Here is a 44,544-nt window from a genome sequence, read left to right on the forward strand (position 1 = left end):
CCTCGCGCCGGGGCTCCTATCCCGTCGACATCACCAGGCTGATGAGCGACCAGGCGCGGGACCTGGTCTCCGACGCGGCTAACCAGACGGCCGCCTGGGGCAGGACCGACCTGGATACCGAACAGCTGCTCTGGGCAGCCACGCGGCAACCGGCCACCAGAGCGCTGATCGGGCGTGCGGGGGCGGACCCGGACGCGCTGGCCGGCCAGATCGAGCAGCAGTCGAAGGTGGCGGAGCCGCGGCCGGGCCCGGTACGGCTGACCCCGGCCGCCAAGCGCACGCTGCTCGACGCGCACCAGATCTCCCGCGGTCTTGGCTCCTCCTATATCGGTCCTGAGCATCTGCTGCTCGCGCTCGCTGCCAACCCCGAATCCGGTGCCGGCAAGATTCTCGGTCAGGCCAGGGTGAATCCGGAGACATTGGCCGGCCCCGCGGCCCGCGAGCGCGGTGAGCAGCCCTCGGCCACCTCGACACTCGACCAGTACGGCCGCGACCTCACCGAGCTGGCCCGCGAGGGCGGCCTCGACCCGGTGATCGGCCGTGCGGAACAGATCGAGCAGACGGTCGAGGTGCTTTCCCGGCGCACCAAGAACAACCCGGTGCTCATCGGGGAGGCCGGTGTCGGCAAGACCGCCATCGTGGAGGGGCTGGCACAGCGAATCGCGACGGAGGACGTGCCGGACACGCTCGCCAACCGCAGGGTGATCGAGCTCGACCTCCCCGCCATGGTGGCCGGTACCCGCTACCGCGGGGACTTCGAGGAGCGGATGACCAGCCTGCTGAAAGAGATCCGCGCACACCGCGACGAGCTGATCGTGTTCATCGACGAGCTGCACACCGTCGTCGGCGCCGGCTCGGCCGAGGGCTCCATGGGCGCGGGCAACATGCTCAAACCTGCGCTGGCCAAGGGAGAGCTGCACATCATCGGTGCCACCACACTGGACGAGTACCGTCGCGACGTCGAGACCGACCCCGCGCTGGAGCGGCGTTTCCAGCCGATTCTCGTGCCGGAGCCCTCGGTCGAGGACACCATCGCGATCCTGCGCGGCCTTCGCGACCGCTACGAGGCGCACCACCAGGTCCGCTTCACCGACGAGGCACTCGATGCGGCCGCCACGCTGGCGGACCGCTACATCACCGACCGGTTCCTGCCGGACAAGGCGATCGACCTGATGGACCAGGCGGGCGCCAGGGTCCGGCTGCGTGCGGGACGGGGCCCGGCGAAGCTACGTGACCTGCAGGCCCGGCTGGACCAGCTGCTCAGGGACCGCGACCAGGCGGTCAGCGAGGAACAGTACGAGCGGGCCGCGAGCCTGCGCGACAACATCGCCGAGGTCCGTGCCGACATCGAACGCGCCCGGTCCGGTGACCAGTCGTCCGATGTGCCCGAGGTGGTGACCGAGGACGTCGCGCAGGTCGTGTCCCGGCTGACCGGAATTCCCGTCAGCCAGCTCACCGAGGAGGAACGGGACCGCCTGCTGCGGCTGGAGGAACACCTGCACGGACGCGTGGTGGGGCAGGACGAGGCCGTGCAGGCTGTGGCCGAGGCGGTGCGCCGCTCGCGGATCGGCCTCTCCGAGCCGAACCGCCCCGTCGGCAGCTTCCTTTTCCTCGGCCCCACGGGGGTCGGCAAGACCGAACTCGCCCGCACACTGGCCGAGGCGCTGTTCGGCGACGAGAACCACCTGGTGCGCCTCGACATGAGCGAGTACGGCGAGCGGCACAACGTCAGCCGCTTCATCGGTGCCCCGCCCGGCTATGTGGGCTACGAGGAGGCAGGGCAGCTCACCGAGGCGGTCCGCAGGCGGCCCTACTCCGTGGTGCTGCTCGACGAGATCGAGAAGGCGCACCCCGATGTGTTCAACATCCTGCTGCAGGTGCTCGACGACGGCAGGCTCACCGACGGGCGCGGCCGCACGGTCGACTTCACCAACACGGTGCTCATCATGACCAGCAACCTGGGCTCGGAGCTGATCGTCGCGGGCACTCAGAGCGGGCTCGGCTTCGGCCGCGCCGGCGAGGAGGCGGTCGACGGGCCGCTGCGCGAGCGGCTGCTGCGGCGGTTGCGCGAGACCTTCCGCCCCGAGTTCCTCAACCGTATCGACGAGATCATCATCTTCCGCCGGCTGGAGGAGGACCAGCTGCACCGGATCACCGAGATGATGCTCCAGCGCACGGTCAGGCGCGCGCACGCACAGGACGTCCGGCTGGAGTTCACGCCGGATGCCGTGGCCTGGCTGTCGCAGCGCGGTCACGAGCCGGAGTTCGGCGCGCGGCCGTTGCGGCGCACCATTCAGCAGCACGTGGACAACCGGCTGTCCCGCATGCTCCTCGACGGAACCCTCGGCCCGGGCAGCCACGTCCGTGTCGGTGTCGCCGACGACGAGCTGACCTTCACGACGGAGCCCGCCGTCACCTGACGAAAGCCGGCTCGCCTGCCGCGGGTGCGGGAATCGGCGGTTGGTCGGTCTTCGGGCCGGGAATCGTGTCGATGCCCTCCATGCCCTTGGTGAAATCGACCGGCTCGTCGTCCATGAAGGCCCGCGGGTTGAACGTCTCGTCGACCATGACGCCGTGGACCCTGCGCCGCTGCATGCCGAAGTTCCCCGCGTCGTACAGCGGAAGGAGCGCTGCCTCGCGCAGGTAGCGATCGAAGCGGTGTTTCCTGTCCACCGAGTTGACGCCGACCACCTGCATGCACTTGTAGACGCAGTCGAAAAGCATTTCCGTGCAATGGATCTTGCACATCGCGCCGAGCATCTCGCCGTGGTAGCCGTGCTGGTCGAGGTAGTGTGCCGCCTTCCAGCAGAAGTACCGGGCCGCCTCGATCTTCGCGGCGACGTCGCCGAGGACGTAGCCGGGGTACTGGTAGTTGATGATCGGTTTCGGCCCGCCTGCCGTGTAGGTCTTGGCCCAGCGCAGGGTGTCCTCGTAGGCGGTCCTCGCGACCGCGACGGCTCCGATGCCCGCCACCGGCCCGGACCAGGCGAAGTTGCGGTTGATCACCAGGTCGCCGTTGCCCCTGGTGCCCTCGATGAGGTTGCGCGCGGGGACCCGCGCGTTGTCGAAGATGATCTCGCAGTTGGGGGCGCTGCGCTGCGCCGAGGTGCTGATCGAGTGGTAGGTGATTCCCGGTGTGCCGCGCTCGATCATGATGGCGGACAGCCCGGCCGTGCCTCCGACGTCGGGATCGGTCCGCACCAGGACCAGATTGAGGTTGGCGCCCAGGTTGTCCCAGCCGCCGACGTTGCAGGGCCAGTACTTGCGGCCGTTGATGACGTACTCGTCGCCGTCGAGCCGGGCGGTGACGTGCATGCCGGCGCCGTCGATCGCGGGCGCGTCGAAGTTCGCGGTGCCACCGGGCGTGCCAGGCGGTTCACTGGCCGCGTACCCGACGATGAACTCGCCGCTCGTGTCGGCGGTCGCCATACCGATGAACCGTTTCTTCTGTTCTTCGGTTCCGTAGTACCAGACCGGCATCAGCCCGAGCCCGTTCACCAGTACGGTGGTGCCGAATCCCGGGTCGACGGCCTGGATCTCTTCGGCTGCGATGACGAAATCGACATTCGACAGCCCGCCGCCGCCGTATTGGGCGGGCAGCATGGAGAAGGCGATCCCGCTCCTGCAGGCCTCCGCATACGCGCCCTTGGTGAGCCGGAATCCTGTGAGCGGATCTGGTTCCGCATCAACCCTGTCCGTCAGGGGAGCGAGGTGAGTCTCCGCGAAACGCCGTGCGGAGAGCTGAATTTCTCGTTGTTTCTCGGTGAGTGTGAAATCGATAGCCATGAGAGCACCCCGAAGCCGATTGTGCGCCTTCTCGGAAAGGAAGGCCTGACTGTGAATTTCCTGCCCTGTGGGGTGAAACACAGCCTACTCTCGAGCTGATGGGGCACGCCAAACCGACTCGGGCTCACACGTCGTAGTTCAGCGCGAACTCGTAGGGATGCGGGCGCAGCCGCATCGGGTCGATCTCATGTTCGCGTTTGAAGTCGATCCAGGTCTCGATGACGTCGGAGGTGAACACTCCGCCGGCGAGCAGGTACTCGTGGTCGGCTTCGAGGCGGTCGATCACGTCCTCGAGCGAAGCCGGTACCTGGGCGACATCGCGGGCCTCCTCCGGTGGCAGGTCGTAGAGGTCCTTGTCGATGGGTGGCGGGGGCTCGATCTTGTTCTTGATGCCGTCGAGCCCCGCCATGACCATCGCGGAGAAGGACAGGTACGGGTTGCCGGCGGAGTCGGGGCAGCGGAACTCGATGCGCTTGGCCTTGGGGGAGGAGCCGGTGACGGGGATGCGGACGCAGGCCGAGCGGTTGCGCTGCGAGTAGACCAGGTTGATCGGTGCCTCGAAGCCGGGAACCATCCGGTGGTAGGAGTTCACGGTGGGGTTGGTGAACGCCAGCAGGCTCGGTGCGTGGTGAAGGAGCCCGCCGACGTAGTGCCGCCCGAGGTCGGACAGGCCGCCGTAGCCGGTTTCGTCGTAGAACAGCGGGCCGTTCTCGTCCCACAGGGACTGATGACAGTGCATGCCGGAACCGTTGTCGTTGAACAGCGGTTTCGGCATGAACGTGACGGTCCTCCCGGCTGCCCATGCCGTGCTTTTGACGATGTACTTGAAAAGCTGGAGGTCGTCGGCCGCGTGCAGCAGCGTGTTGAACCGGTAGTTGATCTCGGCCTGGCCGCCGCTGCCGACCTCGTGGTGCGCCTTCTCGACCTCGATACCCACGCCCGCGAGGCCGTGCACCATGTCGTCGCGCAGGTCGGCGAAGTGGTCACGTGGCGGCACGGGGAAGTAGCCCGCCTTGTAGGGAGTCTTGTACCCGAGGTTGCCGCCGGGCTCCTCACGTCCGGTGTTCCACCAACCCTCGACCGAGTCGATGTGGTGGTACGCCTGGTTTTCCGTGTTGTCGTAGCGCACGGAGTCGAAGATGTAGAACTCCGCTTCGGGGCCGAAGAAGGCGCGGTCGGCGATGGTGGACTCGGCGATGTAGTCCTCTGCCTTGCGCGCGATGGTGCGCGGGTCGCGGCTGTAGGGCTCGCGGGTGAACGGATCGTGCACGAAGAAGTTCATCAGCACGGTTTTGCGGGCCCGGAACGGATCGAGGCGTGCGGTGTAGGGGTCCGGAAGAAGCAGCATGTCCGATTCGTGAATCGACTGGAAACCCCGCACCGAGGACCCGTCGAACGCCACGCCGCTCTCGAACAACTCGGCGTCGAAGGTCGTGGCCGGAACGGTGAAATGCTGCATGATGCCGGGTAGGTCGCAGAACCGGACGTCGACGAACTCGACGTTCTCGTCGGCGATGAACCGCAACACGTCATCGGCTGTAGTGAACATCGGCGCTTGCTCCTTTGCGGGCCTGGGACGGTCGGCCGTGGCGAGGAGAGTGCCCCTGCTGCTCGCACGCGGTACGGGCAGCCAGGTCGACTTCGGAGCCTATCAGGCGGGTGAGGTGCGGTACCAGCGTCGGCGGTGCCGCTCACCCCTCGTGCAACGTCCACAACAGACGGTTGCCAAATGCCGGTGTGCACGGCGAGCGCGAGTCCCCCGCTCCAGCACGCGAGTCCCCCGCTCCAGCACGCGAGTCCCCCGCCCGGGCACGCGAGATGCCCAGTCCCGCACTCGAGTTTCCCGCCGCGGCAGGCGAAATGCCCGCTCGGGAGCGCGAATCCCCCGCTGCGGTGCTCGAGTTGCGCGCTCCGACGCGCGAGTTGCCCGCTCCGACGCGCGAGTTGCCCGCTCTGGTGCGTGAAATGCCCGCTCCCGGGGCGAGTTGCCCTCGTCAGGCCGGGAGCTAGCCCAGCCGACTGGCGCTGTCGGCGCGCAACTCGGTGTGCGGCGCGGGGCCGGATGGGTGGCTCACGGCCGGGAACGGGGACTCGCGAACCTGAGCGGGGGACTCGCGAGACTGGGGGCAACTCGCGGACCGCAGCGGGCAGCTCGCGTGTCCGAGCGGGGGACTCGCCGGCCTGGGCGGGGGACTCGCCGACGGGAGCGGGGGACTCGCGTGCCTGGGCGGGGGACTCGCGAGCCCTGCGTGGGCTGGCCGGTAGATTGCGAATCTCGCGCACGATGAGTGACGGCCAGGTGAGCGGGAGCGGGTCGAACGTACGGCAGGAGGATGGGTTGTCTGACGGGGCGCCGGGGACGCACCCGGACGCGGGTGTGGTGAGCGTGGCCGATGTCGTGCAGGCGGCGCGCCGGTTCGCGGCACTGATTCCGCCGAGCCCGTTGCAGCGCAACGAGCGCCTGTCGACGCGGTACGACCTGGACGTCTGGCTCAAGCGCGAGGACCTCAACGCCGTCCGTTCCTACAAGGGGCGCGGCGCGTACAACTTCGTCAGCGGACTCACCCCCGAGCAGCGCGAACGGGGCGTGGTCTGTGCGAGCGCGGGCAACCACGGCCAGGGTGTCGCCTTCGCGTGCGCCTCCCTCGGTGTCGGTGCACGGGTCTACCTGCCACGGACGACGCCCCGGCAGAAGCGCGACCGGGTGGCGCGGCTGGGTGGCAGGCAGGTGCAGATCGTGGTCGAGGGGGAGACCTACGACGACGCGGCCGCGGCCGCGCGGGCGCACGCCGACGCCTCCGGCAGCATCCTGATCCCCGCCTTCGACGATCCGCGCACGATCGCCGGGCAGGGCACCGTCGTCAAGGAGGTCATCGAGCAGCTCGGCCGCGCGCCGGACGCCATTGTCGTACCGGTCGGCGGTGGCGGGCTGCTCGCCGGCACGCTGGCGTGGCTGCGCGAGACACACCCGGACGTGCCGGTCATCGGCGCGGAGCCCCTCGGCGCCGCGAGCATGGCGGCGGCACTGGCGGCGGGGCGGCCGGTGGCGCTGGACCACATCGACCCATTCGTGGACGGCGCGGCCGTGCGCGAGGTCGGGCGGTACACCTGCGCGATCGCCGCCGAGCAACGGCCGAGGCTGGTCGCCGTGCCCGAGGGGCGGATCTGCGTGGAGATGCTCGATCTGTACCAGTCCGACGGGATCATCAGCGAGCCGGCGGGCGCGCTCGCGCCTGCGGCGCTCGCGCTGGACCTCGGGCTGCCCGCCGGTGCCACCGTGGTGTGCATCCTCTCGGGCGGGAACAACGACGTCAGCAGGTACGCCGAGATCGTCGAGCGGGCGCTGGTCTTCGAGGGCCGCAAGCACTACTTCCTGGTGGAGTTCCCGCAGGAGCCGGGGGCGCTGCGCCGGTTTCTCGACGATGTGCTCGGACCGGACGACGACATCACGCTGTTCGAGTACGTCAAGCGGAACAACCGCGAGACCGGGCCTGCGCTGGTGGGCGTCGAGCTCGGTGCGCCGGAGAACCTGGAGCCCATGCTGAAGCGGATGCAGGCAGCGCCGCACCGCATCGAGCGGGTGTCGCCGGACAGCCCGCTGTTCACCTTCCTTATCTGACACCTGCCCGCGAGTCCCCCGCTCTGGCCCGCGAGTTGCGCAGTAGGCGCATCGGCCGCAGTGGTTTGCTCCATCCGTGCTAGAACTTCTGTCTTAACGCAGCATAAGTTGGGTTTTATCAACCGTAGATATTTACGGGAGCACCGGAAGTAATTAACGTCCCGACGGAAACCCTCGGCGGTGAAGGCGAGGCAGGCGTGAACCGGACGTCGGGACAGGTCGAGCACGCGCGAGTACCACGGTGGCTGTTGCCGATTCGCCTGCCCCGCCAGCCAGGTCCGGGCCCGCCGCCGCCCCCGCGTTTCCGTCTCGCCGATCTGTCGCCCGCGGCTTCGCGCCAGGGCGGACTCCCCATCCCGATCTCCCCGGTGCGGCCTGCCCGGGGTGCTGCTGAATGGAGACCCCATGGTTGAACAACGCGCTGAGACCGGCGGCTCGCCGCGGCGGGTATCTCGCCGGTCGATGCTGGCGGGTGCTGCCGCGGCGGGCGTGGTCGTCCCGGCCGTCGCAACCGGCATCACCGCCGCAGCGGCTCCGGAACCGGCCGTCCGGGCCGCCGCCGCGACCCGTCGCATCACCATGTACGCCGAGGAACTGTCCGGCGGCCTGGTCGGCTACGGGCTCGCGCCGGGGCAGGCCACCGTTCCCGGACCGATCCTGGAGATCTGGGAGGGCGACACCCTTGAGATCGACCTGGTCAACAACACCGACAAGCGGCTGTCGATCCATCCGCACGGCGTGGACTACAGCACCGATTCCGACGGCAGCCCGTTCAACGCGTCGTTCAACGAGCCGGGACAGCGACGCGTCTACCAGTGGCGCACCAAGGCGCCCTACAAGGCCGCGAACGGCCGGTGGGTTCCCGGCAGTGCGGGGTACTGGCATTACCACGATCACGCGATGGACGGCGAGCACGGCACCGAGGGAATCCGGCGTGGGCTCTACGGTGCGCTGATCGTCCGGCGCAGGGGCGATCTGTTGCCGGACAAGCAGTTCACGGTCGTGTTCAACGACATGACGATCAACAACAAGGTGGCTCCCGAGGTGCCGTTGCTGGAGGCGCGGCACGGGGAGCGGGTGGAGTTCGTCGCGATTGGACACTTCAACCAGTTGCACACCTTCCACCTGCACGCCCACCGCTGGGCCGACAACCGCACCGGCTACCTCACCAGTGCCGAGGACACCACCCGCGTGGTCGACACCCGGGACCTCAACCCCGGAGACTCCTTTGGTTTCCAGGTGATCGCCGGTGAGGGTGTTGGGCCGGGCGCATGGATGTACCACTGCCACGTCCAGTTCCACTCCGACGGCGGCATGGCCGGCGTGTTCCTCGTCCGTAACTCCGATGGCTCGATGCCCGAGGGGGCACAGGACGCGCTCGATCGCTACTACCAGCACCACGGCGGGCACGGCGGCCACTGACCAGGCCGTCGCCAGCACGGACAGTTCGGCGGACCAGCAAAGGAGCTCCGGATGGGTCGAAGAGGTTCGGCACTACGATCCCGTAACGGGCGGGCAGCACCGAAACCGTTACGGCGCAAGATAATCCTGCTGATGAGCGCGGTGCTCGCGCTCGGTCTCTCCGCGATCCCGGCGATCGGGGCGGCACAGCAGGAGCAGACCGCAGACGCCCGGCCCACCGCCAACGCGGTGACCGTGCTCGTGTTCCACGGCCCGGTGTCCGAACAGGACGATCCGGTGGCGCAGGCGGCCGATGCCATCACACAGCTCGGCGAGCGCAACCGCATCACCGTCGAGAAGGCCACCGATCCGGCGGTGTTCACGACGCAGAACCTGCAGCGCTACCGCGGCGTGGTGTTCCTCTCCGCCACGGGCGCCGAGCTGAACGCCGGCCAGGAGTCGGCGCTGCAGCGCTACATCCAGGACGGCGGAGGCTTCCTCGGCGTCCGTGACGCGGCCAAGGCGCAGGAGCGCTCGAACTGGTTCAGCGGCCTGATCGGCGCCCGGCCCGCGGGTGCCCGGCCGACTCCGCAGGAGGTCGTCGAGGTCACCGCGAGCGGCGAGAACCCGCCGAACGAGACCAAGGACAAGCTCGTCGACGGCGCTGCCAACACCAAGTGGCTGACCTTCGCGCGCACCGGATGGGTCACGGTGCAGCTCGCCGAACCCGCCGCGATCGCGCACTACGCGCTGACCTCCGCCAACGACTACCCCGGACGGTCCCCGCGGGACTGGACCCTGCAGGGCTCGGCGGATGGGCAGACCTGGACCGATCTGGACCGGCAGACGGGGCAGACGTTCCCCGATCCCTTCCAGACCAAGGAGTACCGCTTCGACAACACCCAGGCCTACCAGCACTACCGGCTCGACATCACGGCCAACAACGGCGAGCCGCTCATCCAGCTCGCCGAGCTGGAGCTCTACACCGCCGACGCCGAGCCGCCGCCGGAGCCGCAGCCTCAGGAGGCGGTGGTCAGCGTCGTCGACGGCAACCACCCCGCCAACGCGGGGCTTCCGGCCACCTGGACCCGCACGGACAGATGGCTCAACTGGGAGAGCAACCCCACTGGCGAGGTCCACACCGTCGCCCAGGTCCAGGAGCACACCTACGACGCCGGTGAAGGCGGTAACGGTGCGTTCCATCCGATCTCCTGGTGCCGTGACTACGACGGTGGCCGGTCCTTTTACACAGGAATGGGCGGTACCGCCGAGGCCTATGGCGAGGCGAACTTCCGCACGCACCTGCTCGGTGCTCTGAAGTGGACCACCGGCATGGTGCGTGGTGACTGTCAGGCGAGCATCGCGGCCAACTACAAGACCGAGCGCCTCACCGGCCAGAACCAGCAGGGCCAGCTCGACCAGTCCGGCGAGATGCACGGGATGACCATCGCGCCCGACGGCACGGTGTTCTACGTCGGCAAGGCAGCCTGTGCCACCGGCCCGATCGCCAGCTGGGACGACCCGAACGTGGGCCGTGGCTGCGGCACCATCCACCAGTGGGACCCAGAGTCCGAACAGGTCAAGCTGGTGACCACATTGGACGTGTTCGGTAACCGCGGTAGCGGTGACGAACTGGTCAAGACCGAGGAGGGCCTGCTCGGCATCACCCTGGATCCCGATTTCGAGGACAACGGGTGGCTTTACGTCTACTGGATGCCGTACGAGTCGATCGACCGCGAAACGCGGATCGGTCAGCGAACCGTCTCGCGGTTCACCTACGATGCGGCCGCGGACACGATCGACCTCGGTAGCCGCAAGGACATCCTGTCGTGGGACACGCAGATCCACAGCTGCTGCCACGCCGGTGGCGGGATGGACTTCGACGACGAAGGCAATCTCTACGTCGCTGTCGGGGACAGCAACTCCTCACAGGGCTCCAGCGGCTACTCGGGCAACAACTGGACCCAGGACTACCAGGGAGTGTCCTTCCAGGACGCGCGCCGGACCTCCGGCAACACCAATGATCTCAACGGCAAGATCCTGCGAATCCACCCGGAGGACGACGGTACCTACACGATCCCGGAGGGCAATCTCTTCCCCGAAGCGGAGGATCCGGACGGCAAGACCCGGCCGGAGATCTACGTGATGGGTGTCCGCAACCCGACCAGGCTCGAGATCGACCCGGTCAACGGCTGGCTCACCACCGGCTGGGTCGGTCCGGACGCGGGCGCCCCGAGCCCCGAGCTCGGGCCGGCGAAGTACGAGACGGCGACGATCATCACCTCGGCCGGTAACCAGGGCTGGCCCTACTGCATGGGTAACAAACAGCCCTACCGTGACCGCAGCAACACCGATGCCTCGGTCCTGACCGGCTGGTACGACTGCGACAACCTGAAGAACACCTCGCCGCGCAACACCGGCCTGGTGGACATCCCGCCCGCACGAGACAACATGATCTGGTACTCGCCGCAGGGTGGTGGGCCGATCTTCCCCGAGCGGGCGGACGGCAGTGGTGTGCCGACCTACGATGCGGCGGATTCGACTTACACGCAGCCGTACTTCACCGGTGGCTGCCAGGCGATCATGCCGGGGCCGACCTACCATCGGTCGCAAGTGGACCCGGACAGCACGGTGGCGTGGCCGGAGCACTGGAACAACAAGTGGTTCATCGGTGACGAGTGCGGCGCCAACAACCGGGTCGCGGTGACCGTGAACCCGGACACGGTGGCCGAGCAGGGTCCCCCGCTGTTCGGCGAGGACCTGCGCAAGATCATCCGCAGTGGCGGTGGCAGCGAGCAGCTGCAGAGCTGGATGGACGCGAAGTTCGGTCCGGACGGTGCGCTGTACCTGATCGACTACGGCAGCGGGTTCTTCAGCCTCAGCAACAACCAGAAGCTGATCCGCATCACCTACGAGGGCGGCCCGGCCACCCCGGCCCCTGCCGCGTCGGCGACGGCGGTGCAGAACAAGGCGCTGACCATGGCGTTCAACGGAGCCAAGTCCGGTGGTGTCTCCTACCGCTGGGACTTCGGTGACGGTGCGACATCGACCGAGGCCAACCCGGTGCACGTCTACGACTCCGTGGGCACCTACCAGGCGAAGCTGACGGTGACCTACGCCGACGGGGAGAAGGCCACCACGACCACGGAGGCCACGGTCGGCTGCCAGGTGCCGGACACGCGGGACGAAGTGTGGCTGCGTGACACCGACACCGGGGTGACCAACCACGAGGTCGGCAACGGCTGCACGGTCAACGACCTGATCGACGACGAGAGCACGTGGTCCAACGCCAACGCGTTCGTCAAACACGTCAGCGACGTCGCCGGCAAGCTCAGGAAGGACGGTGTCATCACCAATGCCGAGCGCACCGCGCTGATCAACGCGGCGAGCCAGTCCGGCATCGGTGGCAAGAACGACCGTGGCTACGAGCCGATCTTCAACGGGACATCCGGTTCGTTGCGTGGCTGGGAACAGGCGCCTGGCGGGCGGTTCGTACTCGGCGAGGACGGTCTGCTGCGCAGCGAGGGCGGACTGGGCATGCTGTGGTACGCGGCGCGCCCGTACGGCGACTTCTCGCTGAAGCTGGAGTTCCGGGACAGCTCACCAGATCCGCATCGTGCGAACAGCGGTGTCTTCGTGCGCTTCCCGAACCCCAACACCCCGCTCGAACAGCGGCCCGCGGGCAGCTGTGGCACCGTCGGCGCCGCACGGACGTCCCCTGCGTGGGTGGCGATCTACTGTGGACACGAGGTGCAGATGTACGACGGCGAGTCCGGTGAACCGCAGAAGACCGGTTCGATCTACAACTTCGACCCGGTCGGTCTCGGTGACGCCGGAACGACGCCGAAGGGACAGTGGAACACCTACGAGATCCGGGTGGTCGGCCAGCACTACACGATCATCCGCAACGGCGTGGTCATCAACGAGTTCGAGAACGCGCCGGGCATCCAGTCGTCCCGTGCCGGTGATCCGCCGACGGATCAGCGGCAGTTCCGCAACGGGTTCATCGGGTTGCAGAACCACGGGAACAACGACGTGATCGAGTTCCGCAACATCCGCGTGCGGGAGCTGTAACCGAGGCAGCCGGCCGGCGCGGGCACGACGTGCGATCAGCCCGCGCCGGCCGGCCTCCACCGGGGGCCGTGCGGGCACCCCCCACTCACGAGAGGCGGAGCATTGGAGACGTTTCGACGATTACGGGCAGCCCTGCGCGGGCGCCGCCGGAGAGAGGCGCCGCGCCTTGGCGTGGCCGCACGCAGGACGACCGTCGGCATGCTGAGCATGCTGCTGGTGGCGCTGTGGGTGGTGCCGGCATCGCTGGCCGAGCAACAGGCACAGCAGACTGCTCAGGCAGCTCAGCAGCAGGTGCTGACCTGGACGGCCAATGACAGCATCACCGCGTATGCCTCGGTAGCGACGTCGGCGACGGCCGGTGCCGCGACGATCGTGTTCGAGAACAGCGCGGCGACCGGCAACACGACAGGCATGCCGCACACGCTCACGTTCGACACGTCGACGCCGGGTTACAACCATGACGTGAACCTCAACATCCTGGCGAGCCCGTTCGACGCCAACGGTGGACGGTACGAGGTCGAGGTGAACCTCTCGCCCGGACAGTACCGGTTCTACTGTGCACTACCCGGCCACGGTCAGATGACCGGCGTGCTCACGGTCACCGAGGGCGGTGGCGAGGACACCACCGCGCCAACGGTGTCCGCCCAGGTCAGTGGTGACCAGGACGCGCAGGGCAACTACCTCGGCTCGGCGACGGTCGCCATCGCGGCGGAGGATGCCGAATCCGGTGTGTCCACAGTGGAGTACCAACTCAATGACGGCGCGTTCCAGCCCTACGCGGAGCCAGTGGCGGTGACCGAACCCGGTGACCACACTGTACGGTTTCGGGCCACCGACAACGCTGGCAACATCTCCGAGGTGGGCTCGGTGACGTTCACGGTCGTCGAACCGGCACCGGACGACACAACCCCGCCGGAGGTGTCGGCCGAGGTCACCGGGACACAGGACGAGCAGGGCAACTACTTCGGTTCGGCCACGGTGACGGTGAGGGCGACCGACACCCAGTCCGGCGTGGCCGGCATCGAGTACGAAGTGGACGACAGGGGTTTCGTGCCCTACACCGCTCCCGTCAGGGTGTCCGAGATCGGCGACCACTCGGTACAGTTCCGGGCCACCGACAACGCGGGCAACACCTCTCAGGTCGGCTTCGTGACCTTCTCCGTGGTGGAGCCGCCGCCCGGTGACACCACTCCGCCACACGTCATGGCCGAGGTCGCCGGTGAACAGGACGAGCAGGGCAACTACCTGGGCTCGGCCACGGTCACGCTCACCGCACACGATGCGGAATCCGGTGTGGACAGTGTGGAGTACTCGCTCGACGGTGGTGAGTTCACTGCCTACAGTGAGCCGTTCGCGGTGACGATGGTGGGTGAGCACACGGTACGTCACCGGGCCACGGACCACGCGGGTAACACCTCGGAGGAGGGCTCCACGTCGTTCACCGTGGTGGCCGGCTCGGAGGACTCCACTGCGCCGCAGGTGTCGGCCGAGGTCACCGGTGAGCAGGACGAGTCCGGCGACTATGTTGGCACAGCGACCATGCTTGTGTCCGCTGTGGACGATGAGTCCGGTGTCGCCTCGATCGAGTACGCACTGGACGGTGGTGACTTCACGGCCTACACCGAGCCGGTTCCGGTAACGGCACTCGGTGAGCACACGGCGCGCTACCGGGCCACCGACAATGCGGGCAACGTCTCGCAGGTGGGTTCGGTGACGTTCACCGTGGTGGAGGGTATGCAGGAGGACACCACGCCACCCGAGGTGGCGGTGGCGCTCTCCGGTGAGATGGACGCGGACTGGAACTACATCGAGTCGGCGAAGGTCACCATCACCGCGCAGGATGCCGAGTCCGGCGTCGCGGCCATCGAGTACAGCTTCAACGAGGGTAGTTTCCGGCCCTACCGGATTCCGCTGACAGTGGCGGACGCCGGCGTGTACACGGTGCGCTACCGCGCGACGGACAATGCGGGCAACACCTCCGAGGTGGGTTCGGCGACGTTCACGATCGTGGACTACGACAACGACAGTTGCCGTGGCTCCGACATCCGGGAGACGGTGATCATCGGTCGTGTCGACACCGGAATCGCCAACATCGACACCGGGAACGGCTGCACGATCAACGATCTGATCGCCGAGGATGCCGAGTACGGTAACCACAACGCCTTCGTCAGGCACGTCCGCGAGGTCACCGGCGAGCTGGTGGCGGCGGGCACCATTGGAAAGAAGGACGCCGACCGGATCATCGACGCCGCGCGTCGTTCCGGTATCGGCGCGTGACACCCGCGTCCCCGGCCCGTGCCCAGCGCACGGGCCGGGGACGCTCGGAACAGTAGGAGGCACGGGTGGGTACGCCCGCACGGCAGGGTCTGGACCGGGTAGCTCTGCGCGCTGATCTGCGTGCCGCTGTGCCTGACGCGACCGCGGCGCTGGTGGTCACCGCCGCCGTGTTCGCGTGGCTCTACGCGCGCGTGCGCTCCGGCGAGTCGGCCACGTTGGCGGTGATGCCGTTCCTCGCCGATGCCAACGCCTACTGGATGTACTGGCTGTGTCAGGCGTTCGGCTGGTCGGCGCTGCTGTGGGCATGGCTGACCACGATGCTCGGGCTGCTGCGCTCGGGTACCGGGCCGAGGTGGGTGCCGGTGGCGGCGTCGCGACTGGAGCGGTGGCATCGCACGACGAGCCTCACCACGATCGCGCTGATGGCCGCCCATGCCGTGCTGTTCTTCGCGGAGATGATCCGGACCAATGAGGACGGTCTCGGTGTCGCCGGGCGGGTGTGGAGTGCGTTCGTCGACACCTTCGTGCCCGGCGGGTACAGCAGCGGCACGGGACGGGTGGCGATCCTGCTTGGACTGTTCGCGCTGTACCTGGCGATCCCGCTCGGCCTGCTGTACTACTTCCGCGCCAGTGCGGGCGCCCGGCTCTGGCGGGCCGTGCACCGGTTCGTCATCGTGGTCTACGTCCTCAGCGTCTGGCACACCTTGTTGTACGGGACCAACGTGTGGTTCGACGGCTGGCCACGGACGACGCTGTGGGCTCTGCAGTTGCCGGTTGCCGGGCTGCTGCTGGCGCGGCTCTTGTCGCCGGCGCGGCCGGGGGAGCGGCTGCGCCGGTCCGGGTACACGGGCGTACGGGCGGTGCTGCTACGGGCGGCGGGTCTCACCGTGACCATGGGAGCGATGCTGGCGGTGGTCGCGGTGCTGATCACCGGCCGGGACGGCGGCCGCACCCCCGGCGGTGAGGGCGCCCCGTTGTCGGTGACCCCCGGCATGCTCTGGGCCGGACTGGCGGTGTTCGCGGTCGCCGTTGCCGTCGCGATCGCGGTGGTGCAGCGCGCCGAGCGGAACCCGGTTCAGTCGTCCAAGCCCTCGCGGTCGGCCCACTCCAGGAGCGGCTCCAGGGAGTAGGCGGTGTCGTCGATGCCCGCGTGCAGGTCGCCGAGCTCGGCGAAGCGCGCGGGCATCGTCGCGATCGTGCACTCCCGCGGCTCGACGTCATCGACCTCGGCCCAGGTGATCGGGGTGGACACGGTCCCCTCCGGTACCCCGCGCACCGAGTAGGCGCTGGCGATCGTGTGGTCGCGGGCGTTCTGGTTGTAGTCGACGAAGAGCATCGCCGGGTCGCGGTCCTTGCGCCACCACGTGGTCGTCACATCCTCCGGCGCGCGCCGTTCGACCTCACGGGCGAACGCGAGCGCAGCGCGGCGGACCTCGGTGAACCCCCAGCGTGGCTCGATCCGGACATAGATGTGCAGGCCGTCGCCGCCCGAGGTCTTCGGCCAGCCGGTGATGCCGAGCTCATCGAGCACCTCGTGGGCGACGTGGGCGACCCGCCGCACGGTGTCGAAACCGCACTCCGGCATGGGATCGAGATCGATGCGCCATTCGTCGGGGCGTTCGGTGTCGGCCCGGCGCGAGTTCCACGGGTGGAACTCCACGGTGGACATCTGTACCGCCCAGATGACGCTGGCCAGCTCGGTGACGCACAGTTCGTCGGCGTGCCTGTTGTACCGGGGGAAGTGCACCCGCACGGTCTCCAGCCACGGCGGCGCGCCATGCGGTATGCGCTTCTGATGCACCTTCTCGCCTGCGACTCCCGACGGAAAGCGGTGCAGCATGCACGGGCGTTCCCGCAGCGCGCGCACGATTCCGTCGCCGACCGACAGGTAGTACCGGGCGAGGTCGAGCTTCGTCTCCCCGCGGGCGGGAAAGTACACCCGGTCCGGGTTGGAGATCCGCACCGTGCGGTCGCTGACCTCGAGCTCAACGGCGGTGTCCTTGGCCATGCACAGACGCTAGCGGGAAACCGCCGGCACGTCGCCTCGGCCGTAACATCAGAGGTGGCTCAACCTCTTTCTATTCAGAAAAGGAGTGCGTCATGATCTTCATTACCGCCAAGTTCCGAGTTCGGCCCGAGTACGCCGAGCAGTGGCCTGACGTTTCCCGTGAGTTCACCGAGGCCACGCGGGCCGAGCCGGGCAACCTCTGGTTCGACTGGTCCCGCAGTCTCGACGACCCCGCCGAGTACGTCCTCGTCGAGGCCTTCCGCGACGAGGAGGCCGGCGCCGCGCACGTCCAGTCCGCACATTTCAAGGCGGCTCAGCAGACGCTGCCGCGGTACCTGGCGCAGACGCCGCGCATTATCAACACCACCGTGCCCCAGCAGAACTGGTCCGAGCTGGGTGAGCTCGCCGTGCCCTGACTGTCGATAGTGGACAGTGGCGGATATTCGGCGGTGTAACCTCTGCCACATCGCGGCTTCGGCGTGTTCGGGAACAAAGTCGGCCATCGGCGTGCTGACCATCGCATCAGCGTCGATCTTCCTGGCTCGCATGTTCCGCCGAAGGGTAGTGATGGACGGCATCGCACGCACCGTCGAACCGCGTGGCTCCGAAAGGATCCGCATCATCCTCGTGCTGGGGGCGCTGATCGCCCTCGGCCCGCTGACCATTGACATGTACCTCCCCGCGCTGCCCGAGATCGGCGCTGACCTGAGCGCCTCGCCCTCGGCGGTGCAACTCACGCTCACCGGCACGCTCCTCGGGCTTGGCCTGGGGCAGCTGCTGGTCGGGCCGTTGGCCGATGCGGTCGGCAGGCGGCGCCCGCTGATCGCCGGCACGCTGCTGCACATCGCCGCGTCCGTGTTGTGCCTGCTGGCCCCGAACGTCGCCGTGCTGGGATTCTTCCGCACGCTGCAGGGGGTCGGTGCGGCCGCCACCATGGTCGTCGCCATGGCTGTGGTGCGCGATCTATTCACCGGCCGCGCCGCGGCGACCGTGCTGTCCCGGCTCATGCTCGTCATGGGTGCGGCGCCCGTGCTCGCGCCGACACTGGGCGGGGCGATCCTGCTCACCGGCTCGTGGCGGGGCGTGTTCGGCGCGCTCGCCGTGCTCGGTGTCCTGCTCCTGCTCATCGCCGTGTTCGCGCTACCGGAGTCGTTGCCGCCGGAACGCCGTCGCACTGCTGAGATCCGGCCCGTGCTGCGCACCTACCGGGCACTCGTGACCGACCGCGAGTTCGTGGTGTTCGCCCTGGTCGCCGCGCTGGGCATGTCGGCGTTGTTCGCCTACATCTCCGGCTCGTCGTTCGTCCTGCAGGAGCAGTTCGGGCTCGACCAGCAGCAGTTCGCGCTCGTGTTCGGCGCCGGTGCGGTGGCCATCATCGGCGCGTCCCAGGTCAACGTCCCGCTGCTCGCCAGGTTCAGCCCCACACGGATCGTGGTCGTCGCGCTGGCGGCGGCGACCGTGTTCGGGCTCGTGCTGACAGTGCTCACGGTGACGGCCACGGGTGGACTGCTGGGCTTCGTGGTGCCGCTCTGGTTCGTGATGGCCGCGGTCGGCTTCGTGCTGCCGAACGCGCCCGCGCTGGCGCTGTCCCGGCACGGGGAGGCGGCGGGGACGGCCGCGGCGATACTCGGCGCCGTCCAGTTCGGGCTCGGTGCGCTGATCGCACCGTTGGTGGGTGTGCTCGGCAATGACGGTCCGGCCATGGCGATCACCATGACCGCGGGTGCGGGGGTCGGTTTCGCCGCACTCGGCACCATCGTGCTGCGCCGCCGGCTGCGGGTGCGTGCGGTAGCCGCTGCCGTGTGAGCCGGTCACCGTAGCTCGTGCAGCCCGCCGTTCTCGGCGTGCGTGTCGGGGATCGCCTCCAGAACCGTGGAGGCGATCGCCCCGGCGTCCGCTTCCCGTGCGGCGGACAGGGGACTCCACGGGGTGAGGCTCAGCGGGTCAGTGGATGGCGCTGCTGGGCATGAACCCAGGGCCAGGTCATCAGCGCCCAGGCGACGAGCACGAGCGTGACCTCGGGGATGAGGTACCACGGCCACGGCCCCAGCAGGTCGAGCAGCGAGCTGGTCTCCGGTTTGCGGTTGACGAAGCCGAAATTGTTGCCCGTGAAGGCGTTGACCACGAACGCCGTCACCGCCCAGGTCGCGCTGACGGCGACGGTGATGCGGTAGGCCCGCCAGTTCGGCCGGATTCCGAGGCCCCAGGTGAGGTAGATCGCCGCCCACACGACGAACAGGTGCAGTCCCCAGAAGGCGAAGAAGTCACGCTGCGGGAAGTCGACCGTCAGCACGGGGGTGAACAAGGCTTGCGTGCTCAGCGACAGGCACCAGTAGTAGGTGAGCGCGCAGGCCCAGAAGCTCTGCGACCACAGGGCATACGCGGCCACGGGTCCGGCGAGGTCGGACAGCTGCAGCGGTACCGACCGATCGATGCTCCAGCCAGAGGCCGCCGCCGAGTAGAAGCGCACGACGAGGAAGCTCACCAGGAGGACCGCCGCGAAGCACCAGCTGACCGGTTGTGCTGCCGGAGTGTTCCGCAACCGGCGACCGCCCGCGACCGCGGCTACCGTCCCCAGCGCGAAGACGGCGAGCACCACCCAGTGCGACCCGCCGTATGCGGTGAACTCGCCCGCAGTCACGTCGCCTCCCCGGCCCCCTCGAACCCGATGCTGCCACGCGAGACCCGGCTTCGCCGGTAGCGAAAACGCCGGGTGATCCTTTCGCTACGGGCGAATCCGGCGTTGTACCACTGTGGACACTCGTCGATCTGCTCTACTGTCCGCTGGTATGGCTCAGGGACACAACAACTCTTCGGTGACACTGTCGGACTCGGTGTACGAACGGCTGCTGCGGCAACGGATCGTCGTGCTCGGCCAGGAGGTCGATGACGACGTCGCCAACCGCATCACCGCGCAGCTGCTGTTGCTGTCGGCGGACGATCCGGCTGCCGATATCTCGCTCTACATCAATTCCCCTGGCGGCTCGACGTCTGCGGGGCTGGCGATCTTCGACACGATGGAGCTCGTCGACTGCGATGTGGCCACCTATGGCATGGGCCTGGCCGCCTCAATGGGGCAGTTCCTGCTCTCGGCCGGCGCACCGGGCAAGCGTTACGCGCTGCCGCACTGCCAGATCCTGATGCACCAGCCGTCCGCGGGAGTCGGCGGCACCGCGTCCGACATCAGCATCCAGGCCGAGATGCTGCGGCTGCACAAGCAGGAGATGGCGACGCTCATCGCGGGGCACACCGGGCAGACCGTCGAGCGGATCGTCGCGGACTTCGACCGGGACCGGTGGTTCACAGCTGAGCAGGCCCGGACGTACGGCTTCATCGACCAGGTCGTCTCGCGGGCGGGGCACCTGAGCCCGAACCGCGTCAGCCCGGCGTGACCGGGCGGCGCGCCAGCGGGGTGGACAGCACCATGGTGCTCGAAGGCTTGCCGTAGGGCGCCAGCCGGTCGATGAGCTGCTCGAACGCGGGCATCGAGGCGGCCGCGACCTTGAGAATGCTGCACGCGTCGCCGGTGATGCGGTGGATCTCCTGCACCTCGGACCAGGTCGGCACCTCCGGATCGCGTAGCACGCAATGGGAGCCGTAGCAGGACATCCGGATGAAGGCGATCACCGGCTTGCCCGCTTTGGCCAGGTCCACCTGGGCGTGGTAGCCGGTGATGATCCCGGACTCCTCCAGCCTGCGGACGCGCTCGGCCACGGCGGGCGGGGACAGGTGCACCCGGCGGGACAGCTCACTGAACGACAGCCGCGAGTTGGCCTGCAGCTCGGCCAGCAACGCCCAGTCGGTCTCATCCATGGTGCCTATCCGATCATGAAGTGACATGCCCGAGTCGCCTTCGAATCGTAGGCCGGCAATGCCGGTGGCCGTTGAACCGGTATTCAATCCGCGGTCTCACGACGCGATCATTGATGGCAGACGAGCACCGGGGAGGTGACCACGTGCAGCGCATCCCGATGGAGGCGGAACGTGAACCCACACTGGAGTTCCGCCGGGTGCCCTACGACGACTACGTCCACGCGAGCACACTGCACAGCCTGCAACAACCGCTCAGCGATGATGCAGGGGAGATGTCGTTCCTGGTCATCAGCCAGGTCATGGAGCTCTATTTCGGCTTGATCCACTTCGAGCTGCGGCAGCTGCAGGAGCGGCTGCGCGCGGGCGACGTGTGGGGCGCGCTCGCGCCCGTGCGGCGTGCGGTGCTGCATCTGGAGGGGCTCGGCGCGGGCTGGCGCACGCTGAGCTGGATGACCCCGGGCGACTTCAACCGGTTCCGCACGCTGCTCGGCGAGGGCTCCGGCTTCCAGTCCGCCATGTACCGGCACCTGGAGTTCCGGCTCGGTCTGAAGACCCCGTCGTTGATCCGGCCCTTCCGGCGTGACCCCGGCGTGCACGCGGCGCTGAGTGCGACGCTGGCCGAGCCGAGCGTGTGGGACGACGTGCTCGCCCTGCTGGCGCGCGAGGGCCACGACATACCGGTCGAACTGCTCGACCGCGACTTCACCGCCGAGTACCAGCCGCATCCCGCCGTCGAGGCGGCCTGGGTGCGGATCTACCGCGACACCGGCCCGGACAACCTGCCGCGCCAGCTCGGGGAGGGTCTGACGGACCTGGCCGAGCAGTTCGGCGAGTGGCGGTATCGGCATCTGCGTGCTGTGGCGCGCACTATGGGAGCGAAGGTGGGCACCGGCGGCTCCAGCGGCATGGGCTGGCTGCGGCGCACCATGGAACGGCCGGTGTTCCCCGAACTGTTCAGCGCACGGACGTTGATGGACTGACGCGATGACGACGACGCTCGACCACACCGAGGCCGATGCCCTGCGGCGCGACATCGCCGACCCAGGCCACCGCGGCCTCTTCCTGATCCCGCCCGCCGACGGTGGCCGGTACCCGGACGCCGCCTACCTCGCCGGCAACTCCCTCGGCCTGCAGCCTGCGGCGACCAGGACCGAGCTGCTGGAGGACCTCGACGACTGGGCGCGGCGTGGCGTCGAGGGGCATCTCGACGCGCGGCGGCCGTGGCTGCCCTACCACGCGTTGCTCACCGAGTCCGCGGCCCGCTTGGTCGGCGGGCTGCCGCGGGAGACCGTGGTGATGAACTCGCTGACGGTCAACCTGCACCTGCTGCTGGTGTCGTTCTACCGCCCGCGGGGCCCGCGCACGCGCATCGTCATCGAGGACTCGGCGTTTCCCTCCGACAGCTACGCCGTGCGCAGCCAGGCCCGTTTCCACGGCCTCGATCCGGATGCCACGGTCGTCCGCCTCGATACCGGTGACGTGCCCGGTTACCTCGCCGACGAAGGTGCCACGGTGGCACTCGTGCTACTGGGCGGGGTCAACTACCTCACCGGTGAGCTGCTGGACATCCCGGCGATCACCGCCGCAGGCCATGCCGCGGGGGCGGTGGTCGGCTGGGATCTCGCCCATGCCGCGGGCAACGTGCCGCTGCGCCTGCACGAGTGGGGTCCGGACTTCGCCGCGTGGTGCTCCTACAAGTACCTCAACTCGGGGCCGGGCGCGCTGTCCGGTGCGTGGGTGCACGAGCGGCACCTGGGTGACCGGTCGTTACCGCGGTTCGAGGGCTGGTGGAGCACGGAGGAGGCGACCCGCTTCGAGATGGCGCCGGTGTCCCGCCCACCGGCCACCGCCGAGGCCTGGCAGGTGTCCAACCCGCCGATCTTCGCGATGGGCCCGGTGCGGACGTCACTGCGGATCTTCGACGAGATCGGCATGGCGGAGCTGCGGGCACGCAGCATCCGGCTGACCGGCTACCTGGAGCAGCTGCTGGACCCGGTCGTGGCGACCCGGCCGCTGCACGTGCTCACGCCGCGCGACCCCGTGCGCCGCGGGTGCCAGCTGTCCCTGCGCGTTGAGCGCGGCGGTACGCAGGAGCTGACGCGCAGGCTGCGGCTGGAGTTCGGGGTCGTCGCCGACGCGCGGGAACCGGATGTGCTGCGGCTGGCACCGGTGCCGCTCTACTCGACCTATCACGACTGCTGGCGCGCCACGGACGCGCTCGCCCGGCTCATTGCGGAGGCATGCCCATGACACTCCCGGTGCCAAGTCGCGGCATTCAAGGTGACCACCGAGCGCGCTTTCTCTGGCCGCTATCGGGGCGGCAGGGCGCCGATCCGCACCGTGTCACCCTGGCTCGTAAGGAGCGCCCTGTCGACACGATCGCGGTAGCGCGCAAACTCGCGGAGACACAATGACCGAGCGTGCGGGCGTGGCGATCATCGGCGCGGGACTCGCCGGTTGCCTGCTCGCGTGCTACCTCGCGCGGCGCGGCGAGCGGGTCACCCTGTACGAGCGGCGAGCCGACCCGCGCCTGACGGGTGCGGAGCGTGGCCGTTCCATCAACCTCGCGTTGTCCGAACGCGGGCTGGATGCGTTGCGCCGTATCGGGCTCGACGGCAAGGTTCTCGCCGACGCGCTTCCCATGCGGGGCCGCATGATCCACGGCTTCGAGGGTGGTCTGGACTTCCAGCCCTACAGTGCCTGTGGCGACCGCGCGATCAACTCGATCAGCCGGGGCGCGCTCAACAACGTGCTGCTCGACGCGGCGCAGGCACTGCCGGGTGTCGAGGTCCGCTTCGAGCACCGGCTCGTCCGCCTCGACCCGGCTACGGCGCGGCTGTGGTTCGACACCCCGGCCGGAGAGGTTCGTGCGGGCGCCGAGGTCGTGCTCGGGACCGACGGCGCGGGTTCTGCCGTGCGCGGCGACCTGCTGCGGCACCGCTGCACCACCGAGCGCCTGGATTTCCTCGACTACGGCTACAAGGAGCTGACGATCCCCGCGGTGGCGGGCGAGTTCGCGCTCGATCCCCGCGCGTTGCACATCTGGCCGCGCGGCAGGTCGATGATGATCGCGCTGCCCAATCCGGACCGCTCGTTCACCTGCACCCTGTTCTGGCCCAACAGCGGCATGCGGTCGTTCGCCTCGCTGGGCAGCCCGGCCGCCATCGAACGGTACTTCGGCGAGCAGTATCCCGACGTCGTGCCGTTGCTGCGGGATCTCGTGGCCGAGTACCAGCAGAACCCGGTCGGGCTGCTCGGCACGGTGCACTGCGCACCGTGGCAGGCCCACGGCCGGGTCGGACTGCTCGGCGACGCGGCGCACGCGATCGTGCCGTTCTACGGCCAGGGTGCCAACTGCGCGTTCGAGGACGTCGTCGTGCTCGACCGCTGCCTCGACCGCGCCGGAGGCGACTGGGTCGAGGCGTTGCCGCTGTTCGAACGCGGTCGGCGAGCCGACACCGAGGCCATCGCGGAGATGGCGCTGGCCAACTTCGTGGAGATGCGGGACAAGGTCGCCTCGCCGGTGTTCAAGCTCGCCAGGAGGATCGAGCACGCACTCGAGCGGGCGCTGCCCGGCCGGTACGTGTCGCGCTACGAGCTGGTGTCGTTCTCGACCACCCCGTACTCGGAGGTGCGTCGCCGGGTGCGGACCCAGCATCGCGTGCTCGCCGCGGCCGGGCTGGCGGTCACCCTGGGCGCGGCGGGCGCGGTGAGTCCACTGTGGAGGCATCGATGACCGAGACGCTGCGGCATTTCATCGGCGGGGAGTTCACCGGCTCCGCAAGGGAGTTCGGTAAGTACAGCCCGGTGACCGGTGAACCGGTGTGCCAGGTGTACGAGGCCGGTGAGTCCGAAGTGGATGACGCGGTCACCGCGGCGCGGGCAGCACTGCGGGGACCGTGGGGACGCACCAGTGAGCTGGAGCGAGCGGGGATGCTGCGGCGCATCGCCGAGGAGATCGAGCGCCGCTTCGAGGACCTGGTGGCCGCCGAGGTCGCCGACACAGGCAAGCCGGTTGCGCAGGCCCGCACGCTCGATGTGCCGCGCGGCGCGGCGAACTTCCGTGCGTTCGCTGACATCGTCAGCGCGGCACCTGCCGAGTTGTTCCGCACCGCTACACCGGGCGGTGGCCGGGCGCTGAACTACGCGGTGCGCAAACCGGTCGGCGTGGTGGCGGTGATCGTGCCGTGGAACCTGCCGTTCCTGCTGCTCACCTGGAAGGTCGCGCCCGCGCTCGCCTGCGGCGACGTCGTGGTGGTCAAGCCCTCGGAGGAGACGCCGTCCTCGGCGGCTCTGCTCGCCGAGATCATGGCGGCCGCCGGCCTGCCGCCCGGGGTGTTCAATCTGGTGCACGGGTTCGGGCCGGACTCGGCGGGGGAGTACCTGGTGCGGCATCCGGGTGTCGACGCGATCACGTTCACCGGTGAGTCGGCCACCGGCCGGACCATCGGCAGGGCGGCCGCCGACGGCGTGAAGGCGGTGTCGTTCGAGCTGGGCGGTAAGAACGCCGCGATCGTCTTCGCCGAGGCCGATCTCGGCGCCGCTGTGGCGGGCACCGTCCGCTCGAGTTTCAGCAACGGCGGTCAGGTGTGCCTGTGCACCGAGCGGGTCTACGTGCAGCGGCCGGTGTTCGAGGAGTTCACCGAGCGGCTCGCGACACGGGCGGGGGAGCTGGCCTTCGGCTGGCCCGCGCAGCCGGGGCTCACCACGATGCCACTGATCTCCCGCGCGCACAGGGACAAGGTACTCGGCTACTACCGGCTCGCCCGTGACGAGGGAGCCGCGGTGCACACCGGTGGGGACTGCCCGGTCTTCGGCGATGCGCGTGACGGCGGGGCCTACGTCCAGCCCACCGTCCTCACTGGACTCACCGAGCACAGCAGGACCAACCGCGAGGAGATCTTCGGCCCGGTCTGCCACGTCGCCCCGTTCGACGACGAGGACGAAGCCTACGCGCTCGCCAACGACAGTCAGTACGGACTGGCCGCGGCGGTGTGGACCCGTGACGTCGGCACGGCCCACAGGGCCGGCGCTGCCCTCGACGTTGGGCTGGTCTGGGTGAACACCTGGTTCCTGCGCGATCTGCGCAGCCCTTTCGGCGGGATGAAGTCCTCAGGTATCGGCCGGGAGGGCGGGACGTACTCGTTGCACTTCTATTCCGAGACCACCAATGTCTGCGTCGACCTCGGCTGAGAGCGAGGGGAGCTCGATGGGTGCGAACACACACGCCCGGACGGTGCCTGGCAAGGCACGGCCCCGCGGCCGGTTCCCGCATGTGAAGGTGGCGGGCGGGTTCGCGTTCGTGTCGGGAACCAGCAGTCGCAGGCCCGACAACACGATCGCCGGCGCCGAGTCCGACGAGCTGGGTACCACCACAGTGGACATTCGGGAGCAGACACGGGCTGTCATCGGCAACATCCGCGATGTGCTCGCCGAGGTGGGCGCCGGGCTGGAGGACCTCGTCTCGGTCACCACGTATCTGGTCTCGATGAACGACTTCGGCGGCTACAACGAGGTGTACGGCGAGTTCTTCGACGAGAACGGGCCCTCCCGCACGACCGTCGCCGTGCACCAGCTGCCGCATCCGCACCTGCTGATCGAGATGTCCGCGGTGGCCGTGCTGCCACCCGGTGATCCGGCGACGACGAGAAGGAGGACGTGATGACAATCCCCGCGCCCGTGCACTTTCCCGGCTGGCTGGCGCAGAACCAGGCGCTGCTCAAGCCGCCGGTCGGCAACAAGCAGATGTTCCCGACCGGGCACGATTTCATCGTCATGGTCGTCGGCGGGCCCAACCAGCGCACCGACTTCCACGTCGACCCGTACGAGGAGTTCTTCTACCAGGTCAAAGGAAACATGCATGTGGACGTCGTGACAGATGACGGAATCGCGAGCGTGCCCATCGGCGAGGGCCAGATGTGGGTGTTGCCCGCGAACATGCCGCATTCCCCGCAACGGCCGGAGGCCGGCTCCGTCGGCATCGTGATCGAACGGGTGCGCAACGAGGGAACTCTGGAGAGGTTCCAGTGGTACTGCCCGAACTGCTTCGCGCTCGTGCACGAGGTGGAGCTGCAGGTGCGCGACATCGTCGCAGACCTGCCGCCGGTGTTCGAGGCCTTCTACGCCGACGAGCAGGCCCGCGTGTGCCGGCAGTGCGGCACCGTGCACCCGGGGAAGGGCTGATGCCTCCTCCCGTCATCGACGTGCACACCCACCTGGTACCGCGCGGCTGGCGCGACCTGTCCGCTGCTTGTGGTGGCGAGGGCTGGCCGTGGCTGCGCATCGACTCCGAACGCGAGGCGATGATCATGGTGGGGGAGCAGGAGTTCCGCCCCGTCGGCGCGCAGTGCTGGGACCCGGCTGTGCGGGCAGGTGACATGGCGGCCGACGGCGTCGACGTCCAGGTGGTCTCACCGACGCCGGTGTTCTTCGGCTACGACCGGCCCGCGGCGCAGGCGGCGAAGCTGGCCCGGATTTTCAACGACCTGACCCTGGAGTGCGTCGCCGGCGATCCGCGGTTCGTGCCGTTCTGCCAGGTGCCGTTGCAGGACCCCGACGCTGCCTGCGCCGAGCTGGACCGGTGCCTGGCATCGGGGCATTCCGGTGTGGAGATCGGCAACCATGTCGGCGATCGCGACCTCGACGACGAGGGCGTGGTCACCTTCCTGCAGCACTGTGCCCGGGTCGGTGCGCCGGTGTTCGTGCACCCGTGGGACATGCCCGACGGGCCCCGCCTCGACCGGTGGATGGCGCGGTGGCTCACCGGCATGCCTGCCGAAACCCACCTGTCGGTGCTCGCGCTGATCCTGAGCGGCGCGTTTGACCGGCTCCCGGAGACGCTGCGGCTGTGCTTCGCCCACGGCGCGGGCAGCTTCCCGTTCTGGCTCGGCCGGGCGGACAACGCCTGGCACCGCCGTGGCGAACTCGTGCGCGGCAGCTCGCAGCGCCCGCCCAGCCACTACGTGGACCGGTTCTACTCCGACACCGTGGTGTTCGAGCCGGCCGCCCTGCGGCTACTGGTGGAGGTCCTCGGCGAGGATCGGGTGGTCGTCGGCAGCGACTACCCGTACCCGCTCGGCGAACGCCCGGCCGGGGAGGTGGTGCGCAAGGCCACGTTCCTCACCGACGGCCAGCGCACCAAGATCCTGTCCACCAACGCGCTGCGTTTCCTGGGGACTCCGTGCTGACGCCGGACCGGACGCTGCGCTATGGCCCGGACCCCGACCACGTCGCCGACGTGTGGGTGCCCGCCGAACCGTCGGCCCGGCCGCTCGTCGTGTTCATCCACGGCGGGTACTGGCGGGCCGAGTACGACCGCACGCATACCCGCCCGATGGCCGCCGACCTGCGCGACCGCGGCTGGCCGGTCGCGGCCATCGAGTACCGCCGCCGCGCGGGCAGGCCCGACGACCTGGTCGACGACGTACGGGCCGCGTTGAAGGCGGTGCCGCCCGCTCTGGGAGCCGGCCGGGTCGTGGTCGCCGGTCACTCGGCGGGCGGGCACCTCGCCCTGTGGGCCGCTGCGGCCGCACCGGCACCGGGGCTCCTCGGCACGATCGCCCTGGCCCCTGTCGCCGACCTCACCTGGGCCGACGAGCAGGGGCTCGGGCAGGGTGCGGTGGCCGCGTTCCTCGGCTGTCCGGCCGCGGAGCGAGCGGATTTGGACCCCGTGCGCCTGAAGCACCCGGCGGAGCCCGTGGTGCTGGCGCACGGTGACGCGGACACCGACGCCCCGCTGAAGCTCAGCGAGTCCTACGTCGCGGCGCACCCCGCGAGCAGGCTGGTCGTCATCCCGGGTGCGGGGCATTACGAGGTGATCGATCCACGCAGCGTCGCGTGGCCGTACGTGATCGGCGAACTGGCCGCGTCAGCTGGCGGCGACCTTCGCGCGGGAGAAGAGGCGAGCCGGTAGCAACCACGGCAGCCGCTCGGAGCGCAGCACGGCCAGCGGGCCGATGATCGCCAGCAGCAGCACGTAGCCCGCGACGAACGGGGCGACCCGCGCGTCCAGACCGGCCGCGGTCGCCATCGTCGCCAGCACGAGGGAGAACTCACCGCGGGTGAGTACCGTCAGCCCGACGTTCACCCCGGCCTGCCGGTCGAAGGAATGCAGCTTCGCGGCGAACGCGCCCGCCGCGAGGTTGAGTACCACGGTCAGTGCGACGGCGATGAGCACCGGCACCACGACCGTGCCGACCGCGGCCGGGTCGATGCTGAGGCCGAAGATGAAGAAGAACAGCGCACCGAACGCGTCCCGCAACGGCAGGACGAGCTTGTGAATGCGGGGCGCGAGTTTCGAACCGCCCAGCATCATGCCGACCATGAACGCGCCGATGGCATCGGAGACGCCGACCTCCTCGGCGACGGCGGCGCCGAGCACCGCCACCCCGACGAAGCACACGGTGAGCAGTTCGTCATCGGTTGAGCCGAAGAGCTTGGACACCACCCGGCCACCCCAGCGGGCGAGTGCGGCCAGTACCAGCAGGAACACCAGTGCCTTGGCGAAGTCGGCCAAGGCGGCCCCGAGGTCGTCTGCGCCGCTGAGTACCGGCTGCAGGAGTGCGAGGTAGAAGGCGAGGAACAGGTCCTCGATCACGATGATGCCCATGATCAGGCGGGATTCCGGGTTGCGAACCCGGCGGGCCTCGACGAGGAGCTTGGTGACGATGGCGGAGGAGGAGATGCCGATCGCGCCCGCGATCACGAGCGCCTCACGGGTGCCCCAGCCCAGCAGGAAGCCGAACGCCATGCCGCCGCCCACGTTGAGGAGCAGGTAGCCGGCACCTGCCAGCATGAGTCTTCGGCCGCCCGAAACGAGTTCGCCGAAGGAGAACTCCAAGCCGAGATAGAAGAGCAGGAACACCAAGCCGAGGCCGGCGAGAACGCTGAGCTCGGCCGGATCGTCCACAAGGGACAGACCAGGAGTGTTGGGGCCGAAGATGAATCCGGCCAGCATGAACAGGGGAATGGTGGGCAGGCCGATGCGGGAACCGGCTCTGGCTATCAGGCCGGCGGCCAGAAAGGCGCCGCCGACGGCGAGCAGGGCATGACCGACGTTCACATGAACTCCTCGGAAGGTAACAGCACGTTGCGGGGTTGGACACCCCGTGTTTCGCGGCGGTTACCTTGCGGGTGGTGCGCGGGCGGCGGCCGGCGCCCCGTGCGCGGCGCTGACCGCGCCGGTGGTCGTGACCTGCGGCGTGCCGAGTGCGGCGAGGAGTAGTCGCGGAGTGTCCGTGTCGGGGATGTCGGGAGGGGGCAGTGGTGCTGCTACACCGGCGCAGTCGGGCAGCGGGGCCTGGGCGAGAATCGCGACGGTGTCGGTGGAGCCGTGGCCCGGCGGATGAGCGCTGCTGGTGGGCGTCGCCATGACGAACGCCATGAGAAAAAGGGCAAGCAGTGTGAGGACGGACCGGTGCCGCATTGCGCGCGCACCAGTCCGTCTCATCACACCTGCCTGTTCACGATTCAATCCCCGCTTGCGACCCGTCATCCAGCATACCAGAGGTTTGGGTCCATAATGGACTTTCGCGATGTCCGTCACGCCCGGTGACGGCTCGACGCCGGGAAGGATTCGGTCGGCTACGTTGTTGCACCGGGTAACGAGTCGAAAGGACTGGCGCGAATGACCGAGCAGGCGATACAGCCTCAGGTGGTGCACAACGAGCAGGGTCAGCGGTACGAGGTGTGGGTCGGCGACGCCGTCGCCGGTTTCAGCGAGTACCGCGACCAGGGGCGCCGCCGGGTTTTCACGCACACCGAGGTGGACGATGCCTACGCGGGCCAGGGACTCGGCAAGGTACTGGCAGCCAGTGCTCTCGACGACGTCGTGCGGCATGGTCTGGTGATCGTGCCGCTGTGCCCGTTCATCGCGGGTTACCTCCGCAAGCACGAGGAGTACGCCGAGCACGTGTACTGGCCCGGCGGTGAGGGATGAGCAACCTCGATGCCCGGCCGGTTGTGACGCCGTGCCATGCGGTGGGGGAGCACGGTGCGGTCACCGAGCTGTTGCCGGCGCGGACCGTGCCGCTGGGTGGTGTGCGCGGCATCCACGTCGAGCGGGTCCTGCCGCAGCGCGCGTTGCCGACCGTCGGCGCGTGGTGCTTTCTCGACCAGTTCGGTCCGGAGCCGGCCGACATGCGTGTGTTACCGCATCCGCACATCGGGCTGCAGACGGTGACCTGGCCGGTGGCAGGCGAGATCCGGCACCGGGACAGCGTCGGCAGTGACGTGCTCGTGCGCCCCGGCCAGCTGAACCTGATGACCGCCGGGCGTGGGGTCGCGCATTCGGAGTTCTCCATTGGCGAGGGCACGATCCTGCACGGGCTGCAGTTGTGGGTCGCGCTGCCCGCCGACAGCGCTGGCGTCGCGCCGGCGTTCGAGCAGCACATGACGTTGCCACGCTACGAGCAGGGTGGCCTGCGGGCGACGGTGCTGCTGGGTGCGCTCGGCGATGCGGTGTCGCCGGCGACCGTGTACTCGCCGATCGTCGGCGCGGAGCTCTCTGTCGCGCCCGGCGCAATAGAGAACGTTCCGTTGCGTGCCGACTTCGAGTACGCGGTGCTCGTCGTGGAGGGTGAGCTGCGGGTAGCGGACGTGCCGCTCGAGTCCGGACCGCTGCTCTATCTGGGTACCGGCCGGGAGGAACTGCCCATCGCAACGGCCGGCACCGGGGCGCGTGCGATGCTCCTCGGCGGGGAGCCGTTCGCCGACGAGCTGGTGATGTGGTGGAACTTCGTCGGCCGCAGCCACGACGAGATCGCGGCCGCCCGAGCCGACTGGGAGGGAGCCGATCCGGCCCGGTTCGGCACCGTGCCAGGCCACGGCGGAGCCCGCATCCCGGCTCCCGAACTACCCGGGGTACGCCTAACCCCGCGCCGAAGGCGCTGACGCGCGCCGGCGAGCGGGGCACACCATGCGCGAGTCCCCCGCTCAGGCCGGCGAGTCCCGCACTCAGGCACGCGAGTCCCCCGCTCGGACGCACGAGTTGCCCGCTCGGGCACCCGAGTTGCCCCCTCAGGTACGCGAGTCCCGCGCTCGGACGCGCGAGTCCCGCGCTCCGGCACGCGAGTTGCCCGCTCGGGCACCCGAGTTGCGCGCTCTGGCTGATGGGCGTGCCTGACAATCCGGTGGCCGGTTCGGGTTGGGCGACCGCGTGTGGCACACGCAACAGGCACGCGCTTATACCGCCGTGGTTTACCTCGCGTTCGCGGCCACTTGGCGCCTGCGCCGGTACCCAGGGTATTGCGGTCACCGCGGACGACCGCAGGTGCGCCCTGCTTGCCGGAGTGGGCAACGCACTTGCCCGAACGGGCAACTCGCGAGCCTGGGCGCGCAACTCGTGCTCCGGCGGGCAACTCGCAGGCCCCGGCGGGGGACTCGCGTGCCTGGGCGGGCAACTCGCGCGCCCCGGCGGGGGACTCGCGCGCTGGAGCGGGGGACTCGCGCACCTCGGCAAAGCCGAGCCCCGCGACGGGGCGCGACACGCCCACGTTACGGTGGCTGGCGTGCGTACCACGAGACACGAGCAGGCAACCCGCACGAGCGCCGTGCTGTCGGCGAGTGCTGCCGTGATCGGGGTCACCGGTCCAGAACGGCGGACCGGAAGCGCGTAGTACCTTGGCAACACGATTTCGCCCGGAACTACAGGGCTTGCGCGCGCTTGCCGCCGTACTCGTCGTCATCTACCACGTATGGCTCGGCCGGATCTCCGGCGGCGTCGACGTGTTCTTCTTCGTTTCCGGCTTCCTGATCACGGGCCAGCTCTACCGCGCGGGCACGCGTGGGCGCATCGCGTTCCAGCCGATGTGGGGCCGGATGATCAAGCGGTTGTTCCCCGCGGCCATGACCGTGCTGCTGGCGACCGTCGCAGTCGGTTACGTGCTGCTGCCGGAAGGCCGGTGGTTCCAGACGATTCGCGAGGTCGTGGCCTCGGCACTGTTCCTCGAGAACTGGCGCCTGGCGGCCGACTCCGCGGACTACTTCGCCCAGCACGGCCAGGCCAGTGTCGTGCAGCACTTCTGGTCGTTGTCGATCCAGGGCCAGTTCTACCTGGTGTGGCCGCTGCTGGTGGCGGGTGTGGTGCTACTCGCCCGCCGAATGGGTGCCGACCTGCGCGCGACGCTGTGCACCGTGTTGGCGGCGGTGTTCGCGGCGTCGCTGGCCTACTCGGTGTGGCTGACGGCGGCGGACCAGCCGCTGGCGTACTTCACCTCGCTGACCCGGGTGTGGGAGTTCGCGCTCGGTGGCGTGCTCGCACTCATGATCGACTCGCTGGTGCTCGCGCGGTGGTTGCGTATGGTGCTCGGCTGGCTCGGCGTCGCCGGGCTCATCAGCTGTGGCCTGATCCTGCAGGTCGGTACCGTCTTCCCCGGCTTCGCCGCGCTCTGGCCCACCGTGTCGGCGGCCCTCGTGCTCATCGCAGGCACCACGAGCAGCCGGGCGGGCGCCGACCGGATCCTCTCCTCGCGGCCGCTGGCCTATCTCGGTGACCTGAGCTACTCGCTGTACCTGTGGCACTGGCCGGTGCTGCTGTTCTATCTGGCTGCCCGCGACCGCGAGGAGGTCGGCCTGCGCGGCGGCGCGATCGTCATCGCGGTCTCGCTCGTGCTCGCCGCGCTGACCTACCACCTCGTCGAGAAGCCGGTCCGGGACTCCTCGACCGCCGTGACGACGCGCTGGGGCGCCTACCGGTTCGGCGCGGCCGCGCTGGTCCCCGTGCTGGTCGCCGCGGGCGGCTGGCAGTACCTGAGCGAGCAGAAGTCGGCGTTCGCGTTCGTGCCGGACGATCCCGCCTACCCCGGGGCGAAGGCACTGCATTCCGCCACCGTCGCCGCGACGGCGGAAGCACCACTGATGCCGCCGTTCGCGGCGTTGCCTGAGCAGTTCGCCTTCTTCGACGAGCACGAGTGTGGTCAGGCCGCCCGGCACCCGGAGCTGGTCGTGTGCGCCACCCAGACCGTCGGCGAGCCGGCACGGCGCATCGTCGTGGCAGGCGACTCGCATTCCCAGCAGTACAACGCCGCGCTGCGGCCGATCGCGCGTGAGCGCAACTGGCAGATCATCTCGATGGGTCGCGGCGGGTGCCCCTTCTCCACCGACTCCGATGCCCAGTCCGGCGACGAGGCCTGCGTGAGCTGGAACGCCGCGGTCGCCGACGAGATCATCGAACTGCGCCCGGACGCCGTGTTCACGATGGCCACCCGCGACGTGCGGGTCGGGCTCACCGAGTGGACACCACCCGGCTATGTCGCACAGTGGCGCCGGGTCGCCGACGCCGGCATTCCCGTCGTCGCCGTGCGGGACACCCCGCGCTACGACACCCCACCGTCGGTGTGTGTGGAGAAGCGGGGCGCCACGGATCCGGAGTGCAGTACGCCCCGTGCGGATCTGCTGGCCACGGACCCGCCGTACGCGGCGCTGGCCGACCTGCCGCCCAACGTCTACTTCCTCGACTTCAGCGACTACTTCTGCACTGTGGACGTGTGCCCCCCGGTGGTCGGCAACGTGCTGGTGTACCTCGACGACAACCACGTCACCGCCGCCTACATGGAGACGTTGTCGGGCATCCTCGATGAGCACCTCGTCGCCACCCTCGGCTGGACCTGACGCCCGCACTTTCCGGAACGCATTTATTCTCTTTCTGAAAATTAATTCGTTCCCACTCTGCGGACGTTATTGCCGGATATCGCGGAAAAACGGCATCGTCGTATTCACGAAAGCCACGTAACCGCGATACAGAAAGCACGAGATGACCACCACATTGGGCGGCGGGCTGGTCGGCGAATGGGTGAGCTGGCACGCCGAACGCGAGCAGGAACTTCGTGAGCCCTACGGCTGGCTGAGCCTGGCCGGGTTGCACTGGCTCGGCGAGCAGGCACAGACCTTCGACGGCATTCCCGGAGCGTGGAGCGCGTCCACACGCGCCGCGCGGGTCACCGCGACTGCCGAGGAGGGCCTCGTCGTGGAGGACCGGCTGCTGGACGGCAGCATGCAGCTGACCATCCACGAATCGGGCTCGGCGTTGTTCGGAGCGCACGGTTCCGTGCGGTTGGAGCTCCTCCGCCGCGGGGGCGCCTACGGAATCCGCGCACGCGATCCCCGCTCGCCCGTGCTGACGTCCTTCACCGGCGTTCCCGCTTTCCCGGTGCATTCGCGGTGGATGGTTCCGGCGACGTTCGAGCTGTACTCCCCACCGCACGTGCAGCTCACCGGCACCGCCCAGCCCGGGCTGCGGCGCAGGCTGGAGATCGTCGGCGAACTGCGGTTCACCGTGGCGGGCACCGAGTACACACTCGCCGCGACGGCAGGCGCCGGCAGTTCGCTGATCGTGCCGTTCAGTGACACGTCCAGCGGTAGCACCACGGCGCCGTGGCGGGTGCTGGCGGTCCGCAGACCCCGCCTCGGCCGGACCGTGCTGGACTTCAACCGCGCACTCAACCCGCCGTCCGCCTTCACCGCCTACGGCACCTGTCCGCAACCGCCGGGCGGCAACACGCTGCCGTTCGCCGTCGAGGCGGGCGAGCGTGCGCCGGGCTGACGTCGCAACCAATCGACCCATCGTGACTCGACTGGAGAGGAATCCGTGACAGCAACGACGATGGATGTGGACGTCCATCCTGGACTCGCCAGCTCCCCGCTGGCCACAATGGTCCAGCCGGACCGTCCGCTGTGGACACCGCGCGAGCTGAGGACGCTGACCTCGGCGACCGTGCGGCAGCAGCACGGCGAGCTGCTGGACCTGGTGCGCTACGAGCCGAGGCAGCGCTGGTGGGTGCGACTGGCGCTGACCAGGGGAGTCGAGCTGTGGCTGCTGTCCTGGCTGCCGGGGCAGGGGACCCAGCCCCACGACCACGGCGGCGCGGCGGGCTCGTTCGCGGTGCTGGCGGGTTCGCTGGAGGAGTCCTACCGCTATCCGGGAGGTCCACTGCGGACGGCACGGCATGCCGCCGGTGCGGCGATCGGCTTCGGTGCCGGACACGCCCACCAGGTGCGCAACACGGGTAACAGCCCGGCCGCGAGTGTCCACGCCTACTCGCCTCCGCTCGTGCCGACCCGGGAGTATCCCGGCCTGCATGCCATTCCCGCGGAGATCCCGCCGTTGCCTGCGCTACACCTGCCCTTCGCCGAGCTGCGTGCCCGAGCCGATCTGGAGGGGCCATGACCATCGACGCCGTGCTCGCCGCCGCCCGCGCCGAGCTGACCAGGGTGAAACCCGACGAGGCCGAGCACCTGCGCCGGGCCGGTGCGCTGCTGGTCGACATCCGCCCGTATCACAATCGGCTCGCCGAGGGAGAGATCCCGGGCTCCGTGCCGATCGAGCGGATCGTGCTGGAGTGGCGACTCGATCCGCGTGGCTCGCACCGCATTTCCGAGATCAACGAGGGCACCGCGGTGGTGGTGCTGTGCAACGAGGGTTACGCCTCCAGCCTGGCCGCCCGGGATCTCAAGCGGCTCGGGCTGCGCAACGCCACCGATCTCGTCGGTGGGTTCCGGGGCTGGGTGGCGGCCGGGTTGCCCGTTACTGAAGGCGGTTCACCGGCGATCACGTGAGAGCAGTTGATTTCGCGTCGTCAATTTCCTTCTCGAACAGATCCCAGGAGATCGCCGTGCCCAGAATCCTCGCTCTGTCCGGCAGCCCGTCGCCGACGTCGCGCACCGAGGCCGTGGTCGAACAGCTCGCCGTGCGGCTGCGCAGGCAGGGGCACCGGGTGGCGCTTGCGCCGATTCGCGAGCTCCCGGCAGGAGCGCTGCTCTCCGGTGACGCCGAACATCCCGACATCGCCGCCGTCGCGGACGCGATCTCAAGCGCCGACGGTCTTGTGGTGGCCTCTCCCGTGTACAAGGCCGCCTACAGCGGGCTGCTCAAGTCGCTGCTCGACCTGCTGCCGCAGTTCGCCCTCGATGGCAAGACCGTGCTCCCGCTGGCCACCGGTGGCAGCCTCGCGCACGTGCTGGCCATCGACTACGCCTTCCGCCCGGTACTGCACTCGATGGGCGCCGAGCACGTCGTGCAGGGGTACTTCCTGCTCGACCGGCTGATCACCGTGTCCGAACACGGTGCGACGGTCGCCCCCGAGGCAGAGCCCACTCTGCTGTCCATAGTGGACTCATTTTCGGAGACGTTGCATCGTCGCACGCGAGTGGTCGCCGCGTCGGTCAGATCGCACGGGGTGCCGAGCAGTTCGGGTTCACCGGCGCGCTCACACATCTCCGGCATCTGAGCCTCCGGCCTCACCCCGATGTTGATCACCGCGCTGTTCGCGCTGGGCGGTGGTGACCGGCCCGCCCGGTCTCAGCGCTGCCGGATGCCGTCGAGCAGTGCGTCGAGGTAGGCGTCCGCCAGCTCGTCGGGGCTGACCTCCCCGTCGGGCTCGAACCACAGGTAGGTGTAGTTGAGCATGCCGAGGATCCCTTTGACGAGCAGCCGCGGCGCGGGCGCGAGAACCCCCTCGGCGGCGCCGCGATCGAGTGCCTGCCGCCAGTAGCTCTCGTACCGTTCCCGCGCGGCGACGACACGGTCGCGGTTCTCCCCGGTCAGTGCGGTGTACTCGCGGAAGAACACCGCCCACTCGAACTGGTGCTCCGCGATGTTGTGCAGCAGGCCCTTGGCGAGCTCCCTGAGTAGGGTCTCCGTCGGCAGGCCCGCCGCCAGCAGGCGCTCGGCCTGCGCGTTCATCTGGTCCACCTGCGTCTTGCTGATCTCGTAGAGCAGGTTTTCCTTGCTGCCGATGTAGTGGTAGAGGGCGCCTCGGCCGAGTCCGACCGCCTTCGACAGCTCCGCCACCCCGGTGCCGTGGTAGCTGTTGCGGGCGAACAGTTCGGCCGCGATGCCCACGATCCGCACCCGGTTGAGGTCGTAGGTGGTGCTGCCCATCGGCTCGCTTTCGATGATCATTCCTGCTCGCTCGGCCAGCCTAGCGCGCCGAGACCGCCGGTGAAGCGGTAGCCGTCGAGCAGTTCGCGTGCGGTGACCAGGTACTGGATCGTCGGGGTGCCTTCCTCGAGCCAGTTGAGCCGCGCGTCGCGGTACAGCCGTTCGACGGGGTGCCTGCGGGTGTAGCCGATACCACCGTGCACCAGCAGCGCACGGTCGGTGACCCGGCCGACCGCTTCCAGGCCGAACTGTTTCACCATGGCCGACTCGGCCGGGATGCGCCTGCCGGCATCCCACTTCGCGGCGGCGTCGGCCAGCATCCCCCGCAGCGCGTAGATGTCGGTTCCCATCTCCGCGAGGTAGCGCTGCACGGCCTGGCGTTGTGCGATGGGCTTGCCGAAGGTCACCCGTGCGCGTGCATGGGCGAGCGACAGCTCCAGCGCGCGTTCCGACGTCCCGAGCGAGCTCGCGGCAATGAACACCCTGCTGATCTCCAGTGCGCGTTCGAGCTGTGCCTGGCCTTCGCCCTCCGCGCCGACGAGCGCAGAGGACGGGACCTCGACGCCGGCGAAGGTGAGGAGCCCGTGCTCGCCGCCCTTGCAGCCCATCGTCTCCGGCAGCGGTTCGATCGTGAGGCCTGCGGCGTCGCGCTCGACGAGCAGGGCCGACACCTGGGTGGCCGCGGTCTTGGCGAAGACGAGGAAATGGCTGGCCAGATCGGAGTTGGTGATGAGCCACTTGCGGCCGTGCAGGACATAGCTGGAGCCGGACTGGTTGGCGGTCGTCCCCAGGTCGGCGCCCGTGCCGTGATCCGGCTCGGTGAGCGCGAACGCGAGCGACTTCTCGCCGGTGGCGGCGCCCGGCAGGATGGCGGCCCGCTGCTCGGCGGAGCCGATCTCGGACAGCGCATGCGCGAACGAGTTGTGCACGTGGACGATCACCCGGATGCCACCTTGGATCTTGGCGAACTCGGCGATGATCGGCAGGTACTGGCGGATCGAGAGCCCGCTGCCTCCGTACTCGCGGGGCACGAGCAGGCCGAACGCGCCTGCCTCGCGCAGGATCGGCAGCACGATGTCGTAGGGAATGCGCTCCTCGTCCTCGATTCGCACCTCGAGTGGGTCGAGCCGGTCCCAGATCGCGTGCTTGAGCCGCTTGACCAGTTCGGTGTAGTCGGCTGCGGGCAGGCCGTCGTTCATCGTGACTCCCTTTCTCCGGCTTCGTGGGTCACAGGGACCAGCCGCCGTCGGCGGTGAGGACCGATCCGGTGCAGTAGGTGGCGTCCTCGCTGAGAAACACGGCCGCGCGGGCGATCTCCGGCACGGTGCCGAAGCGGCCCAATACCGTCGACTGCGCGATGCCGTCCCTGGCCCTGCCAGGAACCTGCGCGGTCATGTCGGTGTCGACGAAACCCGGCGCGAGCACGTTGACCCGGAAGCGGTCGCGACCGGTTTCCTTCGCCAGCGACCGGGCGAACCCGATCAGCGCGGCCTTCGCACTGGCGTAGGCGGTGTCGCCGGCGTGTCCGATGAGGCCGATCACCGATGACACGACGACGATGCTCGGATCGTCGCTGCCGCGCATGGCCGGCAACGCCGCGCGGACCAGTGCGGCGGCCCCGCCGAGGTTGAGCTCGATGATGCGCCACCACGCGAGCGGGTCCAGTGTGGACAGACGGCCACCGGTCCAGGTGCCTGCGTTGAGGATGAGGGCGTCGAGCCGTCCCCAGCGGGCGAGTACCTCCCGCACGGCCGAGTTCGCGGAGGCGTGGTCGCCGAGGTCGTAGTGAACGGGAAGGACCTGTTCGGGCGTTTCGGCCCGCAGTTTCTCAGTCGCCTCGCGGCTGTCGCGGTAGCCGCAGGCGACCAGCCGCCCGCGTGCCACCAGTTCACGAGTGATGCCGGCTCCGATACCGCGACCGCCGCCGGTGACGAGCACGGTACGCGCGGGCGAGTCGTCTCCTGGACTGGTCAGTGCGGCCATGAGGCGACTGTACCGATCGTTCCATGATCACGCATCTATCCGGATGTAGTTGGAAAATGAGAATGGAACGATCGGTCCATTGGCGGTTGATGGACGGCAGCGTGCGTGTTAGAAAGCAGTGGCACAGCGCACACCGCCGGCGACGTTGGGAGAGCCTGTGACCGCGCAGCGACTTGGCACGCCGACCCGCGTCCAGCCCGCGAAGGTCGCCTTTGCGAGCTACGCGGCCATCGCCGGCTTCCTCGCCGAACTGTTCCCGGCGCGGTCGCGCCACACCGGGGCGTCGGTGGCCTACCAGGTCGGCGGCATGGTCACCAGCGGACCTGCGCCGTTCGTGGTGGGTGCCCTCTTCGCCGCGGCGGGCGGATCCCGGGTGCTCGCCTGCTACATCGTGGCCGCGTGCGTGGTCACGTTCGCCGGGCTGCTGGCGGCAGGCCGCGACATGGGGAGTGTGCAATGAACGTACCGGTGGACACCGTGTGGGACGAGGTCGAGGCGGGGCTGTCGACCGAACCGGGCCGGCTCAACACCGCGCAGGAGGTCTGCGGGCGTCATGTGGGCGAGCACGGGCGGCTCGCGCTCATAGTCCGGCACCCCGACGGGTCGGGGGAGCGCTGGACCTACCGGGAGCTGTACCGCGCCGCGGCGAAGACGGCGCGGGTCTTCGAACGCGCCGGCCTGCGCGCGGGCGACCGCGTCGCGGGGCTGCTCTCCCGTCAGGTGGAGAGCCTCATCGTCGCGCTCGCGGCGTGGCGCAGCGGGCTGGTCTACGTTCCGCTGTTCTGCGGGTTCGGTTCCGACGCCCTCGCCTACCGGCTGCGCTCGTCCCATGCGGCTCTCGTCGTGTGCGACCACCGGTGGCGGGACACCCTCGAGACGGCACTGTCCACGATGGACGAGGACCTGCCTGTGATGGTCGTGGCGGGTCCGAAAGGGACGGGCGTACGCCGGGGCGACTACAGCTTCTGGGCCGAAGTGGACAGTGCTGATGCGGACGGACCCGAGGCGCCGACGACGGCGTCCGACCCGGCAACCCTGTTGTTCACCAGTGGCACCACCGGCAATCCGAAATCGTGTGTGATGCCGCACGGTGCGCTGCTGTCGGTGCTGCCGTTCGCGAGGTACTCGCTGGGTGTCACGCCCCGGGACCTGCTGTTCACCACCGCTGATCCCGGCTGGGCTTACGGGCTCTACTCCACCGGGGCCGCTCCGATGGCGCTGGGCGTGCCGCGCGTGCTCTACAGCGGGGACTTCGATCCCGCGGCGTGGCTGCGAGTGATGCGCGAGGAGGGCGTCACCTGCGTGGCCGCCGCGCCGAGTGCGTACCGGAAGCTGCTGTCGGCCCTCGTGCGCATCGGCGTGCCCGGGGAACTGGCCGCCGCGGCCGCGGCGGGGGAGCCGCTCGAAGCGGACACCGCCACGCGATGGACGGGCACGGGTGCGCCACCGATCCGAGACGGGTACGGGCTGAGCGAGGTCGGCATGGTGCTCGTCGACCTGGTCGATTCCGGTGCACCGGAACCGGGCACGCTCGGCGGCCCGCTGCCCGGTTTCGCCGTGCGCCTGGTCGACCGCGCGGGTGAGCCGGTGTCGGCAGGGGAGAGCGGGCTGATCGCGATCGAGCGGCCCCGGTACCAGCTCAGCACGGGGTACGAGAACCGGCCGGAGGACTGGGCGGCCCGCTGGCAGGGGGAGCTGTTCGTCACCGAGGACCGTGCGGAGATGCGGCCCGACGGTCGGTGGGTCTTCCTCGGCCGGGAGGACGACATGATCGTCACCTCCGGGTACAACGTCAGCCCGGTCGAGGTCGAGCGCGTGCTCGCGCGGCATCCCGGCGTGGTAGAAGCCGCCGCGGTGGCGGCGAGCCGCCCCGGCGGGGGCACGGTCGTCCGGGCGGTCGTCGTCCGGGCTCCCGCGGCGCCACCGGCGGCGGAGCTGGAACGGCAGCTGCGGGACGAGGTCGGTCGCCGCATCGGCACGCACGCGGTCCCGCGGGTGATCGACTACGCCGAGGCGCTGCCGCGTAACGAGGTCGGCAAGCTGCAGCGAGCGACATTGCGCCGGCCACGCTGATCGGACGGCACACTCTCACACCTGGGGGAAAGTCGCCCACCGGAGCGGGCAACTCGCGTGCTGGAGCGGGGGACTCGCGTGCTTGGGCGGGGGACTCGCGCGGCTTCAGGCCTGCCAGTCGCGTAGTACCGCCTCGTTGGCGCTGCCGGGTGCGGGCGGTGGGGTGGGCCGGTCCGGCACAGTGCGGGAGAAGCGCGGTGCGGGAGCGGGCTGGGTGATGCCGTCCAGTTCGATGAGGGTCTGCCTGGCGGCGAGGTGCGGATGCCAGGGGGCCTCGCCGAAAGACAGCACAGGCGTCACACAGGCGTCGGTACCGGCGAACACGGCTGCCCACTCATCGCGAGTGCGTGCCGAGAACAGTTGCGTGAAGCGGGCCCGCAGCAACGGCCAGCCGGAGCGGTCCAGCTGCGCGGGCAGCTCAGCCGGATCCAGGCCCAGACCCTCCAGCAGCGCGCTGTAGAACTGCGGCTCGAGGGCACCGACCGCCACATAACGCCCGTCCGCGCACACATACGTGTCGTAGAACGGCGCGGCACCGTCGAGGAGGTTGCTCGCCCGCTCGTCGCTCCACGCCCCGAGACCCCGCAGGGCCCACATCAGCTGGCCGAGCACGCTCGCGCCGTCCACCATCGCGGCGTCCACCACCTGGCCCACACCGGAACGCTCGCGTTCCCACAACGCCGCCAGCAGCCCGGTGAGCAGGAACATCGAGCCGCCACCGTAGTCGCCGACGAGGTTCAGCGGCGGTACCGGCGGTTCGTCGGAACGTCCGATCGCGTGCAGGATGCCGGTGAGGCCGAGGTAGTTGATGTCGTGGCCGGCGGTGGCCGCCAGCGGGCCGTCCTGCCCCCAGCCGGTCATCCGCCCGTACACCAGCCGGGGGTTCACCGCGTGGCAGTCCGCAGGCCCGATGCCGAGCCGCTCGGCCACCCCTGGGCGGAAGCCCTCGATCAACACGTCAGCCTTGGCGACCAGCCGCAGCACCAGCCGGCGGCCCTCGTCGTTCTTGAGGTCGGCGCCGACCGAGCGCCTGCCACGCAGTTGATGATCCGGTTTCCCGCCGGTGAGATCGAGCGAGCCGGATGGGCGTTCGACCCGCACGACATCCGCACCGAGATCGGCGAGGATCATCGCGGCATGCGGTGCCGGGCCGATCCCGGCCAGCTCGATCACCTTCAGCCCGGTCAGCGGTCCTGGCACGGTCCCTCCCACATCGCTGTGCGGCCCCCGTCGGCAGACGGCCCGACGAGCGTAGTCGCCTGGCCCGCCGAGTACCCGGCGGGCCAGACCGACGCGCCGCCGCGTGTCAGCTGTCCACGTTGGCGTGCAACCGGGTGCGCAGCTCCGTATGGTCGATCTCCTGGACGCTGCCGGTGCCGGCGAGGTCGAGCGCGTGCGCGGCGCCGAAACCCATTGCCGCGCAGGGGCCCATGACGCGCACACTGGACAGCGCGGCCGCGTCACCGTCGACGCAGCGGCCTGCCGCCACCAGGTTGTGTGTACCGATGGGCAAGAGGCTCCGCAGCGGTACATAGTGGACGTGGTCGGAGTCGTAGGTCTCCCACACGTACCCCTCCGGCCGGTCGTGCAGCTCGATCGGCCACGCCGTGCGCGCGACCGCGTCGCCGAACCGGTGGCCGGTGCGCACCTCGTCGACCGTCAGCTGGTGCTCGGCGGCGATCCAGCGGGTCTGCCTGCGTCCCGGGAAACCGTAGGTGCGCACTTTTGCCTCGCCGAACGCCTTCGGGAACTCCCTGCGCAGGAACTCCACAACGCGATCCGCCTGCCGCCTGCCCTCCAGCTGCGCCCGCGCCGCGGGCACCGCCTCCAACGGCGCCTCGACGTGGGTCATGTTCATCACCGCGGTGTTGCGGCCGGGGAAGAAGAACGCCAGACCGTCACGGCGCAGCAGGCCGTACTCGTCGGCCTTCTCGTGCACCCTGGCCGAGAGCTCGGCGTGCTCGGGCCGGAACTCCTCCCGCAGGTTCTCCAACCGGATCTGCTGTGAACCCCAGATGGTGCGTTCGGGAACCCGGCACGCCAGGCCCGCCTCCCAGGTCAGCGACGCATCGCCGCTGGCGTCGACGAAACCGGTCGCCGTGACACCGACGAGGCCGTGCCGGGTGGCGAACGTCGCGCTGCGCAACGTGCCTTCGCCTGCCTCGACCTCGAGGACCGATGCGCCGAGCACGACCTGGATGTTCAGCGACTGAACGAGGTTCTCGATCCACCGGCCCAGTACGACCTCGTCGTAGCTGACCGTCATGGTGTGGCTCTTGTTGAAGTGGATGTCGCCGGTCTTGCCGAGATCGGCGAACATCGGGTCGAAGATCCCGTGCGTGAGCTGGCGGTATTCCGGCCCGTTGCCGTACACGCCGCAGAACAGCCCGATCAGGGAGTTCACGCACTGCCCGCCGAGCACGGGCAGTGCGTCCACCAGCACGACCGAGCGGCCGAGCGCGCTGGCCTCCACGGCGGCCGACAGGCCGGCGATGCCGGCGCCCACCACGCAGATGTCGGCGGTCAGCCGCTCGGTGGGCGTGTGCGCCGCCTTGGTGACGGTCTTGATCTTCAGCTCAGTGAGCTCGTGTGGCATTAGTTCTCCTGGGAAATCCGCGAGGCGTGCGATTAGGC

Annotated in this window: 38 protein-coding genes (1 of these 38 only partly in view); 26 read left to right on the forward strand and 12 right to left on the reverse strand. The window is 69.2% G+C overall.

The genetic code is table 11. From position 1 onward, the window contains the following. A protein-coding gene (locus ABZ863_RS24055) for an ATP-dependent Clp protease ATP-binding subunit (protein ID WP_358539539.1) crosses the window boundary here: on the forward strand, positions 1-2,420 show its 3' portion. The gene continues 79 nt to the left of window position 1, outside the view; only the last 2,420 of its 2,499 coding nucleotides appear in the window; its start codon lies beyond the left edge, outside the window; its stop codon occupies positions 2,418-2,420. On the opposite strand, the gene ABZ863_RS24060 is transcribed toward ABZ863_RS24055, so the two are convergent. Together ABZ863_RS24060 and glnA are read right to left on the reverse strand one after the other, a co-directional pair. After that, positions 2,413-3,786, reverse strand: a complete 1,374-nt coding sequence (locus ABZ863_RS24060) for an acyl-CoA dehydrogenase family protein (RefSeq protein ID WP_358539540.1) — start codon at positions 3,784-3,786, stop codon at positions 2,413-2,415. The two genes, ABZ863_RS24055 and ABZ863_RS24060, sit on opposite strands and share 8 nt — an antisense overlap. A gap of 124 nt (positions 3,787-3,910) precedes the next feature. Further along, complete coding sequence (gene glnA, locus ABZ863_RS24065) at positions 3,911-5,335, reverse strand: type I glutamate--ammonia ligase (RefSeq protein ID WP_358539542.1); 1,425 nt, start codon at positions 5,333-5,335, stop codon at positions 3,911-3,913. Positions 5,336-6,166: 831 nt separating this feature from the next. Between glnA and ilvA the strand changes: the two genes are divergently transcribed. The 5 genes from ilvA (at position 6,167) to ABZ863_RS24090 (ending at position 16,287) form a co-directional block, all read left to right on the forward strand. Next, positions 6,167-7,405 carry a threonine ammonia-lyase IlvA gene (ilvA, locus tag ABZ863_RS24070; protein WP_358539621.1) on the forward strand — a complete coding sequence of 413 codons (1,239 nt, stop codon included), beginning with the start codon at positions 6,167-6,169 and terminating at the stop codon, positions 7,403-7,405. A gap of 405 nt (positions 7,406-7,810) precedes the next feature. Further along, positions 7,811-8,827: a multicopper oxidase domain-containing protein gene (locus ABZ863_RS24075; RefSeq protein ID WP_358539545.1), complete on the forward strand. Its 1,017-nt coding sequence runs from the start codon at positions 7,811-7,813 to the stop codon at positions 8,825-8,827. A gap of 51 nt (positions 8,828-8,878) precedes the next feature. Beyond that, the gene (locus tag ABZ863_RS24080; RefSeq protein WP_358539547.1) at positions 8,879-12,880 is read left to right on the forward strand and encodes a ThuA domain-containing protein; all 4,002 of its coding nucleotides are present in this window, start codon (positions 8,879-8,881) and stop codon (positions 12,878-12,880) included. A gap of 171 nt (positions 12,881-13,051) precedes the next feature. Beyond that, positions 13,052-15,157 (forward strand): chitobiase/beta-hexosaminidase C-terminal domain-containing protein, encoded by a 2,106-nt coding sequence (locus tag ABZ863_RS24085; RefSeq protein WP_358539548.1) that lies wholly within the window; start codon positions 13,052-13,054, stop codon positions 15,155-15,157. A gap of 65 nt (positions 15,158-15,222) precedes the next feature. Next, a complete protein-coding gene (locus ABZ863_RS24090; protein WP_358539550.1) occupies positions 15,223-16,287 on the forward strand; it encodes a ferric reductase-like transmembrane domain-containing protein in 1,065 nt (354 codons plus the stop codon). Here ABZ863_RS24090 and ligD read toward each other — a convergent pair. Next, positions 16,233-17,165 (reverse strand): non-homologous end-joining DNA ligase, encoded by a 933-nt coding sequence (gene ligD / locus ABZ863_RS24095; protein ID WP_358539551.1) that lies wholly within the window; start codon positions 17,163-17,165, stop codon positions 16,233-16,235. The two genes, ABZ863_RS24090 and ligD, sit on opposite strands and share 55 nt — an antisense overlap. Before the next feature lie 92 nt (positions 17,166-17,257). Between ligD and ABZ863_RS24100 the strand changes: the two genes are divergently transcribed. Together ABZ863_RS24100 and ABZ863_RS24105 are read left to right on the forward strand one after the other, a co-directional pair. After that, positions 17,258-17,581 carry a putative quinol monooxygenase gene (locus ABZ863_RS24100; protein WP_358539553.1) on the forward strand — a complete coding sequence of 108 codons (324 nt, stop codon included), beginning with the start codon at positions 17,258-17,260 and terminating at the stop codon, positions 17,579-17,581. A gap of 130 nt (positions 17,582-17,711) precedes the next feature. Further along, positions 17,712-18,971 (forward strand): multidrug effflux MFS transporter, encoded by a 1,260-nt coding sequence (locus ABZ863_RS24105; protein ID WP_358539555.1) that lies wholly within the window; start codon positions 17,712-17,714, stop codon positions 18,969-18,971. A 130-nt stretch (positions 18,972-19,101) separates the two neighbouring features. Here the strand turns inward: ABZ863_RS24105 and ABZ863_RS24110 are convergent, their stop codons facing one another. Continuing rightward, positions 19,102-19,806: a TIGR02206 family membrane protein gene (locus ABZ863_RS24110; protein WP_358539557.1), complete on the reverse strand. Its 705-nt coding sequence runs from the start codon at positions 19,804-19,806 to the stop codon at positions 19,102-19,104. A 148-nt stretch (positions 19,807-19,954) separates the two neighbouring features. Between ABZ863_RS24110 and ABZ863_RS24115 the strand changes: the two genes are divergently transcribed. After that, positions 19,955-20,557 (forward strand): ATP-dependent Clp protease proteolytic subunit, encoded by a 603-nt coding sequence (locus ABZ863_RS24115; RefSeq protein WP_358539559.1) that lies wholly within the window; start codon positions 19,955-19,957, stop codon positions 20,555-20,557. Here ABZ863_RS24115 and ABZ863_RS24120 read toward each other — a convergent pair. Continuing rightward, positions 20,544-20,978, reverse strand: a complete 435-nt coding sequence (locus ABZ863_RS24120) for an Lrp/AsnC family transcriptional regulator (protein ID WP_358539562.1) — start codon at positions 20,976-20,978, stop codon at positions 20,544-20,546. The two genes, ABZ863_RS24115 and ABZ863_RS24120, sit on opposite strands and share 14 nt — an antisense overlap. Positions 20,979-21,121: 143 nt before the next feature. On the opposite strand from ABZ863_RS24120, the gene ABZ863_RS24125 reads away from it, so the two are divergent. From ABZ863_RS24125 to ABZ863_RS24160, 8 genes are all read left to right on the forward strand, one after another. Beyond that, positions 21,122-21,958: a tryptophan 2,3-dioxygenase family protein gene (locus tag ABZ863_RS24125; protein WP_358539564.1), complete on the forward strand. Its 837-nt coding sequence runs from the start codon at positions 21,122-21,124 to the stop codon at positions 21,956-21,958. A 4-nt stretch (positions 21,959-21,962) separates the two neighbouring features. Then, positions 21,963-23,228 (forward strand): kynureninase, encoded by a 1,266-nt coding sequence (gene kynU, locus ABZ863_RS24130; protein WP_358539566.1) that lies wholly within the window; start codon positions 21,963-21,965, stop codon positions 23,226-23,228. A gap of 160 nt (positions 23,229-23,388) precedes the next feature. Further along, a complete protein-coding gene (locus ABZ863_RS24135; RefSeq protein ID WP_358539568.1) occupies positions 23,389-24,714 on the forward strand; it encodes an NAD(P)/FAD-dependent oxidoreductase in 1,326 nt (441 codons plus the stop codon). Beyond that, positions 24,711-26,171 carry a 2-hydroxymuconic semialdehyde dehydrogenase gene (locus ABZ863_RS24140; protein WP_358539570.1) on the forward strand — a complete coding sequence of 487 codons (1,461 nt, stop codon included), beginning with the start codon at positions 24,711-24,713 and terminating at the stop codon, positions 26,169-26,171. The genes ABZ863_RS24135 and ABZ863_RS24140 overlap by 4 nt, the downstream gene beginning before the upstream one ends. Positions 26,172-26,187: 16 nt before the next feature. Continuing rightward, entirely contained in the window at positions 26,188-26,640 is a 453-nt protein-coding gene (locus ABZ863_RS24145; protein WP_358539573.1) for a RidA family protein, read from the forward strand. Further along, positions 26,640-27,161 carry a 3-hydroxyanthranilate 3,4-dioxygenase gene (locus ABZ863_RS24150; protein WP_358539575.1) on the forward strand — a complete coding sequence of 174 codons (522 nt, stop codon included), beginning with the start codon at positions 26,640-26,642 and terminating at the stop codon, positions 27,159-27,161. The genes ABZ863_RS24145 and ABZ863_RS24150 overlap by 1 nt, the downstream gene beginning before the upstream one ends. After that, positions 27,161-28,165 carry an amidohydrolase family protein gene (locus tag ABZ863_RS24155; RefSeq protein ID WP_358539577.1) on the forward strand — a complete coding sequence of 335 codons (1,005 nt, stop codon included), beginning with the start codon at positions 27,161-27,163 and terminating at the stop codon, positions 28,163-28,165. The genes ABZ863_RS24150 and ABZ863_RS24155 overlap by 1 nt, the downstream gene beginning before the upstream one ends. Next, positions 28,159-28,890 carry an alpha/beta hydrolase gene (locus ABZ863_RS24160; RefSeq protein ID WP_358539580.1) on the forward strand — a complete coding sequence of 244 codons (732 nt, stop codon included), beginning with the start codon at positions 28,159-28,161 and terminating at the stop codon, positions 28,888-28,890. Before ABZ863_RS24155 ends, ABZ863_RS24160 begins: the two co-directional genes overlap by 7 nt. On the opposite strand, the gene ABZ863_RS24165 is transcribed toward ABZ863_RS24160, so the two are convergent. Then, positions 28,846-30,039: a cation:proton antiporter gene (locus ABZ863_RS24165; RefSeq protein ID WP_358539582.1), complete on the reverse strand. Its 1,194-nt coding sequence runs from the start codon at positions 30,037-30,039 to the stop codon at positions 28,846-28,848. The genes ABZ863_RS24160 and ABZ863_RS24165 overlap by 45 nt on opposite strands. Before the next feature lie 60 nt (positions 30,040-30,099). Further along, positions 30,100-30,360, reverse strand: a complete 261-nt coding sequence (locus ABZ863_RS24170) for a hypothetical protein (RefSeq protein WP_358539584.1) — start codon at positions 30,358-30,360, stop codon at positions 30,100-30,102. Between the two features lie 243 nt (positions 30,361-30,603). On the opposite strand from ABZ863_RS24170, the gene ABZ863_RS24175 reads away from it, so the two are divergent. From ABZ863_RS24175 to ssuE, 7 genes are all read left to right on the forward strand, one after another. Further along, positions 30,604-30,915: a GNAT family N-acetyltransferase gene (locus tag ABZ863_RS24175; protein WP_358539586.1), complete on the forward strand. Its 312-nt coding sequence runs from the start codon at positions 30,604-30,606 to the stop codon at positions 30,913-30,915. Then, positions 30,912-31,868: a pirin family protein gene (locus ABZ863_RS24180; RefSeq protein ID WP_358539587.1), complete on the forward strand. Its 957-nt coding sequence runs from the start codon at positions 30,912-30,914 to the stop codon at positions 31,866-31,868. The genes ABZ863_RS24175 and ABZ863_RS24180 overlap by 4 nt, the downstream gene beginning before the upstream one ends. Before the next feature lie 729 nt (positions 31,869-32,597). Beyond that, on the forward strand, positions 32,598-34,586 hold the full coding sequence (locus tag ABZ863_RS24185; RefSeq protein ID WP_358539588.1) for an acyltransferase family protein: 1,989 nt from the start codon (positions 32,598-32,600) through the stop codon (positions 34,584-34,586). A 142-nt stretch (positions 34,587-34,728) separates the two neighbouring features. Then, a complete protein-coding gene (locus tag ABZ863_RS24190; protein ID WP_358539589.1) occupies positions 34,729-35,517 on the forward strand; it encodes a DUF1684 domain-containing protein in 789 nt (262 codons plus the stop codon). A gap of 60 nt (positions 35,518-35,577) precedes the next feature. Next, the gene (locus ABZ863_RS24195) at positions 35,578-36,141 is read left to right on the forward strand and encodes a cysteine dioxygenase family protein (RefSeq protein ID WP_358539623.1); all 564 of its coding nucleotides are present in this window, start codon (positions 35,578-35,580) and stop codon (positions 36,139-36,141) included. Further along, entirely contained in the window at positions 36,138-36,530 is a 393-nt protein-coding gene (locus ABZ863_RS24200) for a rhodanese-like domain-containing protein (protein ID WP_358539591.1), read from the forward strand. The genes ABZ863_RS24195 and ABZ863_RS24200 overlap by 4 nt, the downstream gene beginning before the upstream one ends. A 56-nt stretch (positions 36,531-36,586) precedes the next feature. Then, positions 36,587-37,201 carry an NADPH-dependent FMN reductase gene (ssuE, locus tag ABZ863_RS24205; RefSeq protein ID WP_358539593.1) on the forward strand — a complete coding sequence of 205 codons (615 nt, stop codon included), beginning with the start codon at positions 36,587-36,589 and terminating at the stop codon, positions 37,199-37,201. A 71-nt stretch (positions 37,202-37,272) separates the two neighbouring features. Here ssuE and ABZ863_RS24210 read toward each other — a convergent pair whose 3' ends face one another. The 3 genes from ABZ863_RS24210 to ABZ863_RS24220 are packed head-to-tail and all read right to left on the reverse strand — an operon-like array spanning position 37,273 to position 39,837. Beyond that, on the reverse strand, positions 37,273-37,875 hold the full coding sequence (locus ABZ863_RS24210) for a TetR/AcrR family transcriptional regulator (RefSeq protein WP_358539595.1): 603 nt from the start codon (positions 37,873-37,875) through the stop codon (positions 37,273-37,275). Then, positions 37,872-39,053 carry an acyl-CoA dehydrogenase family protein gene (locus ABZ863_RS24215; RefSeq protein ID WP_358539596.1) on the reverse strand — a complete coding sequence of 394 codons (1,182 nt, stop codon included), beginning with the start codon at positions 39,051-39,053 and terminating at the stop codon, positions 37,872-37,874. Before ABZ863_RS24215 ends, ABZ863_RS24210 begins: the two co-directional genes overlap by 4 nt. 28 nt (positions 39,054-39,081) lie before the next feature. Continuing rightward, the gene (locus ABZ863_RS24220; protein WP_358539599.1) at positions 39,082-39,837 is read right to left on the reverse strand and encodes an SDR family oxidoreductase; all 756 of its coding nucleotides are present in this window, start codon (positions 39,835-39,837) and stop codon (positions 39,082-39,084) included. A 157-nt stretch (positions 39,838-39,994) separates the two neighbouring features. Between ABZ863_RS24220 and ABZ863_RS24225 the strand changes: the two genes are divergently transcribed. Further along, on the forward strand, positions 39,995-40,297 hold the full coding sequence (locus tag ABZ863_RS24225; RefSeq protein ID WP_358539601.1) for a hypothetical protein: 303 nt from the start codon (positions 39,995-39,997) through the stop codon (positions 40,295-40,297). Next, positions 40,294-41,910 carry an AMP-binding protein gene (locus tag ABZ863_RS24230; protein ID WP_358539603.1) on the forward strand — a complete coding sequence of 539 codons (1,617 nt, stop codon included), beginning with the start codon at positions 40,294-40,296 and terminating at the stop codon, positions 41,908-41,910. The genes ABZ863_RS24225 and ABZ863_RS24230 overlap by 4 nt, the downstream gene beginning before the upstream one ends. A gap of 105 nt (positions 41,911-42,015) precedes the next feature. Here ABZ863_RS24230 and ABZ863_RS24235 read toward each other — a convergent pair whose 3' ends face one another. After that, a complete protein-coding gene (locus ABZ863_RS24235; RefSeq protein WP_358539606.1) occupies positions 42,016-43,110 on the reverse strand; it encodes a CaiB/BaiF CoA-transferase family protein in 1,095 nt (364 codons plus the stop codon). A gap of 106 nt (positions 43,111-43,216) precedes the next feature. Then, positions 43,217-44,506, reverse strand: coding sequence for an FAD-dependent oxidoreductase (locus ABZ863_RS24240; protein WP_358539608.1), 1,290 nt, complete (start codon positions 44,504-44,506; stop codon positions 43,217-43,219). Positions 44,507-44,544 lie beyond the last annotated feature (38 nt).

Origin of the sequence: Saccharomonospora sp. NPDC046836 (assembly GCF_040645195.1) — a bacterium.
Taxonomy (GTDB): Bacteria; Actinomycetota; Actinomycetes; order Mycobacteriales; family Pseudonocardiaceae; genus Prauserella_A.

What these genes read in the sequence shown, in the direction of transcription:
- ABZ863_RS24060 (WP_358539540.1), bottom strand. Translation starts at nt 3,786, where the DNA reads ATGGCTATCGATTTCACACTCACCGAGAAACAACGAGAAATTCAGCTC.
- glnA (WP_358539542.1), bottom strand. Translation starts at nt 5,335, where the DNA reads ATGTTCACTACAGCCGATGACGTGTTGCGGTTCATCGCCGACGAGAAC.
- ABZ863_RS24075 (WP_358539545.1), top strand. Translation starts at nt 7,811, where the DNA reads ATGGTTGAACAACGCGCTGAGACCGGCGGCTCGCCGCGGCGGGTATCT.
- ABZ863_RS24080 (WP_358539547.1), top strand. Translation starts at nt 8,879, where the DNA reads ATGGGTCGAAGAGGTTCGGCACTACGATCCCGTAACGGGCGGGCAGCA.
- ligD (WP_358539551.1), bottom strand. Translation starts at nt 17,165, where the DNA reads ATGGCCAAGGACACCGCCGTTGAGCTCGAGGTCAGCGACCGCACGGTG.
- ABZ863_RS24100 (WP_358539553.1), top strand. Translation starts at nt 17,258, where the DNA reads ATGATCTTCATTACCGCCAAGTTCCGAGTTCGGCCCGAGTACGCCGAG.
- ABZ863_RS24105 (WP_358539555.1), top strand. Translation starts at nt 17,712, where the DNA reads ATGTTCCGCCGAAGGGTAGTGATGGACGGCATCGCACGCACCGTCGAA.
- ABZ863_RS24115 (WP_358539559.1), top strand. Translation starts at nt 19,955, where the DNA reads ATGGCTCAGGGACACAACAACTCTTCGGTGACACTGTCGGACTCGGTG.
- ABZ863_RS24120 (WP_358539562.1), bottom strand. Translation starts at nt 20,978, where the DNA reads ATGGATGAGACCGACTGGGCGTTGCTGGCCGAGCTGCAGGCCAACTCG.
- kynU (WP_358539566.1), top strand. Translation starts at nt 21,963, where the DNA reads ATGACGACGACGCTCGACCACACCGAGGCCGATGCCCTGCGGCGCGAC.
- ABZ863_RS24135 (WP_358539568.1), top strand. Translation starts at nt 23,389, where the DNA reads ATGACCGAGCGTGCGGGCGTGGCGATCATCGGCGCGGGACTCGCCGGT.
- ABZ863_RS24140 (WP_358539570.1), top strand. Translation starts at nt 24,711, where the DNA reads ATGACCGAGACGCTGCGGCATTTCATCGGCGGGGAGTTCACCGGCTCC.
- ABZ863_RS24145 (WP_358539573.1), top strand. Translation starts at nt 26,188, where the DNA reads ATGGGTGCGAACACACACGCCCGGACGGTGCCTGGCAAGGCACGGCCC.
- ABZ863_RS24150 (WP_358539575.1), top strand. Translation starts at nt 26,640, where the DNA reads ATGACAATCCCCGCGCCCGTGCACTTTCCCGGCTGGCTGGCGCAGAAC.
- ABZ863_RS24155 (WP_358539577.1), top strand. Translation starts at nt 27,161, where the DNA reads ATGCCTCCTCCCGTCATCGACGTGCACACCCACCTGGTACCGCGCGGC.
- ABZ863_RS24170 (WP_358539584.1), bottom strand. Translation starts at nt 30,360, where the DNA reads ATGGCGTTCGTCATGGCGACGCCCACCAGCAGCGCTCATCCGCCGGGC.
- ABZ863_RS24175 (WP_358539586.1), top strand. Translation starts at nt 30,604, where the DNA reads ATGACCGAGCAGGCGATACAGCCTCAGGTGGTGCACAACGAGCAGGGT.
- ABZ863_RS24180 (WP_358539587.1), top strand. Translation starts at nt 30,912, where the DNA reads ATGAGCAACCTCGATGCCCGGCCGGTTGTGACGCCGTGCCATGCGGTG.
- ABZ863_RS24190 (WP_358539589.1), top strand. Translation starts at nt 34,729, where the DNA reads ATGACCACCACATTGGGCGGCGGGCTGGTCGGCGAATGGGTGAGCTGG.
- ABZ863_RS24195 (WP_358539623.1), top strand. Translation starts at nt 35,578, where the DNA reads ATGGATGTGGACGTCCATCCTGGACTCGCCAGCTCCCCGCTGGCCACA.
- ABZ863_RS24200 (WP_358539591.1), top strand. Translation starts at nt 36,138, where the DNA reads ATGACCATCGACGCCGTGCTCGCCGCCGCCCGCGCCGAGCTGACCAGG.
- ABZ863_RS24210 (WP_358539595.1), bottom strand. Translation starts at nt 37,875, where the DNA reads ATGATCATCGAAAGCGAGCCGATGGGCAGCACCACCTACGACCTCAAC.
- ABZ863_RS24215 (WP_358539596.1), bottom strand. Translation starts at nt 39,053, where the DNA reads ATGAACGACGGCCTGCCCGCAGCCGACTACACCGAACTGGTCAAGCGG.
- ABZ863_RS24220 (WP_358539599.1), bottom strand. Translation starts at nt 39,837, where the DNA reads ATGGCCGCACTGACCAGTCCAGGAGACGACTCGCCCGCGCGTACCGTG.
- ABZ863_RS24230 (WP_358539603.1), top strand. Translation starts at nt 40,294, where the DNA reads ATGAACGTACCGGTGGACACCGTGTGGGACGAGGTCGAGGCGGGGCTG.
- ABZ863_RS24240 (WP_358539608.1), bottom strand. Translation starts at nt 44,506, where the DNA reads ATGCCACACGAGCTCACTGAGCTGAAGATCAAGACCGTCACCAAGGCG.